Below are 56,975 nucleotides of genomic sequence, written 5' to 3' on the forward strand. Positions count from 1 at the left end.
GCTGCCCGCCATGCCCAATTTGCATTCCCACGCCTTCCAGCGCGCCATGTCCGGCCTTGCCGAGGTATCCGGCTCGGGCAACGACAGCTTCTGGACCTGGCGCGAGGAAATGTATCGCACCGTCGGCCAGATCACCCCCGAGGACGCCGAGGCGATTGCCACCCGGCTCTATGTCGACCTGCTCAAGGCCGGCTTCGGCTCGATCGCCGAATTCCACTATCTGCATCATGACAAGAGCGGCGCCCTCTTCGCCGATCGCGCCGAGATGTCCAAGCGCATCCTGGCCGCGGCCAGGACCAGCGGCATCGGCATGACGCTGCTGCCCGTCTTCTACGCCCATGCCAATTTCGGCGGTGTCGCCCCGCATGAGGGCCAGCGCCGCTTCATCCACGATGTCGATGGCTTCGAGCGCCTGATGGCCGAACTCGCCCCGGCCTGCGCTGGCCAGGGCGCCACGCTCGGCTATGCCTTCCACTCGCTGCGGGCGGCGACGCCCGACGAAATGAACACGCTGATGGCGAGCCTGCCCAAGGTGATGTCAAAGCCCGGGCCACTGCACATCCACATCGCCGAGCAGCAGAAAGAAGTCGACGACAGCCTGGCCTGGAGCGGCAAACGCCCGATGCAGTGGCTGTTCGACCACATGCCGGTGGACGAGCGCTGGTGCCTGATCCACGCCACCCATGCCGATCCGTCCGAGCTTCAGCGCATGGCGGCGAGCGGCGCCATCGCGGGCCTGTGCCCCGCGACCGAGGCCAATCTCGGCGACGGCATCTTCGACGCGGTCGCCTATCGCGCCCAGAACGGGCGTTTCGGCATCGGTACCGACAGCCACGTCTCCCCCAGCGTGGTCGACGAGCTGCGCACACTCGAATATTCACAGCGCCTGCGCGACGAAAAGCGCAACCGGCTCGCCAATGGCCCGCACCGTTCGGTCGGACGCGATATTTACGACGCGGCCCTCGCCGGCGGCGCCCAGGCCCTCGGCCAGCCCATCGGCGCCATCGCCCCCGGCAAGCTCGCCAGCCTGGTCGTCCTCGACGGTGACGACGCTTTCATGGACAGCGCTAGGGATAACGCTATTGTCGATCGCTGGCTGTTCGCGCTTGGCGACCGTACGGTGCGTGACGTCATGGTTGAGGGGCAGTGGCGTATCCGCGACGGGCGTCACGACCAGGACGACATCATCAATGCGGCCTTCAAGACCGCGATCAGAAACCTGGCCCGTCATTGAGGCGGGCAGGTTGCTGTTAACATAGGGGAATTGATGATGAAGAAGACCCTCATTTCCACCGCCATCCTGGCGCTGGCGACGCTGATGAGCGTTCCGGCCGTCCAGGCCAAGGAGTGGAAGACCGTTACCATCGGCCTGGAGGGCGCCTATGAGCCCTGGAACCTGACCAAGCCCGACGGCACCATGGACGGCTTCGAGATCGACCTCGCCAAGGATATCTGCGGACGCATCAAGGTCGAGTGCAAGTTCATCGCCCAGGACTGGGACGGCATGATCCCGAGCCTCAATGCCGGTAAATTCGACGTGATCATGGACGGCATGTCGATCACCGAGGAGCGCAAGAAGCAGATCGACTTCTCGCGTCCCTATGCCGGCGAACGTGCCGGTTTCGCCACGCTGAAATCCAACGATCTCGCCAAGCTCGCCGGCACCGGCACCATCGTGACGCTGACGGGCGATGCCGCACACGACAAGCCGACGGTCGACACCCTGCGCGATGCCGTGAAGGGCAAGACCATCGGCGTGCAGGTTGCCACCAACTATGCCGAATGGCTGGCCAAGAACTTCAAGGACGTGGCCACCATCACCGAATACAAGACGGTGGGTGAGGCGGATCTCGACCTCTCCGCCGGCCGTGTCGACGCCACCGTCGGCGACGTCACCTTCTATTACTCGGTGCTGTCGCGCCCCGATCACTCGGAAATGATGCTGGCCGGCCCTGAAATCACCGGCGCGGTGTGGAGCGAAGGCATCGGCCCGGCCTTCCGGAAATCCGATCCGGAGCTGCGCGACATGTTCGACAAGGCGATCGGCGAAGCCCTTGCCGACGGCACGATCAAGAAGCTCAGCATGAAATGGTTCAAGACGGACATGTCGCCTCAGACCAAGTCCTGAGTCAGGCAAATCCGAAAGCGCTGACCACGCTGGCATCCGGGCGGGGACCACGGTCCGCCCGGATCGCGCCTCAAGCAAGCGGCACAAGACCGATCGAGGCGTTGCAAGGGCGATCCAGAATGAAGCCGGACCGGAAGACCGGGCGGCCAAAACCCAAAGGGGAACCGACGATGAAGAAGTACCTGATCTCCTCGGCGCTGCTGGCGCTGGCCGCCCTGACGGCCATGCCGGCTGGGGCCAAGGAGTGGAAGACGGTCACGATCGCACTGGAAGGCGCCTACGAACCCTGGAACCTGACCAAGCCCGATGGCAGCATGGACGGTTTCGAGATCGACCTCGCCAAGGATCTGTGCGGTCGCATGAAGATCGAGTGCAAATTCATCGCCCAGGACTGGGACGGCATGATTGCCGGCCTGAACGGCGGCAAGTTCGACATGATCATGGACGCGATGTCGATCACCGACGACCGCAAGAAGCAGGTCGCCTTCTCGCAGCCCTATGCCCAGACCCCCGCGGGCTTCGCCGGCCTGAAGACCGGCGATCTCGCCAAGATGGACGGCACCGGCACCACGGTGACGCTGACGGGCGAGGCCGGCCATGACAAGAGCACGGTGGAGAAGATGCGTGAAGCCCTGAAGGGCAAGACCATCGGCATCCAGACCGCCACCGTCTACACCAAATTCGTCGAAGAGAACTTCAAGGACATCGCTACCATCACCGAGTACAAGACCTCGGGCGAGCGCGACCTCGACATTACGGGCGGGCGCATCGATGTCGGCTTCGACGACGACACCTATTTCACCTCCGCCTTCGCCAAGTCGGGCAATGAGCAGATGACCCTCGTCGGCGCTCAGATTGCCGGCCCGATCTGGGGCGAGGGCATCGGCCCGGCCTTCCGCCAGTCGGACAACGATCTGCGCGAGATGTGGGACAAGGCGATCGGCAGCGCCATCGCCGACGGCACCGTCAAGAAGCTCAGCCTGAAATGGTTCAAGCTGGACGTGACCCCCGTCAAGGGCTCGTAAGTCTTCGGCTTCAGTCCGCGGGCCGGCCAGGTCCGGCCGCGGGCTGAAGGGACGACACTGCCCGCCCGGCCGATGCCACCGCAGCGGCCGCGACGAGCCGCCATCGCCTATGTCTCACTGGCCTGCCCCGAGAGGAGAGCCGCATTGTGGACGTAATCACCAGCCTATCCGACAAGATCTCCTATCTGGTTGCCACGCTCGGTTTCGGCGAGACCGGCTGGGGGCTCTATCTCCTCGGCGGCGCGGGAATGACGCTGGCCGTCACCGTCGCGGCGATGCTGATCGGCGCCATCGTCGGCGCCCTGGTCGCCTGGGCCAAGATTGCCGGCAACGTGCCCGCCACTTTGGTCGGCAATCTCTACACCGTCGTGCTGCGTGGAGCCCCGGAACTGTTGATCATCTACATGGTTTATTTCGGCCGCGTGGTCGATGTGATCGGCAATTCGCTGGGTGCGCTCGGCATCGGCAACAGCACCACGATCAACAGCTTCCTCGCCGGCGCGCTCGGCGTCGGCCTGATCTCCGCCGCCTACCAGGCCGAGGTCTTCCGCGGCGCCTTCACCGCCATCGCCAAGGGCGAGATCGAGGCGGGCCGCGCCATCGGCATGCCGCGCTTCATGCGCTTTCGCCGCATCATCGCGCCGCAGATCATGCGCTTTGCCATCCCCGGCCTCGGCAACGTCTTCCAGCTCAGCGTGAAGGACTCCGCCCTGATCTCGGTCACCGGCCTGGTCGAGATCATGAACGCCGCCAACAAGGCGAACGGATCGACACGCCAGCCCTTCCTGTTCTTTACCGTCGCGGCCTGCCTCTATCTCATCCTGACGACCTTCTCGACCCAGATCTTCAGTGCCGGTGAGCGGCGGGTAGCCAAGAGCTTCCGCCGCCCGGTGGGATCGTAGGTGCCGCCATGAGTCTCGATTTCGCCCTCGAAGCCCTGAACAAGATCCTCGCCGTCCTGCCGACGACGTTGATGCTCTTCATCTTCTCCGTCCTGCTCGGCCTCGTCTTTGCCCTGATCGTGCTGTGGATGCGTATGAGCAGCAACGGGCTGCTGTCCGGTATCGCCAAGGCCTATATCTTCATCTTTCGCGGCACGCCGCTACTGATCCAGATCTTCCTGATCTTCTACGGCCTGGCCCAGTTCCAGTTCATGAAGGAATCCTGGTTCTGGCTGGTGCTGAAGAACCGCATCGCCTCGGCGGTGTTCGTGATGGCGCTCTGCACCGCCGCCTACCAGGCGGAAATCCTGCGCGGCGGCCTGCTGGCCGTCTCGACCAAGGAGATCGAGGCGGCGCGTGCCATCGGCATGTCCGGCTTCAAGCTACTCTACCGCATCATCGCGCCGATCGCCCTGCGTCAGGCCCTGCCGGCCTATTCGACCGAGGTGATCCTCACCTTGAAATCGACCTCGCTGGCCGGACTGATCGGTGTGGTCGAGATGACCGGCATCGCCCAGAAGATCGGCCGCCAGGCCCTGCTCGACGTGCCGGTCCTGGCGCTGGCGGGCGTTGTCTACATCGCCCTGAGCTATGTCATCATCTTCCTGCTCGGTCGCGCCGAGCGTGTCCTCTCCCCCCATCTGCGCTTCATGCCGCCGAGCGCGCAGACCCCGCGCACCATCGTCGGCTGAAAGGAAACGCCATGGCCGCTTCCAGCGAAATCGCTCTCAGCGTCAAGAACATCCGCAAGAGCTTCGGCGATCATGAAGTGCTCAAGGGCATTTCACTCGATGCCCACCAGGGCGACGTGATTTCCATCCTCGGCGCTTCGGGCTCGGGCAAGAGCACCTTCCTGCGCTGCATCAACCTGCTCGAAACGCCCGATGACGGCGAGATCGTCGTCGCCGGCGAGAAGGTCGAGATGCGCCGCGGCAAGAAAGGCCACCTCGAGCCGACCAATGGCAAACAGGTGGACCGCATCCGCTCCGAACTCGGCATGGTGTTCCAGAGTTTCAATCTGTGGTCGCACATGACCGTGCTGCAGAACCTGATCGAAGGGCCGGTGCACGTGTTGGGTCGCCCCAAGGCCGAGTGCATCGCCGAGGCCGAGGCCCTGCTGGAGCGGGTCGGCCTCGCCGAGCGCCGCAACTACTATCCCTCGCACATGTCGGGCGGCCAGCAGCAGCGCGCCGCCATCGCCCGGGCGCTGGCGATGAAGCCGAAGGTGATGCTGTTCGACGAGCCGACTTCGGCGCTCGACCCGGAGCTGGTCGGCGAGGTCCTGCGCGTGATGCGCGGCCTCGCCGAGGAAGGCCGTACCATGCTGGTGGTCACCCACGAGATGGGGTTCGCCCGCAACGTCTCCAACCGCGTGATGTTCCTGCACAAGGGCGAGGTGGAGGCGGACGGTTCGCCCGACGAACTGTTCAAGGAAACGAAGTCCGAACGCTTCAAGCAGTTCATCTCCAGCCAGCATCATTGACGATCTGGCGCGACGGCAGGTGGGTTGCGGCGCCCCTCACCCTTACCCTCTCCCCGTAAGAACGGGGCGAGGGGGCGCAAGCGTTGAATTCGATCCTTGCATCGCTCATCTCGCCCTACGGTCGGGCGAGACAAGACCTTTTGGGAAAAAGAGCGCGGCATCGAAGTCCCCTCGCCCCGTTCTTACGGGGAGAGGGTAAAGGTGAGGGGCTGTGCAACCTCGGCCTCAATTTCTCTATCCCGATACTCCTCCTCGTCCTGGTTTCCCCATGCCCATCACCCTTGACCGCCCCCTCACCTGGCAAGAGATCGCCGCCATCGCAGAAGGAGCGGAACTCGCCCTTTCCGAGGCCGCCTGGCAGCGCCTCTCCTATGCCCGGGCCATCGTCGATGCCATCGTCGAGCGCGGCATTCTCGCCTATGGTGTGAACACTGGCGTCGGCGGCCTCGCCAATGTCATCGTCGACCGGCCCCAGCAGCAGCACTTGTCGCGCAACATCGTGATGAGCCATGCCGTCGGCGTCGGTGCCCCTCTCGGCAAGACCGAGACGCGGGCGATCATGGCCGCGGCCATCAACAATTACGCCCATGGCCGTTCCGGAGTCAGGCCCGAGGTCGTCGAGCAGATGCTGGCCCTGCTGGCGCATGACTGCATTCCCGAGGTGCCCTCGCTCGGCTCGGTCGGCTATCTCAGCCACATGGCCCATATCGCCCTGGTCTTGATCGGCGAGGGCCACGCCGTGCTCGACGGGCAGAGACTGACGGGCAGTGAGACGCTGGCCCGCATCGGGCGCACGCCATTGGTGCTTGAGGCCAAGGAGGGCCTGAGCCTGGTCAACGGTTCGCCCTGCGTCACCGGCCTCGCCGCGCTCGCCCTGGCTCGCAGCGAAAAGCTGGCCGGCTGGGCCGACGTCACAGCCGCCATGAGCTTCGAGAACCTGCGCAGCCAGCCTCGGGCCTTCGACGAGGCCTCGCTCGCCTTGCGCATTTCCGTAGGGATGCAGACAACCGGACGCCACCTGCGCGCCTTGCTCGAGGGCAGCGCCATTCTGGCCGCCGCAGCTGGACGCCAGACCCAGGACCCACTCAGCCTGCGGGCCGTGCCGCATGTGCATGGCGCGGTGCGCGATGCGCTTGCCGAGATCGGCGCCACCGTCGACCGGGAACTTGCCTCCGTCACCGACAATCCGGCCGTGCTCGGCACGCCCGAGGCGCCCGAGGTTTATTCGGAGGCGCATGCCGTGGCGCCCGGAATCGCACTCGCCATGGACACGCTCGCCATTGCGGTGGCCGAGCTGGCGGCGATGGCGGAGCGGCGCATAGACCGCCTCGTCAATCCGCATGTCAGCAACCTGCCGGCCTTCCTCGCCGTGGGAAGCGGGGTCTCCTCAGGCTTCATGATCGCCCAATATACAGCAGCCTCGCTGGTGGCGCTCAACCGGCGCCTCGCCAGCCCGGCGAGCCTCGACGGCGGCATCACCTCGGGCCTGCAGGAGGATCATCTCAGCCACGCTACACCGGCCGCCCTCAAGGCGCTGCAGATCCTCGACAATGCCGAGCATATCCTGGCGATCGAACTCCTGGCCGATGCCCAGGCCTATGACCTGCAGGCAGAAGACCTCGCCAAGGCACCGGGCACGGATGCCTTCTATCGCGACGTGCGCACGGCCCTGCCTCCCTATCGCGACGACCGCCCCTTGGCGGGCGATATCGCCGTCGCGCGCGGGATCATCCGCCGGGCAGACGCCACCGCGGCCTGAGGCGGCTCAGGTTCTTTACCCTCCCCTCGATGGGGAGGGTAAAGGAACCCCGCGTCCACCAAGCCAGCTCCCACAAGCTCAAGCCGCCCGCTTCACCAGCTCGGCCACCATGGCGGCCGTCCAGGTGAACTGGCCGCCGCCGAGGCCCTCGCCGGAGATCGGGTCGTAATATTCGGCAAAGCCACTTTCCTCGATCAGGGCCAGGCTGCCGGCCTCGACCTTGGCCGCGGCGTCGGCGAGATTGCAGCGCCGCAGCCCGTCGGCGATCAGCATGTTGACGATGATCCAGGCCGGCCCGCGCCAATAGCGCTTGGATTCGAAGCGCCGGTCCGCCGGATCGTGGCTGGCGACGCCGAAACGGGTGCGCTTGCGCCAAGCCTCGATGCGGGCTGCGATGCTCCGTTGTCGCGCTCCGTCACCCAGCCCCGCGAAGACGGGCAGCAGCCCGCCGATCGAGGGGCTGTCGATCAACTGGTTGGAGACGCGGTCGAGGCAGAGATACTGGCCGAAAGCGTCGCTCCAGAGCGTCTCGAAGGCCGCTCTGGCCTTGGCGACCCGCTCGCGGGCCCGTGCGGCGATCTCGGGCTCACCCAGCGTCTGCGCAAGGTCGGCGAGATCGCTGTCCGAGCGGATCAGGATGGCGTTGAAGCCGGGATCGACCACCTTGAAGGGCGAGGCGTCGTGCAGCCTGGCATTGTCCCAACCGAGGCCGCGGAAACGCTGCAGCAGCCAGAGGAAGCGGTCATAGTCGGCCTTGTGCGGGCGCTGGGCGGAATCGACATGCCTGGTATCGCGCCGTTCATAGGGCTCGACCCCGTCGGTCGGCACGCGCATCATCGCCTCGTCCCAGTCGATCGAATTGTCGCGGCCGGACTCCCAGGGATGGATGATGGCGACGAGGCCGGTATCCTTGGGGTCACGGCAGGCATAGAACCAGCGATGCCAGGCATCTGCCTTGGCCAGCAGGGCCTGCGCCTTGCGGCGGGCAAGCGCGCGGTCTCCGGCCTCGTCATGCAGGCGCTTCATCACATAAGCCAGCACCGGCGGCTGGGTGATGCCGGAGGTCGGCACCGGGCGGCCGGTGCGCCAGACGCCGGGGCCGGGAAAATAGCCGTCGTCGTCGACGTGAAAGACGATGTGCGGCACCATGCCATCCGGCCATTGATGGTCGAGCAGGGTCTCGACCTCCTGCCAGGCCCTGTTCTCGTCGAGATGGCGCAACCCCAGTGCCGTCAGGCAGGAATCCCAGTTCCACTGGAAGGGATAGAGCCCCTTGGTAGGGATGGTGTAGGCGCCGCGATCATTCTCGCGCAGCACGGCAGCCGCCCGCTTGAACGCGGCGGCACGGTCAAGTCGGCTCATGAAAGGCTCCTTGCGCGTGATCGTTCAGTCGATAGGAGCCGGGCCATGGCTGGCCCGAAGCTCGAGCTTTGGCTCCAGCAGCAACGAGCGGATGCCGGCCTCGCCCCGTTCCACCCGCTCGACCACCATTTCACCGGCAATACGCCCGCTCTCCCGGATGTGCTGGTCGAAGGTGGTCAATGGCGGATCGGCGAAAGCTGCCATTGGTACATTGTCGAAACCGATGACGGAAACATCCGCCGGCACGCGCAAGCCCAGCCCCCGACAGGCCTCGAGCACGGCGAATGCGAGTGGATCGGTCAATGCCACGATCGCCGTCGGCCGGGGCACGAAAGACAGCAGGATGCGAGCAGCAGCCTGGAGGGAGGCTGGGTCATTGGGCGCCACCCTGGCGACGTGGTCCGGCCGCAACGGCAGGCCGAGCTCCTTTAAGGCCCGCTCCAGGCCGCGGCTGCGGAAATGGGCAAAGGTATAGGCGACGTCGGGCATGACCAGGGCGAAGCGCCGGTGGCCGAGGCGGGCCAGCAGGCGCGCCAGGCCGTCCAGCGCCTTCTCGCCATCGGTGTCGAGCCAGGAATAGGGGCCGGGAGCATCGATCAGCCGGCCATGGGCAACGAAGGGAATGCGCCGCGCTATCAGGACGCGGGCCCGGGCATCGTCGACGGTGAGGCGATTGATGACGATGCCGTCGGCCTGCGAGCCGTCCACCATGTTGCGCAGGACCTGCAGCTCGTCGCGGCTTTGGGAACTGGCGGCCAGGAAGAGATCGCGTCCCAATTCGGCAAGGCTGTCGGCAAGGCCGAGCAGGAACTCGCCGACAAAGGCGTCCGTGACCTGGCCCGCCGGCTGCGGCAGCATCATGCCGATGGCGTTGGAACGCCCCGAGACCAGCATGCGTCCGGCGCGGCTGGCGACATAGCCATGCTCCCGGGCCGCCTGGACCACCCGCTCCCGCGTCTTCTGGGAAACGTCGGAATAGCCGCCGAGCGCACGCGAGACCGTCGGCACCGACAGGCCGAGCACCCTGGCGAGTTCCTTGAGCCCGATCGCCCGCGACGTTTCACTCACCGCTTTTTCTCTTCAAAAACGTTTTGAATAAATCCAAAACGTTTTGGTCAATGTCAAGCGCTGTCATGCCGGGATATCGGCCCCGCTGCCACAGGCCGCCCTCCAGCGTCGTCCCGCCTCAGCGAGCATTCGCATCGGGGTCGGGGGCACGGGCGGCGGTGATCGCCCGCTCCGGTAACCCAGGTCACGGTAACCCAGGTCACGGTAACCCAGGTCACGGTAACCCAGGTCACGGTAACCCAGGTCACGGTAACCCAGGTCACTTGGGCCGGCCCTCAGCCGATGCTATGCATGAAGGACTTTAAGAAGGCGATGGTGGCATCCCATGGGCATCGCAAACGAACACCGGCCGGCCTCACGGGCACATATTGCGGGGCCTGTCGGCATCGGAGGCTGGCTCATCCTGCCCCTGCTCGATATCCTCATCAATCCGTTCTATTCGGCCTATGAGATCTATTCCACACTGACCGATTGGAACCTGCTCGGCCCCTTCGTCGGCGGCGCGGAGGATGGCCGCCTCGAAGCAGCGCGGCTGCCGCTTCTCGCCTACGCCTTCACATCGGTCGTCAGGGGCGCGCTCGCCGCTTATTGCCTTTATCTGATGCTGAAACGCTCGCCCCAGACACCGAGATGGATGATCATCTATTATGCGGTGGAACTCGTGCTCGGCTTCCTGGATTTCTTTCTCTATCGGACGGTGGAGAACATGCTGCAGCAGGCAAATCCACAGGACTATTGGGTCCTGCCCTTCATCGCCGCCATCTGCCTGATCTGGATCGCTTATTTCCGGCGCTCCCGGCGAGTGGCGAATACGTTCCGGTCGCCGGAGGAGGCCGCCATGCAGCTCGGCGAGATATTCTCGTGAGGTGGGAACGATTGCCCCTGCCGGGTGCGTTTTCTCCGAGAGCAATTGCCGGCACGGACCGCCGGCCCGAGGAGAGACGATGACCATGACCATGACGCACCGATCGTTCTGGCCTGGCCTGCTGGCTGCATGGTTGCTGTTGGGCGCGCCAGCCCTGGCCCAGACTGCCGCGCCGGGTACCGAGCAGGGCTGTCGCGACCTGCTGGCCGCCTTCTCCAAGGCTCACTCCCTCAGCCTCACGGCCGAGAAGGTCGGAGCCAAAGGAGCGAAGGGCTGCCTCTTCGGCAATCTGCGTTCGGAGGCCAAGCCGACATCGTTCACCATCGATACGGTCGATGTCGATACGATCGAGCCCGATCCTGCAGACAGCGGCAAGCTGCCGCTGACTCTTCGCCTGACGGCTGCAGGAATGCGTCTCTCCGGCAGTTCGGGCGATGCCGCCCAGGACTACATGCTGCAGCTCTCGCGCGACCCGCTCGCCTTCTCCATCGACTATGAGCTGGACACGACGAGCAAGACGCTGAAGCTCACCGCGTTCACCTTCAACACGCGGCATGGGGCACTCAGCGCCTCCGCCGAAATCGCCCGTTTCGACCCCACGGCGTCTGAGGGGCAATCGAAGACGATCGTCACACGGACGGCCCTGAAATCCCTCGAATTCAGCCTGCAGGACGAGGAAGGCGAGATCCAGCGCCTGCTTCTCCTGCCCGTCGGCTACACCTTGCTTCGCGGCTCGGCCGACCCTGCAGCCCGCCTGAAGCAGATCAAGGACCAGGCCGCGGCCTGGCTGCGCATCACCCTGAGCCTCACCAACATGCCCCCGGCGCAGGTCGAGGACACCATCGCCGCGCTGACGGATTTTCCCAAGGCGACCAAGCCCTTCTATCTGTCGGTCAAGCTACCCCAGCCGGTGGGGGTCGACGACGTCTTCCGCATCATGATCGGCGGCGCCACGCCCGGCGAGCTGTTCCCCGACGGATGGATCAACCTCACTTACGGGAAATAGGGAACGGTTCTGCTCGCCGAACTCTTTCCTCACGCCACCGGGAAGGGTTCGTCCTCCAGGAAGCGCTTCAGGACGTTCCAGGTGATCCTGGAGACGTTGTTGTCGTAGTTGTTGTGGCTAAGCGAGCCGCACCAAGCGATCGAGGAGGTCGCGAACAGTGCACCGCCCGACGGCGTCTCGCCGAAGGCAAGATCGGCATGCACGCGCGGATTGGTGTCGCCGCCGATATTGGGCGGCACCACGCCGAACTCCTCGTTGACCAGGAGCATCATCGGCGAATGGTCGACCGAAGAAGCCAGGCGCAGCATGTTGGGCGGCGATCCCAGATCCGTGGCCAGGCAATCGAGCTCGATGCCGGCCGCACCGCCGCCGATCAGGCCGAAATCGCCGATGATCTCGTCGGGAACGCCTTCGAAGATGAAGGCAGCACGGGGATTGTCGGCGTCGGGCGCGCGGCGATACGGGCTGGAGACGTCGAAGCCCTGAGCGATGAAGCCGACGCCGCAGATCACATTGGGCGCCCGGCCGATGCGTCGCCACAGCCCGCCATATTCGCCGTTGAAGGACTGGTAATATTCGCCCGGCTCGGCGATCCAGGTGCGGATGCCGTCCTCGGCCCGGCGCAGCTCGATCACGCCCGGCAGGGTCTGGTGATAGGCGATGCGCCAATACCAGCCATTGCCGCCCATATACATCAGCCGGCCGCCGCGATCGATCCAGGCCTTCATCGCATCCCACATTCGGGTGGAATGATATTCGGGGTGGGTGCCGGTGATGACCACCTGGTAGTCCCGCAGCAGCTCGTAGCCGTCCTCGTGCAGGTCCTCGTCGGTGATGACGTCGTAGTCGACGCCACGGAAATCGAGCCAGTCATAGAGATGGGTATCGGCATTGTACTGGTAGAGGGCCGAACCGTGCCCGCCGAGCCAGGAATGGTAGCGCGGCGAGAAATTGAGCACGGGCCTGAGGCGGCTGGAATAATGCACACCCGAACCGTCGGCATGGCAGTCATAGAGCGAGCCGCCAAGTTCGGGATGCTCGTAGAGATAGACGTCGGAATGGCCGAAGGTGAGGAGGCGGTTCATGGCGAGCTCGGCGCCGCGCGCGGTGATGTGCTCGCCATGATTGGCATAGGCCATGTAGGAGGCCGTCGGGGCCAGCATGGCGAGTTTTGGGCGTGAGCCCTTAGGGCGGCGCCGCGGCGGACGCACGAAGAAGGCGATGTAGTTTTCGCGCGTCACCGTCTCGTCGCTGTCGCCGCAGGTGACATGCAGCGCATAGGGGCCGCTCTTCAGGCCATCGGGAATGACGAGGCTGACGGAGGTCTCCCAGCCCGCATCGTAGAGATCGTCGTGATGGAAGTGGATGGCGCCGTAATGCTCCGGCTTGCGATTGAAGTCATGTTCCTCGCCGGTCCAGTTCCAGCCCTTCATGCCGCGGGTCGGCAGATGGACAAGCTCGCCGTGATGAAGCGACGGGCCGATGTCGACGGCCTGGGTCGAGCCGATCTCCTGCGAAAAATCCCACTGCGCGATGATCTTGGCCTTCAGGGCTACCGGCTGAGGCGACAGCAGCAGTGCCTGATGTTGCTCAGGGGCATGGAAACCGGCCAATAGGATGGGTCCGTCGATCTTGCCGTCGAAATGCTCGGCCACCGTGCCGTCGGCCAGGCGGCAGCCCGCCAGCATGAAGGGGGTCTCGACTGAAGGCAGCGACACCGCCAGGCTGGTTTCCTCGAAGCCCGCATCGAAGACATGGGCATAGGGTTTCACAGGCCGTTGGGAGAGCATGACACGGCCGCTAGCGGGATCGATGGCCACGGCGATCGCATACCATTGGCGCACCAGCATGCCGTCATGCAGCGCGACTTCGGCCATGCGTCCCGGCCCATCGCCGACAGCCACGGCCAGGCGCCCCCCTTCCAGCATCCGGATGCGGAAGCCGCGCTCGCTGACCGGGTCCCATTGCGCGGCGATGGTCTGCGGCCCGCGCGACGGCAGGGTCGGCCACAGCATGGCGAAGAAGGTGAAGGGCTCGGCGCCAAGCGCAGGCACGCTATCAGCCTGCATGTAGGAGCCCGCGTCGATGCGCTGGGGACGGCCGGGGTGACGTCCGTCTATATCGGTCGGCACATGGGGGAATTTCAGGCCCGGTCCCTCGGGATTGCAGTCGCCATGCCGCACGCGCACCAGCCGGGCGTCGAAGCCATCCCCTTCCTCGAGCGAGATCTTGAAGGCGATGGTCTCGCCGGGGGCAACCGAATAGCGGTCGGGATAGCCGGTGATTTTCAGCATGGGGTGGGACCTCGGATGGCAAGATTATTCAGATGAGGCGGAAGCGCGCCGCGTGTTTGCCTTCTCCCCTTGCGGGAGAAGGTCCCGGCAGGGGGGATGAGGGGTGTTGGCAGATACCTTGCAAGGTCGCGTTTCACCCCTCATCCGCCCCTTCGGGGCACCTTCTCCCGCAAGGGGAGAAGGGAAGTATCCCTCAGTCCCGGAACGGCAGGTTGATGCTCTCGCCGGTGAGCAGGCGCCAGCGCCGGCGGAAGATCTCCCATTCCGCCTCCTCGCGGCTGGTGAAGACAGGCTCGTCCTCATAGACGATCGGATCGCGCCGGTCGGGCGGCATGGTGGCGAGCACCCATTCCTCGAAGGGCTTGCGGCAGAACAGGATCACCTGGTTGCCGCTGGGGTCCTGGCGCATGATGTGCAGCACGCGCTGCAGGCCGGGGCTGTGGCGCCCGATCGGGCAGCGCCGGAATTCCTCGATATACTGACGGTCCGCCTGGGGATCGATCTTGTAGACCATGGCACTGCCTTCACGAACTTGATGGAACGGCCGCCGGTGCCAGCACGAAGGCCCCGAGATCGCGCATATCGGAAAAGACGAGGTCGGCGCCTGCAGGGGCATTGCCGCCGACGGTGTGGAATGCGGTCAGGAGGCCCGCGGCCTTGGCCGAGGCAAAACCCGTATGGCTGTCCTCGACGCCGAGGACATGAGCCGGCAAAGCACCAAGCCTCCGGCAGGCCGTGGCATAGGGCTCGGGATCGGGCTTGCCCTTGCCGACATCGTCGAGGCTGATCGAGAAGGCGATGAAGGGCAGGATGCCGAGTCCGGCAAGGTTGGCGTCGACCACAGGACGGCTGGAGTTGGAGACACAAGCCTGCCGGATGCCGGCATCCGCGAAACGCCGCACGAGATCGAGCACGCCTGGCAGGGGCTCCAACGTGTGGGCCCGGGCAATGTAGTAGTCGACGATCGCCTTGCCCCAGCTTGCTTCCGTGACGCCGGCCGGCATCCGGCTTTCCAGCAGACGCCAGACATCGCCCATGTGGATGCCGCGGAAGCGGTCGTCATGCAGGTCCGACATGTCGATGCCGAGATCGTGGCTGATGGCGTTGAGCGCCTCCTGGTGCAGCGGCTCGCTGTCCACCAGCGTGCCGTCGATGTCCCAGGCGATGGCCTCGATTCTCATACATCCTCCTCACGAAGCCGGCGATAGAGCCCGCGGAAGGCCCGGTATCCCGCTTCATAGACTGCCTTGTTCTGCGCATTTGGCTCGATCCGGTCGCGCAGGCTGATGAAACGCGAGACATCGGGCCATTCCGAGGCAAGCCCCGCCCCGATGGCCGCCGTCCAGGCCGCACCGAGGCAGGAACCGGGATGGCCGTTGAGACGCTGCAGGGGAACCTGCAGTACGTCGGCGACGATCTGCATCCAGACCGCGCTGTTCGAACCGCCATCCGAAACCAGGTAATTGGTGGTGGCGTGCCCCATGTCGTTCAGGGTCTCGACATGATGGCGGATAGCGTAGGCATAGGCTTCGAGCAAGGCGCGCCAGAGATGGGGAAGGCCGGTTGCCAGGCTGAGGCCCGAGAAGGAACCGCGGATGACGGGATCGTGGATCGGCGTCTTCTCGCCGAGGAAATAGGGCAGGATGTGCACGCCCTCGGCCCCGGCCGGGATGTCGGCGGCGAGCCGGTCGAGATGCTGGTGCAGGCTGAGACCTTCCTTTGCGGCCGCCTCGCGCTCGCCGCCTGCAAAGGTCGCGGCAAACCAGTTGAGCCCCGAACCGCCGGTCGACATGCAGCCATTGGGCACATAGAGCCCGGGTACCAGATGGTAGTCGAGATACATGCGCGGATCCGGCGCCACCTTGTCGGAGGCGATCAGCACGTCCGCCGAGCCGCCGAACTTCAGGAGGACGTCGCCGGGGGCCACCACGCCGGCGCACAGGGCCGAGGCGATATGATCGGCCGCCCCGCCCACCACGGGCGTACCGGCGTTGAGCCCGGTGGCTGCGGCCGCTTCTGCCGTCACCGCGCCGAGAATTTGGTGGGAGAGGCTGCGCGGCGGCACGGCGCTGCGCGGGATATGGGCAAGCGACACCAGGTCGTCGGCGATGTTCTGGGTGGCGAGATCGGTGAAACCGGCCTCCAGCGCCCAGTTCTGCTCGACCGCCTTCACCCCGGTCAGGCGCCAGTTGATGTAGTCGTAGGAGCCGAACACGGTGGCGATGCGCGCAAAGCCCTCCGGCTCGTGCTTTTCGATCCAGCGCAGCTTGGCGGTCACCAATTGCTGGTTGATGCCGTTGCCGGCCCGAGCCAGGAAGACATCCTCCGCGATCTCGGCGGCCAGCTCGGCCACCTCCTCCCCGCAGCGTCCGTCGCTCTGCTGGATGCTCGGGCGGATCAGATTGCCGTCCCCGTCCAGCAGCACCACGGCCGGGAGCATGCCGGTGACACCGACGGCCGCGATCTCACCAGGCGCGATGCCGCTCGTGGCGATCAGCTCACGGGTGATGGCGCAGGCATTCTCCCACCACTGGTTCGGATCCTCCTCCGCCCACCCCGCATGGGGCGAACGCAGCGTCACGGGGCGGGAGGTGAGGCCGAGTACCTCGCCGGGCAGGCGGATCAGGATGCCGATGGTGGAGGTCGTGCCGATGTCGAGGCCGAGGACGCAGGGCATGGAAAGTTCCGAAATATGCGTGTTCGCAGGTGGGGAGCGGGCCTTCAAAAACTGACCGAAAAGTCGCGGGAACCTCGACCCTTGTCATCACCGGGCTTGTCCCGGTGATCCAGGAGCCATGAACTCAACAAGTTGCGGCTCCCTGGATGCCCGGGACAAAGCCCGGGCATGACAAAATCGAGTTCTTCTCGGCTTGCTACGGTTTGTCCGTCCAGCTCTTCAGACCCAGCTCCATGATAGGCGGCTCTGAAGAGCCGCCCCCGATTCGGCACCCACCTCACGCCAGCGGCGCGACCTTGTCCATGAAGCGCTTCACCCGCGCCGGATCGACGGCATTCCAGGTATTGCCGTCGACCTTGAAATGGGTACCGATGATCACGCCGGAGGCCACCGACAGCACGTCGGCGACATTGTCGATGTTGACGCCGGTATTGGCGAAAACGGGCACGTCCTTGACTGTCTCGGCCACCTTCTTCAGGTCCGCCGCGGCTGCCGGCTGGCCGGTGAGCGGGCCGGAGACCAGGATGGCGTCGGCCAGGGACGAGAACACGGCGCTGCGGGCGCGCAGCTCGATCGGCCGGCTGTCCAGCGAGGACGCGAATTCGGCATTGATGTTGTAGAGCAACTTGAGGTCAGGGCGCCCGACCTCGCGGCGCAGCTTGTGGGCATCGGCCGCGTTGGGCTGCCACAACCCCATGTCGGAGGCGAACAGGCCGGTGAAGATCTCGCGGGCGAAGGAAGCGCCGGTCGCCCCCGCGATCGCCACCGAGGCGGCGGGATCCCACAGATAGTTCACGCCGAAGGGCACCTTGAGCAGCGGCTTGAGCGCGGTGACGATCGCCGTCATCGCCGCCAGGGATTCGATCGGAGCCTTGAAGCGATAGGGCCGGTCGTTCTCATTGCCGAACATCACGGCATGCACGCCATTGTCCTGCAGGTTCTCGATATCCTTGGCAGCATCGTCAATGAGCTTGTTCACGCCGCCCTTCGCGTCGAAGAGCGGGGCGCCGGGAAGCGCGCCGATATGCACCATCGCGATCACGGCCTTGCGGCGCTGGCCGAGGAAGTCGAAAACCATCGATAACTCCTGTTGAAACCTTAGGGTTCTGAGAAAGCCGGCGCGTCCTGCCCGGCGATGATGACGCGGACGCCGGCCTCTTGCAGGGGCTCGGCGAGATGTTCGGGCAAGGCGGCATCGGTGACGAGGACGTGGATCTGGCCGTAGGGGCCGACCTGCACGAGGGAGCGGTGGTCGAATTTGGAAGAATCGCACAGCACCACCACCTGGCGGGAACGCTCCATGAAGGCGCGCTTGATCTCGGCATCTTCGAGCGTGTAGTCGAAAATGCCCTGAGCGGTGATGCCCGAGACCCCCAGGAAGACGGTATCGAGCCACAGGGTCGAAAGCTGCGAGCTCGCCATCGGCCCGCATACGGAAAACTCATGGGGTCGGATCAACCCGCCGAGGGCGTAGACCGGGCTCTTGCCGCCAGCCAACAGCCCGGCCGTGCGCAGGTTGCTGCAGAACAGCCGCAGCCCGGGACGGTCGAGCAATTCGCGGGCAAAGCGATGGGTGGTGCTGCCGGTATCGATGCCGATGGTCTGCCCCGGCTGCACCAGCCTGGCCGCTGCCCGCGCGATCTTCTCCTTGGCCTCGGCCTGCCGCCGGCCACGGACTTCGAAGGCGGGCTCCTCGGCATCGAACGCCGTCTCGGGTGCCCGCGCCGTCGCCCCGCCATGATCCCGGCTGATCAGCCCGCTTTCGGCAAGGCGGTCGAGGTCGCGCCTGATCGTCATTTCCGAAACCTGAAGCTCCACCGCCGCATCGGATACGTTGATGTAGCGGCGCTGGCCGATCATCTGGATCAGCCTGTCGCGCCGCGCCGTTGCCGGGATCCGGGAAGCATTCGTCATCACGGGCGTCATCTGCATTCTCTTCGCCATGTTCAGCTGCATTCAGATTGCCCTTGTAGCGCCCACAAAGGCAGCATGCACCATGACGAAATCGAACATAATCGATCACAAGATGTAACATCTTCGATCAGGTAGCAAGCCCCATCTGCACAAGCAGTAGGAATTTTCCGTCGATAAAGACAGGCCGATCCGGCAAGGTCCGTGCTTTGGGGCGCATTGTCGCTGAAGCCCTTTCCTGATGGAGGCCATCAGCCAAAACTTGTCCACAAGGGAGGGTTTCGGCTGTCTGGTCTTTATTTGCCCTCGATCATCGCTTGAAATGACGGCCCAAGTCCGGCCACGAGTCCGCGCCTGTCCCTTCCTTTGGCTCTCACGGCAGTCCCATCTCATCGTGCCAACATTTACGCTTGTGCGATATCGCTCGATTATGTTTCAATATGTTCGAGATTCATTCGAAAGCGGGAACATATCGATGCAGGACCTGGCCGGAAAACGGGCAATCGTAACAGGCGGCGCCTCCGGCATCGGCGCGGCGATCGCCCGCCACCTGGCAGGCCTCGGCGTCAGGATCGCGGTAGCCGACCTCGACGAGACGCGCGCCTCAGGGCTGGCGAGCAGCCTCGGCCAAGGCCATCGCGGCATCGCCATCGACGTGCGCAAGCGCGATTCAGTCGAAGCGGCCTTCGCGGCGATCGCACAGGATTGGGACGGCTATGACCTCCTGATCGGCAATGCCGGCGTCTCCACCATGAACAAGGTGGTCGACCTCACCGACGAGGAATGGGACTTCAATTTCGACGTCAACATTCGCGGCATCTTCCTCACCAACCAGATCGCCGTGCGCCATTTCCTCGCAGCGGGCCGCAAGGGCACGATCGTCAACACCGCCTCTCTGGCCGGCAAGGTCGGCGCGCCGCTGCTGGCCCATTACTCGGCCAGCAAATTCGCCGTGGTCGGCTGGACTCAGGCGATCGCCCGCGAGATGGCGCCGCACGGCATCCGCGTCAACTGCGTCTGCCCTGGCTTCGTGCGCACCTCGATGCAGGAGCGCGAGATCGAGTGGGAGGCCAAGCTGCGCGGCATCACGCCGGAAGCCGTGGCCGCCGACTATATCGCACAGACCCCGCTCGGGCGCATCGAGACCCCGGAGGACATCGCCCCCCTCGTCGCCTTCCTCGCCTCGGAAGGTGCCGCCTTCATGACCGGCCAGGCCGTGAACGTCACCGGCGGCGTCTATATGGGCTGACCCTTCGTCACAGCGAGAAATGCAGCAACTCAGAGAGAATCAAGCCGGCGGCTCCGCGTAGCGCCGCCCGGTCTTCGAGGTCCCCCATGACGAGTTGGATATCGTTGCCAGGACGCCGGGGCACGAGGTCGCGCATATGAGCGGCAATCGCCTCCAGCAGGGTCGCACCGCCGCCCACCACGTCGCCGTGCAGCACGAAGAAATTCGGCGCCATTGTCTGCTGCAGATTGGCGATGCCGATGGCGATGTGACGGGCGTAGCGGTCGAGCAGGTCTGCTGCCGCCTGACTGTCCGCCGCCAATCCGGCGAGACGCCTTGCATCCATGGCCTCGGCCTCGGGCAGATCGCCTCGGCTTGCCTGACCGCGCAGCCAACCCAGGGTGGCGATCGTCTCCCAGCACCCCCTGCGCCCGCAACGGCAGGTCGCGCCGTCCACCTGGACGAAGGTGTGGCCGAGTTCCCCGCCCGCCCCGGCCGGCCCGCGATAGAGGTGACCGTCGAGGAAGATGGCACCGCCGAGCACATCCCCGGTGTAGATCACCGCGAAATTAGGCTTGCCGCGTCCGATACCGAACCAGCGATCTCCGACCAGCAAGGCGCGGGGATGGTGGTCGACCCGCACCGGCAGGCCGAAGCGGCGCGCCAGGGCCTGGCCGAGCGGGAAGCCGTCGAGCAAAGGCGCAAGATTGACCGCGACGATCGTACCCGTATCGGTGTCGATCATGCCGCCGGCCGCCACCCCGATGCCGAGCGGCGGGCGATGGGCGTGCTTCAGAACCTGGCCGAGGCAATCGAACACGATGCCGATCAGGACATCCACCGCCCCGGCATCCTCGGGAAAGGGAGCCCGGACTTCCGCGGTGATGGTGCCGTCCAGCGATACCAGGCAGCAATGCACGCCGTCATGCATGAGCAGGACCGCGCAGATCGGCGCGGCATCCTCGGCGAACCAGATCGGCCGCGCCGGCTTGCCGCCCCCTTCCTTCGAGGGCAGCGGCTCACCTTCCACCAGGATGCCCTGGTCGATCAAGGGCTGGATGATGCCGGTAATGGTAGCGCGGTTGACCCCGACATGCCTGGCCAGTTCGGCGCGGCTGGTCGGGCCGAGATCGAACAGCACCTGCAGCACGCGGCCACGATTGGCCAGGCCGATGGAACTCGAGGAAATCAGGCCCTGCCGCCGGGCTTCGGAGCGTGGCGCGTCGTCGAACAGGTCGTTCAGCGCGGCAAGGCCGCCGCGTTCGCCATCGGACGAGAACCTATCATCGGACGCCATGGCCGCCAGTCCCGTACTGAAATGCCTGCGAGGACCAATGGTCGTCGCAGGGAAATGAATTGCCCGCCAACTCTTAGTGCCAGCGCGTGGGAATGTCCCCCATCCTTTCCCGCGCATCCCGCCCAGAATCGTCAGGCTTCGCCTTGACGATATAGTTAGTTTGTGTGAGCATCAAACATATTAGAGAAACCGGTGGGATACAACCGGTCACGATGAGGGGCATTCGTCCAGGTGCCCTCAACTGGTCAGCGTTCAAGCAATCAACCGAGGCGGTAGGGGCATTGGCCTGATCCGACCTCGCAACAACAAGAACTGCCCCACCAGACCGACATCAGAGGAGAGAACGAGCATGGTTACGATACCCGAGATCTCGCGCCGCGCCTTGCTTCGCAGCACGGCCGCCTTTGCGGGAGCCGCGGCCCTGGGCCTGAATTCCGGACGTGCCTCCGCGCAGGGCAAGACCTTGCGGGTGCTGCTGGCGGGCGATCCCTTCTACTATGCCATCCAGGGCCTCGCCGACCAGTTCAAGCAGGAGACCGGCATCGAGCTGCAGATCGAGAGCATCTCGCTGGAAGCCCTGCAGGCCCGCCTCACCTCGTCCTTCATCTCCAACCAGCCGGATGCCGACGTCATCTCCGTGGACCAGATGTGGCTCGGCCAATATCTGGAGAGCCGCTGGATCCTGCCGCTCAACGACTTCATCAAGGCGGACAAGGACACAGACATCAAGGACTTCGTGCCCGAGGTCCTCTACTCCATGAACACCTGGCGCGGGCAGGTCGGCACGCTGCCGGTCGCGACCTATGGCCAGTGCGTGCTCTACCGCAAGGACTTCGTCGACGCCGCCGGCGTGAAGATCCCCGAGGACGGCTCCTGGAGCTGGAGCGACTATCTCGACATCGTCAAGAAGCTCAACGGCAAGGAATTCGACGGCAAGAAGATGGCGGGCACCGTGCTCGCCGGCCAGCAGCCGGCCCCCATCGTGCACATGTATACCCAGCTTGCCGCCAGTTCCGGCGTGCGCTGGTTCAAGCAATTCCCCACCGGCCAGTGGGATTTCACCCCAACCATCAACACGCCGGAGAATGTCGAGGCGCTCAAGCTCTTCCTCGAGCTCTACAAGAACTCCCCGCCCGAGGCGATCGGCTACAACTGGTTCGATGCCGGCATGCGCTTCGCCAAGGGCGATGTCGGCATGTTCTACTGGTGGACGCCCTATTCCTATCTCTGTCGCAAGGACGGCTACATGTCCGGCAAGGATTCGGTGGTAGCCGACAAGCTCGGCATCACCCGCCTGCCCCGCTCGCCCGGCAAGGACCAGGTGGTCTCGATCGGCGGCCACAGCCTCGGCATCCCCTCCAACACCGCCAACAAGGACGGGGCCTGGAAGTTCATCAAATGGGCGACCTCGGCCAAGACGCAGAAGGCCATGGCGCTCTACACCAAATATGGCCACCAGTTCTCGGACTTTGCCCGCCCCTCGCTCTACGAAGATGCCGAGCTCCTGAAGATCTATCCCTATCTGCCCGCCCAGATCGCCGACCTCAAGCGCGGCAACGGCAAGATCGTGCGGCCACCCTGCCCGGTCTACACCACTCTGGAGGGCATTTACGGCCTCAACCTCAACAAGGTGCTGTCGGGCGACACCGCGCCGGATGCCGCGCTGAAGGACACCGAATCCTTCTTCTCCAACATCCTGACCGGCAACTTCCTCATCCCCTACAAGCAGCCCACCTATGACGACACGCTCGACGCGACCAAGGCCCTGATCGCCTCGCTCGCGTGAGAGTGGGCACGGCCCGCCGGGTCTCCCACCGCGCGGGCCGTGCCGTTTTGTGGGTCCGACAGCGAGCAGTCCGTGCTCGCGCGGACCGAATGGATCGCGACCTGATCCTTCCCCGGCTGCGGCGAAGGTGGCATTTCGAAGAAATGACGGAAGGGGGAGAGTGGCTCGACTCCGACAGCCTGCTCGAAACAGGTTGCGCCACCTTCCCCCACCCGGCCCGGCTTCGCCGGTCCACCCTCCCCGAAACCGGGGAGGGATCAGGTCGCGCCTTGTCTGTCTTCCTAGAGACAATCGGATCGAGGGAAATGCGATGACTGCGACCGATATTTCAGCCATCCCGGCCCGGCCGAAGCGCCGGGTGCCGGCCTTTCTGCCCTATCTCTTGATCAGCCCCTCGATCGTCCTGCTGCTGGCCCTGATCGCCTTCCCGCTGCTCTTTGCGCTCAAGAACAGCTTCTATTTCTGGAACCTGCAGATGAGCCCGGTGCCGATGGGTTATATCGGCGGCGGCAATTACGAGATGGCGTTCTCGAACTCCTTCTTCCTGGGCGCCCTGTGGAACACGCTGCTGCTCACTTTGGTGGGCACCGCCATCGAGTTCTGCCTGGGCCTGGCCATCGCGCTGCTCCTGGTGAAGAAGCTGCCCGGGCTCAATCTCGCCCGTGCCTTGCTGATCATGCCCACCACCATCGCCCCGATCGTGGTCGGCTTCCTCTTCCGCTACATGTACGACCCCAATGGCGGCTTGATCCCCTGGATGCTGTCCTCGGCCGGCATCCCGCTGCCGCCGCAGGGCCTGCTCGGCTCCGGCAGCACCGCGCTCTGGGCCATCCTGTTCGCCGATATCTGGCAATGGACCCCGTTCTTCGCCATCGTGCTCTATGCCGGCCTGCTTTCGGTGCCCCCCGACATCATCGAGGCCGCCCGCCTCGACAAGACCTCGCCCTGGGCGATGCTGGTGCGCATCAAGCTGCCGCTGATCCGCAAAACGGCGCTGATCGTGGTGATGCTGCGCTTCATGCAGCTGTTCAACACCTTCGACCTGGTACTGGTGCTCACCAAGGGCGGGCCGGGATCCTCCACCCGCACGCTCGGCTACAGCCTCTACCAGCAGGGCCTCGTCGATTTCAATATCGGGCTCTCGAGCGCCATGACCTGGATGATGGTCGTCATCGTCAACGCCATCATCGGCCTGTTCGTCTTCTTTGCCTTCAAAGACCTGGACTGAGGAGGAGCCGACCATGCCCAAGGGAAAGAAACTGGCCGGCACCGCGATAAGCTATGCGCTGACGCTGCTGCTGCTCGCCTTCTTCATCGGCCCGATCCTGTGGTTCGCCCTGCTGGCGATCCGCCCCTCCGACACCTTCTTCACCATGCCGCCGGTGCTGGCCTTCAAGCCGGACTGGACCTCGCTGCACTACACTTTCGGCAATCCGGGCAACAACCTGCCCCAACTCGTCAACAGCCTGATCGTCGCCATCGGCGCGGTGCTCCTGAACCTGCCCTTCTCCCTGCCGGCGGCCTATGCGCTGTCGCGCTTCCGCATCCGCGGCCGCAAGAACATCATGCTCTGGTATCTCGGCTTGCTAATGGCGCCGCCCGTGGCCTTCCTGATCCCCTATTCGATCCTGGCAAGCTCGGTCGGCCTGAAGGGCAGCTATTTCTCCATGATCCTGATCATGCAGACGCTGACCATCCCCTTCTCGATCTGGCTGATGAAGAGCTTCATCGACGAGGTGCCGGTGGAGATCGAGGAGGCCGCGCGCGTCGACGGCGCCAAGACGCCGGCGATCGTGCTCAAGATCGTGCTGCCTTTGGTGCGGCCCGGCATCATCGTCACCTCGATGTTCGCCTTTGTCTTCGCCTGGAACAACGCCGCCTTCCCCCTCGTGCTGGCCAACCGGGCCACGGCGACCCTGCCGGTCGGCACGCTGCAATATTTCGGCACGGCCGGCGTGACCTGGGGCTTCATCGGCGCCGCCGCCCTCGCCGCCATGCTGCCGCCGATGATCATTTTCCTCGCGCTCGACCGCTATGTCGTGCGCGGCCTCACCTTCGGTTCTGTCAAAGGATAATTGTTGATGTCTACCCAGAAATCCGCCCGTTTCGGTGTCGTCGGCGCCGGCTTGTGGGGTTCCTTCCACTGCAAGACGCTGAACGCCATTCCTGGCGCCGAGCTTGCCGCGGTATGCGATCTCAACCCGGAACGCGGCGCCGAGATGCAGCGCCAGTTCGGGGCGAAGAAGGTCTATCAGGATTTCCGCGCCCTCATCGCCGATCCCGACGTCGAGGCGGTGACGGTGGCCACGCCCGATTTCGCCCATGCCGAAATCGTGCTGGCGGCCATCGAGGCCGGCAAGCATGTCATGAGCGAAAAGCCGCTGGCGACCACGCTCGCCGAAGCCGAGACGATTGCAGAGGCTGCCGCCAAAAGCGGGGTCAAGGTGATGGTGGACTTCCACAACCGCGTCAACCCGGCCGTCCACACCGCCAGGGAGACCATCGCCCAGGGCGAGATCGGCAAGCCGCTGCATGCCTCGGCCCGCCTCTCCAACACGGTCTTCGTACCCTTCGAGCTCCTGTCCTGGGCCAGCCGCTCCTCCGCTTTGTGGTTCCTCGGCAGCCATGCAGTCGATGCGCTTTGCTTCATGCTGGATGCCGATGTCGTCAAGGTGCAGGCGATGGCGCGCCGCGGCCATCTCGCCGCCCAGGGCGTCGACACCGCCGATGTCCATATCTCGCTGCTCGAATTCGACAATGGCGCCGTCGCCACGCTGGAAAACAGCTGGGTGCTGCCGCGTGACCTGCCTCTGGTCTTCGACTTCAGGGCCGAAATCGTCGGCGAGAAGGGCTCGCTGCAGCTCGACACCGCCCAGAACGGCGCCTTCCGCAAATATGCCGGTGCCGGCCTCAAGACCGCCGACCTGCTCGGCGTGACGCCGGCCGCCGGCGGGCGCATCGGCGGCTTCGTGATGGAGGCCATCGCCCGCTTCGTCGACGCCGTCACCACCGGCTCGCCGGTGTTGGCCGATGCCATCGATGGCCTCAAGGTCACGCGCGTGCTTGCGGCCATCGAACAGGCCGCCGCCAGCGGCAATGCCGTGACGCTGGCAAAGGGAGGGGTCTGATGGCGACATTGTCCTTCAAATCCGTCGGCAAACGCTTCGCGGACGGCACGCTGGCGCTCGCCAATGTCGATCTCGACATCAGGGATGGCGAGTTCCTGGTGCTGGTCGGTCCCTCGGGATGCGGCAAGTCGACCTTGCTGCGCAGCGCCGCCGGCCTGGAGGACCTGTCGCAAGGCCAGGTGCTGATCGGCGGCCGCGACGTCACCAATGCCGATCCCGGCGACCGGGACGTCGCCATGGTGTTCCAGAACTATGCGCTCTACCCGCATATGGACGTCTACGAGAACATGGCCTTCGGCCTCGGCCAGCGCAAAGTGCCGCCGGCGGTGATCAAGGAGAAGGTGGAGAAGGCCGCCCGCATCCTCGACCTCACCCATCTGCTCAAGCGCAAGCCCGGCGCCCTGTCCGGCGGCCAGCGCCAGCGCGTCGCCATGGGCCGGGCCATCGTGCGCGACCCGCAATGCTTCCTGATGGACGAGCCGCTCTCCAATCTCGACGCCAAGCTGCGCGTGCAGATGCGGGCCGAATTGAAGCTGCTCAACGCCCAGCTCGGCGTCACCACGCTCTATGTCACGCATGACCAGGTCGAGGCGATGACCATGGGCGACCGCGTCGCGGTGCTGCGCCCGGTGACGAAGGAGGGCGAGAGCAATCTCCAGCAATGCGCCCCGCCACGCGAACTCTATGAGAACCCGGTCAATCTGTTCGTCGCCGGCTTCATCGGCTCGCCGGCCATGAATTTCCTGAGCGTGCGTCTCGGCGAAGAGGCCGGCACCGCCTTTGCCGCCATTGCCGGCACCGCGCTACGCCTGCCCTTGCCGGCCGGATTGCTCCAGGCCAATGCCGGCCTCGCCGCCTTCAAGGGGCACGACGTCATCCTGGGCCTGCGGCCCGAAAGCTTCCGCCTGCCGGTTGCCGCCAGCGAGGGCCTGCCCTGCGAGGTGCTGCTCACCGAGATGACCGGTGCTGACGCCTATGTCTTCTTCGACCTGCCCGCCGCTTCGGCAGTGGCCGGGACCGGCCGCCTCGCCACCGGATCGGAGGCAGGCGCCGGCGCGGCCAACCGCATCACCGCGCGCGTCGAGCCGGCCAGGCTGCCCGAACGCGGCGAGCATATCGAGATCGGGGTCGACATGACACAGGCCCGCTTCTTCGCCCCCGACACCGGCCTGGCCCTGCGGTAGCGGCCCGGCTCGCCCACCGTCGAGAAATGGCACCGGCTCGGTTGCCGCTAGGAATTCCAGCAAGGCAATGCCTGCAGTCGAGCCTGCGTGCCAAGATCGCAAGGACGCGTTCCGTGCGGTGTTGCACAAATGAACGAGGCCGTTCGATGATGATCCCCGGCGGCAGTGGGGGAACGACATGGCCAATTCAAGCGACACCATGACGGCGCAGGTACAGGATGGGCCACGGGGCATCGGCGGCTGGATGATCCTGCCGATCATCGGGCTGATCGGAACCTTGGTGTTCACCATGATCAACCTCTATGGCGTCGTCACCGAATGGGAGGGGATGAAGGCCATCATCGCCGGCGAGAACCAGACGACAGCGGCCTTGAGACTGCCGGTGGCGGCATCGCTTCTTGGGGGCCTGGCCCTGAGTGGGCTCGCCACCCTGTGCCTCTACCGGATCTTCACCCATTCCCCCAGCGTGCCCCGCCTGATGACGATCTTCTACATCGGGCTGGTCGTGATCTCGTTGGCGGAGCTGGGTGGGGATTCCTATGCCTCGAACCTGACCAATACGCCGAGCGATCCAACCCATATCAAGGATCTCGTCCGGGCACTGATCGCTTCGGCGATCTGGATTCCCTATTTCCAGCGCTCTCGCCGCGTCGCCAATACCTTCCGCACGCAGGAGGCCGCCGTCGACCGCAAGATCGGTGAAATTTTCTGAACCTTAGCCGATCCCGTCGTTCCAGCCCCATTCGTCGGCAAGGGCCAGGCATTCGCGCCAGGGAGCGACAGCATCGCAGGTCGTCACGGACCGCAACGACGCCGCTGCGGCGGCGTGGGCGAGCGCCAGGCAGCGCCGGAGCTCCCATCCCTCATGGAAGCCGTAGAGAAAACCGGCGGCAAAGGCGTCGCCTGCCCCATTGGCACCGGCAATGACCTGCTTTGGCACGCGGATGGAGGGCTGGGTAACGATATCGCCGTCCCGGGTCACGGCGATGGCGCCGGCAGGAAAATGCGCCGCCACCACCTGGCAGTTGCCGGCATCCAGGACCTTGCGCGCCGCCTTGATGCAGGCCTCGACCACCGTGCGATCGTCCCGCACCGTCTCCTCCTCGCCGATCGCCCCCATCTCGGCATCGTTGACGACGAGGAGATCGAGATGGGGCAGCAACGGGCGAACCAGTTCGCGCAGTCGCGCCGGCGAAGCGGTGGCCAGTTCCAGATTGGTGATGAGGCCGGCCTGCCTCGCCATGCGCAGCACGGTCAGCCAGCCATTGGCGTCACCGTTCCAGGGCGCGTCCATCTTCTTGTGCACGCCGGGCAGGCCGAGATGGAGGATGCGCCCTTTCGTGTCGGCGAAATCGAAATGGTCCGGCGTCATCAGCGAGGCCACACCCGGATTGAAGATATGGGTGCGGCGGCCGCTACGCTGGGAAGTATAGGCATCCGTGTGCAAGGTGCGGGCTTCCGGCGTCATCACCAGACGGCGGCGATCGATGCCATAGCGGTCGGCTTCGGCATGGAGCAGGCGGCCATCCTCGTCCTCGCCGATCAGCCCCTGCGTCTCCACCCAGATGTCCGGATCCAGGCGCTTGATATCGATGGCGAGGTTGCAGCCCGAACCGCCGCCGCGCGATTCCTCGTGCAGGATCTCGACGAGGCCATCCTCGCCCGGCCAATATTCCACAAGCTTGTTGCCGTCGACGCACCAGGTTCCCGCCGTGACGATCCCGGAACGCACCGAGGCTGGACGCTCACCCTGCATTTCCTCTACCCGTCGAATGTCAGGCCGGCGACAGGACGCTCACGCGACTCACTGACGGCCTGGAGTTTATTTGTAGCGAAAAGAAACAATCAATTGCCGCCTTTTGCAATGGCGCGATTGTCGCTGCCGAGCCATGCTTGATCGCCTCCGCAACCGGGCGATGGTCGGCACGCCTCTACCTTGGGTAGTATCGGAACGCGAATACTTGCGGCGACTGAAGCCCTGCAGGCAACCGTCACCTTCTCCACTGCACGCAGAAGCTGTTGCCCGAGGCTGGGCCTGGAATCATTCCGCCTACCGCCCTTTGTCCCGCGATGACAAACACGCCGTTTTGTGCTATGATCTCAAGATCTTACGCGGGCATATCCGCCAAGATGAACGCCACATGAACGGCGATGATAGCAAGAGTTCATCTGTTCTGGCTTAATGGTTAACTTAAGGTAATTTCCAGGTGGAGAGGCCCTGCCGGCCTGGCTACGACAAAGGCCGGAACTCCCTCTCCGAGGAGTGTTCCATGTTTCGTAAATTGCTGGTGGCCGCGTTGGCGGCCCTTACCCTGAGCGCGGCATCCATGACGGCGACCGCGCCCGCCGAAGCGCGCAGCAACGGCTATTTCTTTCCCCACCATGGCGGCGGCAATTGGGGCGGCGGTGGCCGTCACTGGGGCGGCGGCGGTTGGGGCGGACGGCGTTGGGGCGGTGGCGGCTGGGGTGGCCGTCGTTGGGGCGGCGGCTGGGGCCATCGCCGCTGGTATGGCGGCGGCTACGGCCGGCGCTGGCGTGACGATGGCTGGGGTTGGGGTGCCGGTCTGGCGCTCGCTCCCCTGCTGATGACGCCCGGCCTCTATGGCGGTTATGGCGGCGGCTATTATGACGACGGCTATTACGATTATGCACCGGCCTGCCGCTGGCGGCGGGTGCGGGTCTACACCGATTATGGCTGGCGCATCCGTCGTCAGCGCGTCTGCTACCAATATTGACCTTCTTGGAGATCCGGGATCGTCCGCCGCTGCGGAACGATCCCGGATCGAACCGTCTTCCAGTGCCTCTCGTGACTTACGGAGCTTAATAGAAGATCTCTATCGTTCGACGAAAATTGATGCTTGATCGCGTTGGAACGAGGGCACATTGTTCCTCTCTGGAACTAGTCGAAAGAGAGTGGCATGCCAGCCCACGAAGATTGGAATACCGCACGCGCGGCTGAACTCATCGCGGCAGGCCAGACGTTGGAAGGCCCGCTGCTGCCGATCCTCCACTCCTTTGTGGAAACCTTCGGCTATGTCCCCGAGCCGGCCGTCCCCATGGTGGCCGAAGCGCTCAATCTCTCCCGCGCCGAGGTGCACGGCGTGGTGACGTTCTACCATGATTTCCGCAGGGAACCCGCCGGCGAGCATATCATCAAGCTCTGCCGTGCCGAGGCCTGCCAGTCCGCCGGCTGCGAGGCCCTGGCCGATCACCTCGTCGAGAAGCTCGGTGTCGAGTTCGGCGAGACAACGCCGGATGGACGCGTTACACTCGAGCCGGTCTATTGCCTGGGCCTGTGCTCCATCTCTCCTGCCGCGATGATCGACGGCCGCCTGGTAGCCAGGCTCGATGCCAAGCGTCTCGACAAGGCCCTGGAAGAGGTGGTGCGATGACCATGCGCATCTATGTTCCACGCGATGCCGCCGCCGTTGCCTGTGGCGCCGACGAACTCGCCGCGGCCCTCAAGGTCGCCGCAATCGCCCGCAAGCTCGACCTCGAGATCATCCGCAACGGCTCGCGGGGCATGGCCTGGCTCGATCCGCTGGTGGAGCTGGTCACCCCCGAAGGCCGCATCGGCTACGGCCCGGCCGAGCCGGAGGACGCCGACAGCCTGATCGCCGCCTTCGCCGGCGACGGGACCCATAAATTGCGTGTCGGCAAACCCGAGGAGCTGCCTTTCCTCAAGCGCCAGACCCGCCTGACCTTCGCGCGCGTCGGCATCGTCGATCCGCGCGATCTCGACGACTACAAGGCCCATGGCGGCCTCAAGGGCCTGGAAAAGGCAATTGCCATCGGGCCATCAGCCATCGTGGACGAGGTCACCAAATCCGGCTTGCGCGGCCGCGGCGGCGCGGGCTTTCCGACCGGCATCAAGTGGAAGACGGTCGCCGATACCGCGGGTGTGCAGAAATATATCGTCTGCAATGCCGACGAGGGCGACAGCGGCACCTTCGCCGACCGCATGCTGATGGAAGGCGACCCCTTCTGCCTGATCGAGGGCATGGCCATCGCGGGCGTCGCCACCGGTGCGACCAAGGGCTATGTCTATATCCGCTCCGAATATCCCCACGCCATCGCGGCGATGAACGCGGCCATCGACAAGGCCCGCCGCGCCAACGTGCTCGGCAAGGGCATTCTCGGCTCGGCCCATGATTTCGACATGGAAACCCGCACCGGCGCCGGCGCCTATGTCTGCGGCGAGGAAACATCCTTGCTCGAAAGCCTGGAAGGCAAGCGCGGCACCGTACGCGCCAAGCCGCCGCTGCCGGCCCATAAGGGCCTGTTCGGCAAGCCGACCGTGATCAACAACGTGCTCTCGCTTGCCACCGTGCCGGTCATCCTGGCCGAAGGCGCCGAGCATTACCGCGATTTCGGCATGGGCCGCTCGCGCGGCACCATGCCGATCCAGCTTGCCGGCAATCTCAATTATGGCGGCCTGTTCGAAACCGCCTTCGGCATCACGCTGGGCGAACTCGTCGACGATATCGGCGGCGGTTGCTTCACCGGCCGGCCGGTGCGCGCCGTGCAGGTCGGCGGCCCCCTGGGCGCCTATTTCCCGCGCGAACTCTTCGACACGCCCTTCGACTACGAGGCCTTCGCAGCCAAGGACGGCCTGATCGGCCATGGCGGCATCGTGGTGTTCGACGATACCGTGGACATGCGCCGCCAGGCCCGTTTCGCCATGGAATTCTGCGCCATCGAGAGCTGCGGCAAGTGCACGCCCTGCCGCATCGGCGCTGTCCGGGGCAAGGAAACCATCGAGAAGATCATCGCCGGCAAGGATGTGACCCGCAACATCGCCGTCGTCGAGGACCTCTGCCAGACCATGAAGTTCGGCTCGCTCTGCGCCCTCGGCGGTTTCACGCCCTATCCGGTCCTCTCGGCCATCCGCCATTTCCCCGAAGATTTCCACGGCACGCCCCAGCGCATCGCCGCCGAATAATCGCCAAGGAGACAGTCAATGTCCCTCGTCCACGAAATCGACTACGGCACGCCGCTCTCCAAGTCGGAGAAGATGGTCACGCTGACCATCGACGGCCAGGAAATCACCGTGCCCGAGGGCACCTCGATCATGCGCGCCGCCATGGAGATGGGGACGCAGATCCCCAAGCTCTGTGCCACCGACATGATGGACGCCTGGGGCTCCTGCCGCATGTGTCTGGTCGAGATCGAAGGCCGCAACGGTACGCCGGCCTCCTGCACCACGCCGGTGGCGCCGGGCATCAAGGTGAAGACGCAGACCTCTCGCCTGGCCGAGATCCGCAAGGGCGTGATGGAGCTCTACATCTCCGACCACCCGCTCGACTGCCTGACCTGCGCCGCCAATGGCGATTGCGAATTGCAGGACATGGCGGGCGCGGTGGGCCTGCGCGAAGTACGCTACGGCTATGAGGGCGACAACCATCTCGGCCTCGACAAGGATACTTCCAACCCCTACTTCACCTTCGACACCTCCAAATGCATCGTCTGCTCGCGCTGCGTACGGGCCTGCGAGGAAGTCCAGGGCACCTTCGCGCTGACCATTTCCGGCCGCGGCTTCGAAAGCCGGGTGTCGCCGGGCATGGACGAAGCCTTCTTCGATTCCGAATGTGTCTCCTGCGGCGCCTGCGTGCAGGCCTGCCCGACGGCCACGCTCACCGAGAACAAGGTGATCGAGATCGGCCAGCCCGAGCATTCGGTGGTGACGACCTGTGCCTATTGCGGCGTCGGCTGCGCCTTCAAGGCCGAAATGCGCGGCGAGGAAGTCGTGCGCATGGTGCCCTACAAGGACGGCAAGGCCAATCGCGGCCATAGCTGCGTCAAGGGCCGCTTCGCCTGGGGCTATGCCACCCACAAGGAGCGCATCCTCAAGCCGATGATCCGCTCCAAGATCACCGATCCCTGGAAGGAAGTGAGTTGGGAAGAGGCGATCGCCTACACCGCTTCCGAATTCAAGCGCATCCAGGCCAAGCATGGCAAGGCCTCGATCGGCGGCATCACCTCTTCGCGCTGCACCAATGAAGAGACCTATCTGGTCCAGAAACTGATCCGCGGCGGCTTCGGCAACAACAATGTCGACACCTGCGCCCGCGTCTGCCATTCGCCGACGGGCTATGGCCTCGGCCAGACCTTCGGCACCTCCGCCGGCACACAGGACTTCGACTCGGTCGAGGATAGCGATGTCATCGTCGTCATCGGCGCCAATCCGACGGACGGCCATCCGGTCTTCGGCTCGCGCATGAAGAAGCGCCTGCGCGAGGGCGCCCGCCTGATCGTCATCGATCCGCGCAAGACCGACATCGTGCGCACGCCGCATGTCGAAGCCGACTACCATCTGCCCCTGCTGCCGGGCACCAATGTCGCCGTTGTGACGGCCCTGGCCCATGTCATCGTCACCGAGGGCCTGGTCGCCGAGGATTATGTGCGGGAGCGCTGCGACTGGGACGAGTTCCAGAACTGGGCCGCCTTCGTCGCCGATCCCAGGCACTCGCCGGAAGCGGTGGAACAATATACCGGCGTGCCGGCCGAGCTGGTGCGCGGGGCTGCCCGCCTCTACGCCACCGGCGGCAATGGCGCCATCTATTACGGCCTCGGTGTCACCGAGCACAGCCAGGGCTCGACCACGGTGATGGCGATCGCCAACCTCGCCATGGCCACCGGCAATATCGGCCGCCGCGGCGTCGGCGTGAACCCGCTGCGCGGCCAGAACAACGTGCAGGGTTCCTGCGACATGGGCTCGTTCCCGCACGAACTGCCGGGCTATCGCCACATCGCCGGCGATGAAGTGCGCCACATGTTCGAGGAATTCTGGGGCGTCCACCTCGACAAGGAGCCGGGCCTGCGCATTCCCAACATGCTCGACGCCGCCGTCGAGGGTTCGTTCCTCGGCCTCTACGTGCAGGGCGAGGACATCGTGCAGTCCGATCCGGACACCAAGCATGTCACGGCTGGCCTGGCCGCGATGGAATGCGTCGTCGTGCAGGATCTCTTCCTGAACGAGACCGCCAACTACGCCCATGTCTTCCTGCCCGGCTCCTCCTTCCTGGAGAAGGACGGTACCTTCACCAATGCCGAGCGCCGCATCCAGCGCGTACGCAAGGTGATGGCCCCCAAGGCCGGCTATGCCGACTGGGAAATCACGCTGCTGATCGCCGAAGCCATGGAATTCCCCATGCCCTACGAGCATCCCTCGCAGATCATGGACGAGATCGCGCGGCTCACGCCCTCCTTCGCCGGCGTCTCCTACGAGAAGCTGGAGCGCGACGGCTCGGTGCAGTGGCCCTGCAACGACAAGGCGCCCGAGGGCACGCCGATCATGCATATCGACCATTTCGTGCGCGGCAAGGGCCGCTTCATGGTCACCGAATACATCCCGACCGACGAACGCACCGGGGCGCGCTTCCCGCTGCTGCTCACCACCGGCCGCATCCTGTCGCAGTACAATGTCGGCGCGCAGACCCGGCGTACCGAGAACTCGATGTGGCACGAGGAGGATCGCCTGGAGATCCATCCGCACGACGCCGAGCAGCGTGGCATCCGCGAGCATGACTGGGTGCGCCTGGAAAGCCGCTCGGGTTCGACCTCACTGCGGGCCACCATCACCGATCGCGTGGCGCCGGGCGTGGTCTACACCACCTTCCACCATCCCTCGACCCAGGCCAACGTCATCACCACCGACTTCTCGGACTGGGCGACCAACTGCCCCGAATACAAGGTGACGGCGGTTCAGGTCATGCCTTCCAATGGCCCGTCACAGTGGCAGGAGGAATATGAGGCAATGGCGAAGAACTCACGTCGCATCGCGGCGGAGTAACCAGTATCCTTCTCCCCTTGCGGGAGAAGGTCCCGGCAGGGGGATGAGGGGTCTCGTGACCTATCTGGATTGGGTGAGCATGCAAAAAGCGGATGGGGCGTTCCGACCCCTCATCCGGCCTTCGACCACCTCTAGTCAACTCAAGAGAGTTGACGACACCCGCAAGGGGAGAAGGAGAGCGGCGCCATGACCGATCCCGTCCGCACCATCTCCCGCCTTGCCTGGCGTGAGGGCTTGTTCACGCCGGGCGAGCGCAGCGTTCCCGAGGAGACGGCCATCTCCCTGGTCTATGATGGCGGTTCCCATGCCGTGATGATGGGCAGCCCCGTCGATCTCGAGGATTTCGCCTACGGCTTTTCCCTCACCGAGGGCATCATCACCACGCTCGACGACGTCGCCGAGTTCGAGCGTGTCGATTACGCGGAAGGCGTCGAATTGCGCATGTGGCTGAAGGGCGATCGCGGCGCCGCGCTCGCCGCCCGCCGCCGCATGCTGGCCGGCCCCACGGGCTGCGGCCTGTGCGGCATCGACAGCCTGACCGAGGCGGTACGCAAGCCGCAGCCGGTCGGCGGCGATCTCAAGATGTCGCCGGCCGATATCGAAACCGCCCTCGCCTCGCTCACACCCGCCCAAATCCTGAACCGGCAGACCCGCGCCGTGCACGCAGCGGCTTTCTGGACCAAGGCCGATGGCCTCGTCGCTCTGCGTGAGGATGTCGGCCGGCACAATGCGCTCGACAAGCTCGCTGGCGCGCTGGCCCGGCGTTCCATCGCCCCCGCATCGCAGGGCCTTCCAGGCATCGTCATTCTCACCAGCCGGATCTCGGTGGAAATGGTGCAGAAATCGGCGATGATGGGTGCATCCATCGTCGTGGCGGTTTCCGCCCCCACGGCTCTCGCCATCCGCACCGCCGAGGAAGCCGGCATCACGCTGGTCGGCATCGCCCGCTCCGACGGCTTCGAGATCTTCACCCATCCCCACCGCATCGTTCCGGAGAAACTCGCCCATGTCGCATGATGAATCCGCGCATGAGGGCCACGCGCATGACCCGTCCGCCAAGCTGGTGAGGATGGCCAACCAGATCGGCCTGTTCTTCGCATCCCAGCGCGAAGAGGTGCGGGTATCCGGCATCGCCGAGCACATCCGCAAGTTCTGGGAGCCGCGCATGCGCAACCAGATCTTCGAACATCTGGATGCCGGCGGCGAGGGCATCGACCCCTTGGTCAGAAAAGCTCTGGAAAGCCTGCGCGAAAAGGCGTGAACGCCGGGATCGCAGGCATCCAGGGGATTTCCATGCCCGACACCCTCTTCGACTGGGACAAGATCGAGCCTCGCACGGTGATTCCGGGCTTCCACGGTCGCTTCATGCATTCGGGCTCGATGACCTTCGTGCTCTGGCAGATCGATGCGGGTGCCACGCTGCCGCTGCATTCCCATCCGCATGAACAAGTGGTGCATCAGTTCGAAGGCGAACTGGAAGTCACCGTGGACGGCCTGACCACGGTGCTGAAACCTGGCATGGTCGCGGTGGTGCCGCCGAACGCCCCGCATTCCGGCCGGGCCCTGACGGATTGCCGTACGATGGACGTCTTCCATCCCCTGCGCGAGGACTATCGCACCGGCGCGCCTAGCGTGCTGCAGCAGGCGATGCCGGAATAATCGGCGCTCGCCGGCCGGCTGGTGGCGCCCATCGGCGTTTTTTGCAGGATTCCTGGCTGGAAAGCGGCGAAAAATCGCGTTTCGCCTTGCTCCGCCCCTTCCATCTTGATATGGAACCGCCCATCTGACGCTCAGCCGCCATCGCAGATGTGACGGGCGTTCGAAAAATAGACCAGAAAGACGTTTCCGCCTTGCGGGCCTTGCGCCGGCCGGGTGTGTTTTTTCTCAAAAGCACTCCGCCTGTGGCTGCTCCAGCAGCCCTGCCGCAGTCCGGAAACGATGATCAACACCAACCGCCGGCGCCAGGAAAACATATGTCCGTACAGGAAAACGTGCTGCGTGAAGATTTCGCCGCGATGCTCGACGAAGCATTCGGCACCGGTGACATGGCCGAAGGTTCGGTCGTCAAGGGTATTGTCGTCGCCATCGAGAAGGACCTTGCGGTCATCGATGTCGGCCTCAAGACCGAAGGCCGCGTAGCTCTGAAGGAATTCAACGGCCCGGGCCGCGACAGCGCGCTCAAGGTCGGCGACGAGGTCGAGGTCTATCTCGAGCGCATCGAAAACGCTCTGGGCGAAGCCGTCATCTCGCGTGACAAGGCCCGCCGCGAAGAGAGCTGGATCAAGCTGGAGAAGTCGTTCGAGGCCAATGAAAAGGTCGACGGCGTCATCTTCAACCAGGTCAAGGGTGGCTTCACCGTCGATCTCGACGGCGCCGTGGCCTTCCTGCCGCGCAGCCAGGTCGACATCCGTCCGATCCGCGACGTCACCCCGCTGATGAACGTTCCGCAGCCCTTCCAGATCCTCAAGATGGATCGTCGCCGCGGCAACATCGTCGTCTCCCGCCGCACGGTCCTCGAAGAGAGCCGCGCCGAGCAGCGTCACGAGATCGTCCAGAACCTCGAAGAGGGCCAGGTGGTCGACGGCGTGGTCAAGAACATCACCGATTACGGTGCGTTCGTTGATCTCGGCGGCATCGACGGCCTCCTGCATGTCACCGACATCGCATGGCGCCGCGTGAACCATCCGACGGAGCTTCTGACCATCGGCCAGCAGGTCAAGGTCAAGATCATCAAGATCAACCACGAGACGCACCGCATCTCGCTGGGCATGAAGCAGCTCCAGGCCGATCCGTGGCTGGGCATCGACGCCAAGTACCCGCTGCAGGCCAAGTTCACCGGCCGCGTGACCAACATCACGGACTACGGCGCGTTCGTGGAACTGGAGCCGGGCATCGAAGGCCTGATCCACGTCTCCGAAATGTCGTGGACCAAGAAGAACGTCCACCCCGGCAAGATCGTCTCCACCTCGCAGGAAGTGGAAGTGCAGATCCTCGAGGTCGACCCGATCAAGCGCCGCATCTCGCTCGGCCTCAAGCAGACCCTTTCCAACCCCTGGGAAGATTTTGCCGACAAGCACCCGAACGGCAGCGTCGTGGAAGGCGAAGTCAAGAACAAGACCGAGTTCGGCCTGTTCATTGGCCTCGACGGCGATGTGGACGGCATGGTCCATCTCTCCGACCTCGACTGGAACCGTCCGGGCGAGCAGGTCATCGACGATTTCCGCAAGGGCGACATGGTCAAGGCCGTGGTGCTCGACGTGGACGTCGAGAAGGAGCGCATCTCGCTGGGCATCAAGCAGCTCGCGGGTGACCCCTTCGTCGATGCCGGCGAACTGAAGAAGAACCAGGTCGTCACCTGCGAAGTCACCGACGTCAAGGAAGGTGGCATCGACGTCAAGATCACCGGCACCGACCTCACGGCCTTCATCCGCCGTGGCGATCTGGCCCGCGATCGCGCCGATCAGCGCCCTGAGCGCTTCGCTGCCGGCGAAAAGGTTGACGCCCGCGTCATCCAGTTCGACCGCAAGGCCCGCAAGGTCCAGGTCTCGATCAAGGCCCTCGAAATGGCCGAGGAAAAGGAAGCGATCGCCGCTTACGGTTCTTCGGACGCCGGCGCCTCGCTCGGCGACATTCTCGGCGCAGCGCTGCGCGCCCGCACCGAGAAGAAGTAAGACACTTCGAAGCCAAGGCTTCAGGAACCCGCGCCGGGCAACCGGCGCGGGTTTTTTGTTTCGGAGTTACGACCTCTGGCAAGAGTGGCTCCGCCCTCCCTGGAACACCCGTGGCACCAGCCCCTTCACCTGCCGGAAAAAGCGCGACGCCTTTCCCGGGGATCCGCGCGGATGGGAAAAGCACAATGCAAGCACGGCCAAGCTTACGCCGCTCGGCGAAAAGCTGCTCGGCTTGCAAATCTGGCGCTGACGATACACAGGCAAGATTTCGCGTTGGACCGTTCCAGCTTAATAATCTTTCCAAAAAGGGCGCCTAAACGGGCGCTCTTGCTCGTCTGGTGAATTTTTCCCCTTTCCGGCGCATGAGCATCTTGCATTGCCGCAGCGTTTGGTTGATCGGTTGTGCCTTACAAGCTCCGAATGGCCGCCACCCGGCGGGAAATTCGCGAGCAAGGGGGAAACAACCACATGCGTATCAATCGTTTGACACTCGTAGCCGGCGTGGCACTCGCCCTCCTCGGCAGCGTCGCCTTTGCTGCCGACAAGAAGACCGTGGCCGTCACCTCGATCGTCGAGCATCCGGCTCTCAATGCCGCCCGCGACGGTGTCAAGAAGGCGCTGGAGGATGCCGGCTACAAGGACGGCGATACCCTCACCTTCCAGTTCGAGACGGCGCAGGGCAGCCCCGCCACCGCCGCGCAGATCGCCCAGAAATATGTCGGCGAGAAAGCGGACGTGATCGTCGGCATCGCCACGCCTTCGGCCCAGGCCGCCTTGGCCGCGACCAAGGATATTCCGATCGTGTTCACCGCCGTGACCGATCCTGTCGCCGCCCAGCTCGTCAAGGATCCTGCCAAGCCTGAAGGCAACGTCACCGGCGTAACCGACGCAACCCCGATGCCTGATCAGCTCAAGCTGATCCAGGTGGTTGCCCCCAACGCCAAGAAGATCGGCTTCATCTACAATCCGGGCGAGGCCAATTCGGTCGTTCAGCTCGAGAATATGAAGAAGGCAACCGCCGCCCTCGGTTTCGAGACGATCGAGGCACCGGCCACCAAGTCGGCCGATGTCGGCGCCGCGGCGCAGAGCCTGATCGGCAAGGCCGACGCCATCTTCGTGCCCACCGACAATCTGGTGGTCTCGGCCCTCGAAGCGGTGATCACGGTCGGCACCGAGAACAAGATCCCCGTCTTCTCCGGTGACACCAACGGCGTCGAGCGCGGCGCGGTGGCTTCCATCGGCGTCGACTATTTCAAGTCCGGCGTGTTGGCAGGCGAGATGGTGGTCCGTATCCTCAAGGGCGAGAAGCCCAGCGCCATTCCCGTCGCCTTCCCCTCGGCCACCGATCTCTTCCTTAACCAGAAGACCGCCGGCCCGATGGGCGTGACATTGCCGGCAGATCTGGTCGCCAAGGCCAAGACCGTCGTAAAGTGACCGTCGTCAAGCAATCCGGATCATCATAACCGGACAGGCGGCCGCGCAACGCGCGGCCGCCCTCATAAGATCAACCCATTCCGAGCACGCCGCGCCATGATCCCCCTCCGCTCCTTCGGCCTTGCCGCCGTTCTCCTAGCCAGCCTGGCCCAAGGCAGCCTGATTCCGATGGCCGCTGCCGCGGACAAGCCCGTGGTCGCCATCACCGCCATCGTCGAGCATCCCTCGCTCAACGCCATCCGCGAGGGCGTGAAGGCTGGCCTCAAGGACAAGGGCTATGCGGAGGGCGAGGCCATCACCGTCCTCTACGAATCCGCCCAGGGCAACCCGGCGACAGCAGCCCAAATCGCCCAGAAGTTCGTCGGCGAGGCCCCGGCGGTAATCGTGCCGATCACCACGCCCTCTTCCCAGGCCGTCGCCGCGGCGACCAAGGATATCCCCGTCGTCTTCGCCGCCGTCACCGATCCGCTCGGCGCGCAATTGATCAAGACCCTCGACAAGCCAGGCGGCAACATCACTGGCGTCAGCGACTTTCCGCCGGCGGCCGGGCAGCTTGACCTGATCAAGGAAGTCCTGCCCAAGGCCAAGGTCGTGGGCGTCGTCTACAATTCCGGCGAGGTCAACAGCCTGTCGGTGATCGAGGCGCTGCGCAAGCTGGCAGGCGAACGCGGCTTCGAGATCCTGCCCTCGCCCGCCACTAAATCCTCCGATGTCGGCGCCGCCGCCCAGAGCCTGGTGGGCAAGGCCGATGCGATCTACATTCCCAACGACAATCTGGTGGTGTCGGCCCTGGAATCGGTGCTGCAGGTCGGCTTCGACAGCCGCCTGCCGGTATTCGCCAGCGATCCCGACAGCGTCGGGCGTGGCGCGGTCGCCGCTCTCGGCCTCGACCAGTTCGAGATCGGCCGTCAGGCCGGCCATGTCGCGGCCCGCATTCTCAAGGGCGAGAAGCCCGGCGACATTCCGGTCGAGAACTCCAAGGGCGTCAGCCTGGTCGTCAACTCCAAGGCGGCCGAGAAGATGGGAGCGCCCCTGCCGCAAGCCGTATTGGCGCGTGCCAAGGACGTCGCAAAGTAGGATGCGCGGGCGGTAGTGATTGACTCATGCGTCATTGCGAGCGTAGCGAAGCAATCCACACATCCGCGTACAACGCATTCCGGCCCTGGATTGCTTCGCTACGCTCGCAATGACGCCCGATCGGTCGAGCACCAGGGCCGTCGCAATTCACCCGTGACCCGCTATTGTGTTGGGATTGATGCATGAGCCTTTTCGCTTTTATCGGTTCGATTGAAATCGGCCTGATCTATGCGCTGATCGCGCTGGGCGTGTTTTTGTCGTTCCGGGTGCTCGATTTTCCCGACTTGACGGTTGACGGTTCCTATCCGCTCGGCGCCGCCACGGCCGCCGCCGCCATCGTGGCCGGCCTCGATCCCTTCTCGGCCACGGCGCTCGCCATCGTGGCCGGCGCCCTCGCCGGGGCGATGACGGCCTGGCTCAATATCCGCTTCCGCATCCTGCAATTGCTGGCCAGCATCCTGACCATGACGGCGCTCTACTCGATCAATCTGCGCATCATGGGCAAGCCCAACGTCCCCCTGCTCAACCAGGAGACGCTGGTGACCTGGACGCGCGACCATCTGACGGCGATCCTCGGCTGGGCGCCGCCTTCCTATCAGCTGAAGGTCTGGATGCTCGGCGTCATCGTGCTGGTCGTCTGGGCCCTGCTCAGCTGGTTCCTCAATTCCGAATTCGGCCTCGCCATGCGGGCGACCGGCGCCAATCCGCGCATGGCGCGGGCGCAGGGCGTCTCCACCCAGTTGCACAATTATGTCGGCATGGCGATCTCGAACGCCCTCGTCGCCCTTGCCGGCGCCCTGTTCGCCCAGACCAGCGGCTTTGCCGACATCACGCTCGGCACCGGCACCATCGTCGGCGGCCTCGCAGCGGTCATCCTCGGCGAGACCTTGTTCCGCACCCGCTCGATCGCCTGGCTGCTGGTCGCCTGCATCGTCGGCGCCATCCTCTATCGCCTCGCCATCGCGCTGGCGCTCAATTCCGAATGGTCGCGCTCGATCGGGCTCAATTCCAGCGACCAGAACCTGGTGACCTCGGTTCTGGTCGGCCTGGCGCTGATCCTGCCGAGCCAGTTCCCCCGCCTGCGCGCGATCTTCGCGTCCGCGCCCAAGTCAGTATCCAAGTAAGGAGGCGGCGATGATCGAGATCAAGGACATCCACGTCACCTTCGGCCGCGGTACGCCGCTGGAAAACCGGGCCTTGCGCGGGCTTTCGCTGACCATCCCGACCGGCCAGTTCGTCACGGTGATCGGCTCCAACGGCGCCGGGAAGTCCACACTGCTCAACGTGTTGAGCGGCGACGCCCAGGCCGAGCGCGGCCGCATCGTCATCGAGGGTGTCGACGTGCAGCGCTGGCCCACGGCCCGCCGCGCCGGGCTGATCGCTCGCGTGTTCCAGGATCCGATGGCCGGCACCTGCGAGAGGCTGTCGATCGAGGAAAACATGGCACTCGCCTTCGCGCGCGGGCGCTCGCGCGGCCTCGGCACCTCGCTCAACGGGACGCGGCGAGCGTTGTTCCGCGACAAGCTGTCGATCCTCGGCCTCGGCCTCGAAAACCGCCTCGGCGATTCCATGGGCCTGCTCTCCGGCGGCCAGCGCCAGGCCGTCAGCCTTTTGATGGCGACGCTGACCGGCATGAAGATCCTGCTGCTCGACGAGCACACGGCGGCACTCGATCCGCGCACTGCCGACTTCGTGCTCGAGCTGACCCGCAAGATCGTCGAGGAGCAGCAGCTTACCGCGCTGATGGTGACCCATTCGATGCGACATGCCCTCGACTACGGCACCCGCACGGTGATGCTGCATGAAGGCCAGGTCGCCTTCGATCTCGACGCCGAGCATCGCAAGGGCCTTGATGTTCCCGATCTCCTCAAGCTGTTCAGCAAGGTGCGCGGCGAACAGCTCGACGACGACAGCCTGCTGCTGGGCTGAGGCTCACCGTCAGGGGACCAGGACGACCTTGCCCATGCTCCGGCGCGACTGCAGGCTCTCGTGCGCCTCAGCCGCCCGGGCCAGCGGGAAGCGGCCACCGATCACGACCTTGAGCGAACCCGTCGCGGCCTGGGCGAAGAGATCGCCGAGATCGGCACGCAGCGTGTCGGGCGCCAGCAAAGGCAGGAGGGCGAAGCCCTTCAGCGATTGGTTGCGCCCCAGCAGACCTTCGACCTCGGGCTTGCCGAGTTCGAACCGTCCCATGGCCGCGCAGACGAGTTCCCCGGCCGGAGCGAGCGCACCCAGACAGGCAGTGGCCTGAGGCCCGCCGACGAGGTCATAGACGATGTCGACGCCCTTGCCTGCCGTCGCGGCCAGCACCTGGTCGACCCAATCCGCGCCGCGATAGTCGACAGCCGCGTCCGCGCCCAGGGAACGCGTGAAATCGAGCTTCTCCGGCGAACCGGCAGCGGCGATCACCTGGCGCACCCCGGCATTGCGGGCGAGCTGGACCAACAGCGATCCCACCCCGCCTGCAGCGGCGTTGACCAGAAGCGATTTTCCCGCCGGCGGGTTGCGGCGAAGGAGATGAAGGGCCGTCAGCCCCTGCACCATCAGGGCAGCCCCCGCCTCGAAGGACAGTCCGTCCGGGAGCGGTACCAGCGCGGCGGCTTCGGCAATGACATAGCCGGCATAGCCGCCTGCCCTGCCCATGGCGAAGAGCGGCGCCGCCACGCGCGTACCGGGTGCCGGCCCCGCGACACCCGGGCCGAGGGCCTCGACGATACCCGTGACCTCGACACCCATCACCATCGGCAGGTCGGGCGTCACGGCATAGCGATCCTGGCGCATCAGCACCTCGAAATAGTTCACGCCCGCCGCCTGCATGCGGATCAGCGCTTCGGCGGCGCCGGGAACGGGGATGGGCAGCTCGACGGGCTGGAGGACATCGGGAGCGCCGAAGCGGTTCAGGGGAATGGCGTGCATGGGATCACCGGGTGCTGGTCTCGAATGACCCGGTTGTGTGATATTCTCCGTTTCGTCTCTACACACTCTTTTGTGCCATACAGACCTCAAGGTAACCATGACGGAGCTGACCAAGCGCCTGCCCATGCTGCCCGTCGAGCGGGCCCTCAAGGTGATTTCGGGCCGCTGGAAGGCCGTGATCCTCTATTACCTGCTCGACGGCCCCAAACGCCTTTCCGAACTGAAGCGGCTGGTGCCCGAGATCAGCCAGAAGGTGTTGATCCAGCAATTGCGCGAAATGGAGGAGCATGGCCTCGTCCACCGCGAGATCTTCCGGCAGGTCCCACCCCGCGTCGACTATTCGGCGACGCCGCTCGGCCAGAGCCTCGAGCCGGTCCTCCTGGCTCTATGCGACTGGGGGCAGCGGCATGCCGCCGAGCTGGACGAGCTCGACCAGACGCGGGATTGCATCATCCGGCCGGTGCGGCAGATGGGGGTGACTTAGAGCAAAGCGCGTTCAGGTGTGAACACTTGTTTGCTCTAACTCTTTGGTTCGACGCGTCTTTGCGATTCGAGGTGATTCCGAGAAATCACAAAACGCTTTAGGTAGAGGCTCTCCCCTCATCCCCTTGCCGGGACCTTCTCCCGCAAGGGGAGAAGGAATTTAATTGGGCTCGGGATGCGATTTTTGGAACCGCTCGACCAAGTTCAGCCTGTCCCACCAAAACCCCTTCTCCCCTTGCGGGAGAAGGTCCCGGCAGGGGGATGAGGGGTTCGCACCACGCATAAATATCACCCCACAACTGCCCGCACCGCCTCCTCCAGCCTCTCCGCCGGCAGCTCCATGATCGCGGCCGTCGCGGTCCAGACCAGGGCAACCCGCACCTCCTTGGCCGGGTAAAGCCGCATCAGCAGATGGCGGTAGAGCCCGAGCTGGCTGAGATAGGCCTGCGGCACCGCATCGAGCCCGCTAGGCGGCTGACGGTTGGTCTTGAAATCGACGATCCAGACCGCATCCGGCCCGACGGCAAGCCGATCGATGCGCCCGGACACGGCATAGTCGGCCCGACCCGGCCGGATGATGCGGCCGGCCAGGGCGACCTCGGCGCGGCTGCCCGAGGCAAAAATCGGTTCGAGAGCCGGCAAGGCCAGTACCGCCAGGGCCTCCTCGGCCCAGCCGGCGTGATCCTCCGGCCATTGCGTCGCCGCCCGGCCGAGGAAGGCGAGCGCCTGCTCGCGCCGGGCCGGCATTTCGACATCGGGCAGATATTGCAGGAGCGCGTGGATCAATGATCCGCGCCGCAGCGTCCTGCTGTCGGGAGCCGTCACGCCCGTCAAGCCTGCCAGTTCCTCGGGGTGTTCGGTTTCGGAGGGTGCGAGCGCAACCTCCTCCGCCCGTTCGGCAGCTGCTTTCTGGTTGAGCCAGGCCGGGACGGACAAGACCGTGTCCGGCACCGCCAGCGCCCGATTCTCGACCGGGCGCCGGGGCGTCGGCTCATAGACCAGCCTCTCGCCTTCGCCATCCGGCTCGACACGCGCGCCGGCCTCGCGCAAGGCATCGGCCACCATGTCGTACCAATTGCCCGGTCGCCGCGCATGGGCACCTTCGAAGCCGGCGATGACGAGCCGATCCTCGGCCCGGGTGAGCGCGACATAGAGCAGGCGGCGATGCTCGGCCTCGTTCTCGATCCGGATCGCATCGCGAGCGGCGCTGACCGCAGGCGGATCCGAGGCCTTGTTGGGTGACCAGACCGGGATCTCCCTGCCGGCAGGCCGTCCTTGTGCCTGCAGGAAGAACAGCTTGGGATCGTGCCGCCCGTCCGGCGCGCTGCAGGTATCGGCCAGGATGACGACCCGCGCCTCCAGCCCCTTGGAGCCATGCACCGTCATCACGCGCACTTCGCCGCGCGCCACGTCCATGTCGCGCTTGATCTCCGCCTTGGCCTCGGCGAGCCAGGCGAGGAAGCCTTGCAGGCTGGCGGTGTTAGCCCGCTCGTAATCGCCGGCCACGCGCAGGAATTCGTCCAGCGCATCGGCGGCCTCCGCGCCGAAGCGCGCCAGCATGATGCGCCGGCCGCCGTCGCGGGCCAGGATATCGGCGAAGAAGGCGTAGGGCGTCTTGCCAGTGGCCTCTGCGCGCCAGGTCGTGAGGCGCGCAAAGGCGACAGCATAGCGCTCGTCCTGCCGCGCTTCCTCCGCCAAGGCAGCCCAGAGCGTACCCTTGCGGCTTGGAGCCAGACGAATGAGATCCTCGTCATCGAGGCCGATGAGCGGCGTCTTGAGCACCGTCGCCAGCGTCAAATCGTCGGCCGGCAGCAGGGCGAAACGGGCGAGCGCCATCAGGTCCATCACGGCGATATGGTCGGTCAGGACGATGCGGTCGGCACCGGCCACCGGCACGCCGGCGAATTTCAGGGCGCGGATCACCGCCTCGAACAAGGCGTTGCGGCTGCGCACCAGCACCATCACGTCGCCGGCATCATAGCGCGCACCCGTGGCGGGATCGCCCTCCCGGATCAGGCCGCTCACCTCGGCGGCGATCTTGCGGGCAAGCCGCACTACCGGGCTGGTGACAGGCGTCTCGTCGAAAGGTGCGTCCCAGGCGGTGATCTCGGCGGCCGGCTGCGGCTTTTCCACCGGCCAGACCTCGACGCGGCCGGGATCGCCGGCCCGCACCGTCTCATGCACGGTGGCGACATCGTCCGAGGACAGGCCGCGGCGGTTGTCGGCGGCGGCGAAGACATGGTCGACCGCCAGGAGAATATCGGGCGTCGAGCGGAAGGACTGCTTGAGCTCGATCGCCTCGAAACGCTCCTCCGCCTCGCCGACCTTGTGGCGGAAATGGCGGCGCATGCGGGCGAACTCCGCCGGCGCCGCGCCCTGGAAGGAGAAGATCGACTGCTTCTCGTCGCCCACGGCGAAGATGGTGCGCCTCTCGCTGCGCGCACCGGTGCCCGAGGTGAACTCATGCGCCAGCATCTCGATGATATGCCACTGGGCCGGACTGGTATCCTGGGCTTCGTCGACCAGGATATGGTCGATGCCGCGATCGAGCTTGTAGAGCACCCATTCCGCGCCTGCCCGGCTGAGCAGGTCTGCCGTGCGCTGCACGAGATCGTCGAAATCGAGCGCCGCCCGCGTTGATTTGCCGGCTTTGTATCGCCCGAGCAGCGCCGCCGCGACCGTCATCAGCGCCTCGCTGCGCTCATAGGCGGAGGCCGCCTTGCGCCGTTGCAGGAGCTCGGCGATACGCTCGAGCTCGGCGAGAAGCTGCTCGGCATAAACAGGGTAATCCTTGGCGAAATCCTTGACCAGGAAGGCATTGGCCGAGCGCACCTCGCCCGTGCCGGTCAGGAAGACGGAACGCCAGGCTTCGGCACGCCTCGCAGCCGCCGCGATGGCGGCGGCAAGCCTGTCGGCGAGATCGAGGATGCGCTTGCTGTCATACTCACGCAGGGCGGCCTCGATCGCCGCCCATTCGCTGAACGGGATCGAGGTTTCGTCGATCTCGGCTTCGATGGCGGCGACGCTTTCGCCTTCCACCAATTCGAGCAAATCGCGTAATTGGCTCAGCGCGTCGGCGGCTCCCTTCTCGCTCAGGAAGGGACGCAGCGCCTCGCGCTCGAAAGTGATCTCGGCGAGCAGCCCGTCAAAGGCCCCCTCCCCGGTATCCTCCAGCAATCGCGCCATGGCCTGCCCGAGCCTGCCTTCCGGCTGCCCATTCGCTTCCAGGATCAGGCTGGTGCGGGCGACATCGAGCAGTTCGCGCGCCGCCCTGTCATCCAGCACTGCGAATTGTGCGGGAACATTGGCCTCGAAGGGGAAGAGATGCAGCACACGCTCGCAAAAGGCATGGATGGTGAGGATCTTCAGGCCGCCGGGCGTCTCGATCGCCGCCGCGAAGAGCTGACGCGCGCGCTTGAGGCCGGCCGCATCGGGCTTGAAGCCGGTGATGCCCTCGATCGCCGCGACGAGCTTGCCCTCCTCCTCGACGGCCCATTGGCCGAGCGTGGCGAAGATGCGGTTCTGCATGTTCGCGGCCGCGGCCTTGGTGAAGGTGAGGCAGAGGATGGCGGAGGGATCGACCCCGGCGAGCAGAAGCCGGATGACGCGCCGCGTCAAGACGGTGGTCTTTCCCGAGCCGGCATTGGCCGACACCCAGGCCGATAGCGAGGGATCGGAGGCCAGGCGCTGATTGAGAACCGTGTCGGGAGAGGGCTTGCGCGGGATCATGCTTCCTCCGCGCTCACGGACCATTCGCGCACCCGGGCAAGATGGTCGTAGTCGCCATAGCGCCGTCCCTTGAACATCGGGTGCAGCAGCGAGGCATAGGGCGTCTTCTCGTTCTCGAAGCGATCGATCAACGCCTTGAGGCTTTCGAGGCTCTGCAGGGCCACGTCAACGGGCGTGGTGTCCTTGAAGATCAGCGGCTTCTCGCTCGGCCCCTTGCCGCCACCGGCCAGATGCACGATGGCGGGATCGCCCAGGGCCTCCGGTTTGGGCACGTCCTTGAACCCAGCTTCGAGCAGCATGGCCATTTCGAGCGCCAATTGCGGTGCGAGGCCTGCCTCCACCTGCCTGGCCGTAGGCGCCTGGCCAGTCTTGAAGTCGAGAATGGCAACCCGGCCATCGGCGGCGACCTCGATGCGGTCGGCACGGGCGGACAAAGTGAAGGCCCTTTCGGCCAAGGTCGGCCAGGTGAGCTTGCCGGGAATCTCGCTCAGCACGCGGGCAAGGCGCGGCTGGCGCTCGCGCTCCCACTCCACCAGGAATTCGGCGATGGCAGCAAAGCGCGGCCGCCAGAAGGCCAGGACCTCGGGAAAATCGGCGAGCGGTACGAAGAGTTCCTCACCGATCGCCATCAGGCGTGCGAGGGCATCCGGCGGCACACCATCGGCGCACAGGGCCGCGAACCGCTCGAGTGCGCCGTGGATCAGCGTGCCGCGCTCCGCCGCCCCGGGGGGCATGGCGATCTCGTCGAGCGGTTCGAGCTTGAGGATGTGGCGGGCATAGATCGTATAGGGATCGCGCACGAGGTGCTCGATCTGCGTGACCGAGAGGCGGGTCGGGCGCAAAGCGAGAGGCGGCTTCGGCTTGGGCGCGCCGAGTGGGGGTGGCGGCCCCTCCGCCGCATCGAGCTGGCGCGCGAGGGCGCAATAGAATTCGCCCCGCCTGCGCACGTCATCGAAGGCCGGCCCCAGGAAAGCGCCGAGCCGCTGCAGCCAGCGAGACGGCACGCTGGGCGAACCGCCGCGCTTCAGCGACCGCGTGATCACCACGTCGCCATAGCCGAGCGCCTGCTCGAAATCGTGGGCGGCAAGGCCGACACGCTTTTCCGGCGGCGACAAGCCGATCGCCGCCCGCATCGGCCGGTTCAGCCAGGGATCGGTCTTGACATCGGGCGGCCAGACACTCTCGTCGAGCCCGGCCAGCACCAGCCTGTCGACCGGCAGGAGACGGGCCTCCAGCAGGCCGTAGATGGCGATGCGCGGATGCTTGGGATCGCCGCCCCGCACCGAGCGCCCGGCGACCAGGGCCGCGAACAGGCCGGGATATTCATGCGCTGGCAGGCAGAGCGCCTCGGGCGCGACGGTCCCGAGATCATCGAAGAAGCCTGTGAGCGCCTCGCCGGCTTCGCCTTCCATGAGCCCGGCGCCTTCATCCGGTACCGCTTCGGCCAGCGCCTCGACGGCGGCGCGATGCGCGGCGAAGAAGCTGGCCGCCGGCAAGGAATCGGACTGGCGCAGCAACGCCGCGAAGGGTTCGAGCCTGGCGGCCAAGGCCTCGATCATCGCCTCCGCTCCGGCCCAATCCTCTTCGCCGAGGGCCAGCCGGGCCGGTGGGCAATGGGGATCGCCGAGCGAGGCCTTGCCGAGAGCCAGGGCCGCCACGAGGCCGGCAGGACCGCCGGCCGGCCTGGGACCGCGCAGGGCGCCGATCTCCAGCGCCGTTACCGCCCGCTCCAGATCCGCGCGTGCCAGGCCGAGGCGCGCCAGTGGGTGCTTGAGCAGGGACAACAGGGTAACGGGGTCGAAATCATGCAACGCGGCATCGAGCACCAGCCGCGTGAACAGGCCCGGTGCCGTCTGGGTCAAAGGTTGGCCGGCGCTGTCGTCGGCCTCGATGCCCCAGCGGCCGAGTTCGGTGACCACGCGCTCGGCAAGCTGGCGGTTCGGCGTCACCAGGGCGGCCCTATGGCCGGGCACGGTCAGGGCCTCCCGCAGCACCAGCGCCGCCGCCAGGGCTTCCTCGCCCTCATGCGCAGCTTCGACCAGGGCAACGCCCGCAAAGGCTTCGGCCACCGCCGCGGGATCGGCATGGCGCCGGCCGGCCCACAGATCCGTGGTCTCGGCCGGCCGCAGCGCCTGCGAGACCAAAGCCGCACGCAGCGCCAGGCTGGGCGGCGGCGAGGCGAGTTCGGTCACAGCTGCGCGTTCGGCGCCAATGTCGGCAAGCAAGGCGGCAAGACCGGCCTGGGGATGGCCGGGGGCGCCCTCGCCCTTGCCGATGGCATTCCAGCCAATGGCATCGAGTTCGAGGTCCAGCCCCGGCAGGACGACCGCACCCTGGGGATGGGCGGCTACCGCCTTGATCAGGTCGCGGGTGGCGGGAATGGAGCCGGTCGAGCCGGCCACGATCACCGGGCCTGATCTGGGGTTTTCTGCAAGCCTGGCGGCCTCGCGCTCCATGCGGGCGTTGCGCAGGAGCACGGCGTCGCCGCGGCCGATCTCCTTGAGATGTTCGGGCCAGTGCACGGTGGCGATCTCGAGGAAGCGCAGCGTGATGTCCCAATATTTGTCGTAGAGCCCGGCATGGCTCTCGCCGAGATTGAGGATCGCCTCCGGCGGCACCCGGTCGATCTGCAGGCCGTCGAGGAAATTGCCGAGTTCGGCCGCGAGCCCTGCCGCATCACCCGGCGAGGAGGGAATCAGCAGCGGCTCGGCGCCCTCCTCGCCCGGAATCGGCAGGAGAGCCTGTTTCAGGGCCGCGCTCCATTGCAGGATCAGGCGCGTCAGGGCGACCTGGCGGTCGAGCCCGGCGACCGGCTCCGGCAGGTCGTCGCCGCCGTCATCGGCGAAGGCGATCTCGTCATCGTCGATCTCGCCGAGCGCCTTCAGGCGCGGCAGCAGCGCGGCATCGCTACCCAGCCTGTCGAGGAAGATGCCGCGCAAGGCGCGGATGGCGCGGCGGGTCGGCAGATAGAGCGTGGCACCTGCCAGCGCGAGCGGATCCTCACGCGGGGCAAAGCCTGGCAGCAGCCGGCCGTCCAGCAGGGCGTCGACCAGCGTCTCCAGAAAGGGCGTGCCGGGGGCGATGGTCAGGAGATTCGGGCGGTGCGCCATGATGGGGAGATAAACAGCGCGATCGCCGCCCTGACAAGGGGTGTCAGGCCTCGATCTTCGTCGCGATGTTCAGCTTCGGCACGCGGAAGCCCATGGCGATCCAGGCGCCAAGCAGCTTGGCGTAGAAGGAAATCGTGTGGGTCTTCAGATTGGGAATGTCATTAGGCAGGCGGGACGCGTCGATGAGGTCGCCGACCATCGTGCGCATCTGCGGCTTCGGCCTCGCCTCTTCCGGCCACAGATGCGAATAAAGGCTGAGCCAATGGGCGCCCTTCATCTCCAGGAAGACGGGCGTGTTGCAACAGGTGGCGACGACGCGGCGTGAGCCGGCCTTGTCGGAAAGCCGGAATTCGCTCAGATACTCGGCGCCGGACAGGATTTTCACGCGATCCTTGCGGTATTCGGCGCTGGGCGTGGCCTCGTGGCAGGTCAGCATCGACCTAGCGCCGGGAAGCTTCGCCAGGCGCCCCGCGGCGGCCCGGCAGGAATTGCACAGGCATTCCGATACCAGGATCGGCGCACCCCTGACTTCCAGGCGTGCCCGTCCACAGTTGCAGCCGATCGTCATGGTCCCGCTCATTGCGTGTGCTCCCCGCTGAGATGAAACAGATGCCGGATATATCGGTCGAGGTGATCGAGGCTTTCCCGCGCCAGCCCGGGATCGTTGCCCGCCTTGGCCAGCACGAAGCCGCCCTGGATGACGGCCTGCGTGTGCCGCGCCAGGCTTTCGGCCGTCCAGTCGCCAGCGATGCCGCGCTCGCGCCGCGCCGCCTCGATATCGGCCTCCAGCGTAGCCGCATGGCCGAGGATGCTGTGCCCGCAGGCATCGCGAATATCGGGCGCGGTCGCGTAGACTTCCTGTGCCATGGTGCCGACCAGGCAGGTGAATTCCGGAAGCTCGCCGATGATGATCGCCTTGCGGAAGGCGACATAAGCGAGAACCCGCTCCAAAGGATCTGCCGGGGCGTGATAAGGCGCCGCCTGGAAGAAGCCGGCGGTCGTCTCCTCCCAATATTCGGCGGCCGCGACGCCCAGGGCCTCCTTGCTGCCGAAATGGTGAAAGAAGGCGCCCTTGGTGACATCCGCCGCGCGGCAGATGTCATCGACCGAGGTGGCGGCGAAGCCCTTGGCGCGGATGACGTCCCTTGCCGCCTCCAGGAGGCGGTTGCGAGCATGGCCGCGTTCGGGCGATTGCTTGGTGGGTCTCGACATGCGACATACATACCAAATGGTTGGTATGTGTCAAGTGACCGTGATAGCTGCTGGTTTCCAGTCGGCTCCTGCCTCCCGACGGATGCGGCGGCTTCATGCAGACCCGAAACCCCATTCAAAGTATTGAGGTCTGAAATCCAGACAGGGCGGTGCAACCCCTCACATATGAGGCATTTTCTGTTCGCCGCGCTCGACATCTCTATAAGATTCTGTTGCGATTTTTGACAATGTTTGCCAATTTATGCCATGCTGAAGGCATGGAGGCAGATATGGCAACGATGAACGTATCCCTGCCTGACCCCATGAAAGACTGGGTCGAGGCGCAAACAAGGACAGGCCGATACGCGAACGCCAGCGACTACGTTCGCGACCTGATCAGGAAAGATCAGGAGCGTAACGACAAAATTGCCGCGATGCAGCAATTTGTCGATGACGGCTTGAAGAGCGATATCGGTTCTCGCTCGAAGGATGAGCTTTTCGCAGTGGCGAAGGCGCGGACTGAAGCCTCTCGCGGCAAGAAATAATGGGTTTCCGCCTATCCTTCGCGGCGGAAGAAGACATCCTCGGCATTGCCGAGGAAGGCCTGCGTCTGTTCGGAACCGTGCAGGCCAAGCGATATCATGACGAATTGTTCGCGATCTTCGACCTGATCGCGGCAAATCCTCGCATGGCGCGCGAACGCCACGAGATTTCGCCGCCGGTGCGCATTCACCCCTTCAAGGCACATCTCGTTGTCTACAGGGTCGAGGATAACGGCGATATTCTTATTATCCGCATCCGGCATGGACACGAAGACTGGGCCGGAGACAGGTCAGATATCAAGTCGCAAGAAGACTGACCGATGACAAATCGGCGCCAGCGCCTGCAACATTTTGCGATTTGACGGAGCCATCTTGAATCGCAAAACGCTATAGGGGCGGGTCTTCACACCCGCCAATTCCGGCACATACAGCGCTTCCAGGTTGGCCTGAAGACCGGCCTCCCGATCACCGCCCCTTCCAGACCGGCGCGCGCTTTTCGACAAAGGCCCTGGCGCCTTCGCGAGAATCCTCGGAAAGCTGCATGGCCCGGTGCTCAGGCACCTTGCCGGCATAGACGTGCTCATAGGCTTCGCGCACGCCCATGCCTTCAGTGGCGGCGAGGATGGCCTTGACCGCGGCGATCGACAGCGGCGCGTTGGCCGCGATGGTGTCGGCCAGTTCCCGCGCCGTGGCCATCAGGTCGGCCATCGGCACGACGCGGTTGGCAAGGCCCCAACCATGGGCTTCCCGAGCCGTAAAGCGGCGCCCGGTGAGCAGCAACTCGCTGGCGATGGCGAGTGGGATGCGGCGCGGCAGGCGCTGGATGCCGCCGGCATCGGCGACGAGGCCGACCGTCACTTCCGAGAGGGCGAATTCGGCGTGGTCGGCCACCACCATCAGGTCGGCGGCCAGCGCCAGTTCACAGCCACCGGCGATGGCGACGCCGTTGACCGCCGCGATCACCGGCTTGGTCAGTTCCCAGAAGGCGGTCAGGCCGGCAAAGCCGCCCGGTCCGAAATCAGTATCCGGCTCTTCGGCACCGGAGGCGGCCGCCTTCAGGTCCCAACCGGCCGAGAAGATGCGCTCGCCGGCGCCGGTGAGGATGGCGACCCGCAGATCCGGATCGTCCTGCAAAGTGCGGAAGGCGGCATGCAGTGCCTTGGAGGTGGCAAGATCGATGGCATTCGCCTTGGGGCGATCCAGCGTGACCTCCAGCACCGCGCCGCGGCGTTCGAGCTTGACGGATTCGGACATGGCAATCTCCTGAAACAGGCCACACAGGCAAGCCCGTGCTCGCCCAGCAATCAATCCTTGCCGTCATTGCTTCGCTCCGCTCGCAATGACGATATTGTCAGCGGGTTAATCCCGGTGGCGACACCACGATCAATCCAGCATGCGTACCAGCGCGTCGGCAGCGACGGCGCCGCGCCCCTCGGGCAAGACGAAAAGCGGATTGACGTCGAGTTCGACCAGCCGGTCGGCGTGGCGCTCGGCGAAATCGGCAATCGCGAGGATGGCTTTGATGGTGCCGCGGATGTCGCCGCGCGGTTTGCCGCGGAAGCCTTCCAGCAGGCGGGCCACACGCAGGCTCATCAGCTTTTCGCGGATCTCCTCGGCGGTGACGGGCAGCAGCATCACGGCTGCGTCCTTGAGCATCTCGACCAGCACGCCGCCGGCCCCGATGGTGAGCGTCGGGCCGAACTGGGGATCGCGCACCACGCCGACGATGAGTTCGGCGACGGCCCCCTCCACCATGCGTTCGACCAGGAAGCGATCACCCAGATGCGACATGGAGGCGACGGCGTCGGTCACGTCGGCCCGCGAGCGCAGGCCGAGCTTGACGCCGCCGACATCCGATTTATGAGCAATCTTGTCGCTGTGGATCTTGATCGCCACCGGAAAGCCGAGAGCGGCAGCCGTCGAGGCGGCCTCGATCGTCCCGGCGATGCGGCTCGGCGGCAGTTCCAGGCCGTGGCGGCCGAGCAGATGCTTGGATTCATATTCGCTGAGCAGGCGTGCCTTGCCGACATCGATGCGCGCGACCTTGCGCAGCGGGACGAGCTTTTCCCAGCCTGCGCGTGCCGCAGTGAACTCGACGCCGTGGGTGATGGCGGTGAGCGCATCGCCCATACCCTGCATCGGCAGCACGCCGTCGGCGATCAGTGCCTTGGCATCGTCCTCCTGCATGTTCTCGGGCAGCGAGGACACCACGGCGGCCCGGGCTCCCGAGGCCGCGGCAGCACGGGTGATCGCGGCGCGGGCGGCGGCAAAGCCGCCATCCGGTACGAGGCCGCGATCGGTGCGCGGCTGGTCGAGGATCAGGAGGTTGAGGTCGAAGCCGGAGTTCAGCACCTCGGTGAAAACAGCCTCGTTGGCCGGCTCATTGCCCCAGATATAGGTGTGGTAGTCGAGCGGGTTGGAAACATGCACCTTGTCGGTGAGCAGTTCCTGCAAGCGGGCGGCATTCTCCGCGGGGATCGGCGCGAACTCCAGGTCGCGGTCGGCCGCAAGGTCGGCGATCAGGGCCGCCTCGCCGCCCGAACAGCTCATCGAGGAGATGCGCTTGCCCGGCAGGCCGCCGAACAGGTGCATGAGCTTGAGTGTCTCGACGAAGGCCGGGACGTCGACCACCCGCGCCACGCCGTAGCGGGCGAACAAGGCATTGTAGAGCGCATCGGCGCCGGCGAGCGAGGAGGTGTGACTCATGGCGATCTCGGAGCCGATCTCCGAGCGCCCGGTCTTCAGCACGACCAGGGGCACGCCCTTTTCCAGCGCCTTGATCGCCGCCTGGGAAAACAGGGCGACGTCGTCGATCGATTCCACATGCAGGCCGATGGCGGTGACGCGCTCATCCGCCAGCAGCGCCTCGATATAGTCGCCATGGTCGCCGATCGCCTTGTTGCCGACGGCGATGACATAGGCGATGGGCAGCGCGCGCCGCTGCATGGTCATGTTGAGGGCGATGTTGCCGGACTGGGTGATAATGGCGACACCCTTCTCCACCCGCTCGGCGCCATGGGTATCGGGCCAGAGCACGCAACCGTCGAGCAAATTGAGTACGCCATAGCAATTGGGGCCGACGATCGGCATGCCCTTGGCGAGCTCGACCAGCCTCTTCTGCAGGGCGGCCCCCTCTTCGCCGACCTCGGCGAAACCGGCGGCATAGCAGACGGCCGCACCGGCGCCACGCTCGGCAAGGGCTGCGACGATGTCGACCGTGGGCTCGCGCGGCGTCGCCACGAAAACCGCATCGGGCGCCTCCGGCAGATCGGCGACGGTCCGGTAGGCCTTGTGTCCGGCGATTTCGGTCTTCTCGGGATGAATGGGCCAGATCGGACCGGCATAGCCGATGCGGTCGCATTCACGGATGATCACGGAGGCCAATCGCCCCCCCGCGACGGCAATGTGGCGGGGTTTGAGCAGGCGGCGGAGGCCATCGACGACGGACATGCGGTGGGACCTATGGAGACAAAGCAGGCGGGAAACCTCGCACCCTAGGGAGGAGGCGTTGCTACAAGGTTGACGAGCACGGGACCGGCGTCAATCTGCTCATGTAGATTGACGCCGCTTCGTGTAAAAATTCTGTCATGGAGCGCCCTCATGGATGACGGTCTCAAAGATGCGGGTTGCGCGGCCGATACCGCGCAACCAGCCCGGCATTGATCTCCTTGGCGCCGGGCATGTTGGCGCTGCGATAGATCGGGGCATTGCCGCCCTCGGCCTGCAGGCGCGCAGCCGCTTCCGCGAAGACCGCATTGAGCAGGGCCGCGCCGATCGAGGTCGACACCGGGCCCGTGCGCAATTCGCTGTCCGGCAGCGCCATCACGGCATCGCCGGGCGGAGCGCCATTGTCGAGCACGACATCGGCCAGGTCTGCAAGCCGGGGCC

The 56,975-nt window shown here is 65.3% G+C and carries 49 protein-coding genes and 1 pseudogene (2 of these 50 only partly in view); 32 read left to right on the forward strand and 18 right to left on the reverse strand.

Features of this window, described 5'->3' with window-relative positions; genetic code table 11:
- From BA190_RS24675 to hutH, 7 genes are all read left to right on the forward strand, one after another.
- Positions 1-1,234: the 3' portion of a formimidoylglutamate deiminase gene (locus tag BA190_RS24675; protein ID WP_068293897.1), read on the forward strand. It extends 173 nt beyond the left edge of the window; 1,234 of the gene's 1,407 nt are visible here — the last part of the coding sequence; its start codon lies beyond the left edge, outside the window; the stop codon is at positions 1,232-1,234.
- A gap of 36 nt (positions 1,235-1,270) precedes the next feature.
- A complete protein-coding gene (locus BA190_RS24680; protein ID WP_202908520.1) occupies positions 1,271-2,128 on the forward strand; it encodes a transporter substrate-binding domain-containing protein in 858 nt (285 codons plus the stop codon).
- A 170-nt stretch (positions 2,129-2,298) separates the two neighbouring features.
- The gene (locus BA190_RS24685) at positions 2,299-3,153 is read left to right on the forward strand and encodes a transporter substrate-binding domain-containing protein (RefSeq protein WP_068293903.1); all 855 of its coding nucleotides are present in this window, start codon (positions 2,299-2,301) and stop codon (positions 3,151-3,153) included.
- Between the two features lie 146 nt (positions 3,154-3,299).
- Positions 3,300-4,055, forward strand: a complete 756-nt coding sequence (locus BA190_RS24690) for an ABC transporter permease (protein WP_371260385.1) — start codon at positions 3,300-3,302, stop codon at positions 4,053-4,055.
- A gap of 8 nt (positions 4,056-4,063) precedes the next feature.
- Positions 4,064-4,786 (forward strand): ABC transporter permease, encoded by a 723-nt coding sequence (locus tag BA190_RS24695; protein ID WP_068293906.1) that lies wholly within the window; start codon positions 4,064-4,066, stop codon positions 4,784-4,786.
- An 11-nt stretch (positions 4,787-4,797) separates the two neighbouring features.
- A complete protein-coding gene (locus BA190_RS24700) occupies positions 4,798-5,577 on the forward strand; it encodes an ABC transporter ATP-binding protein (RefSeq protein WP_068293909.1) in 780 nt (259 codons plus the stop codon).
- A gap of 268 nt (positions 5,578-5,845) precedes the next feature.
- Positions 5,846-7,336: a histidine ammonia-lyase gene (hutH, locus tag BA190_RS24705; protein WP_068293912.1), complete on the forward strand. Its 1,491-nt coding sequence runs from the start codon at positions 5,846-5,848 to the stop codon at positions 7,334-7,336.
- Between the two features lie 78 nt (positions 7,337-7,414).
- Here hutH and BA190_RS24710 read toward each other — a convergent pair whose 3' ends face one another.
- Positions 7,415-8,698 carry an amylo-alpha-1,6-glucosidase gene (locus tag BA190_RS24710; protein WP_068293915.1) on the reverse strand — a complete coding sequence of 428 codons (1,284 nt, stop codon included), beginning with the start codon at positions 8,696-8,698 and terminating at the stop codon, positions 7,415-7,417.
- Positions 8,699-8,722: 24 nt separating this feature from the next.
- The gene (locus BA190_RS24715) at positions 8,723-9,766 is read right to left on the reverse strand and encodes a LacI family DNA-binding transcriptional regulator (RefSeq protein ID WP_068293921.1); all 1,044 of its coding nucleotides are present in this window, start codon (positions 9,764-9,766) and stop codon (positions 8,723-8,725) included.
- Between the two features lie 325 nt (positions 9,767-10,091).
- Between BA190_RS24715 and BA190_RS24720 the strand changes: the two genes are divergently transcribed.
- Both BA190_RS24720 and BA190_RS24725 read left to right on the forward strand, forming a co-directional pair.
- Complete coding sequence (locus BA190_RS24720; RefSeq protein ID WP_068293922.1) at positions 10,092-10,631, forward strand: DUF2569 family protein; 540 nt, start codon at positions 10,092-10,094, stop codon at positions 10,629-10,631.
- 79 nt (positions 10,632-10,710) lie between these two features.
- On the forward strand, positions 10,711-11,637 hold the full coding sequence (locus tag BA190_RS24725) for a hypothetical protein (RefSeq protein WP_068293925.1): 927 nt from the start codon (positions 10,711-10,713) through the stop codon (positions 11,635-11,637).
- A gap of 29 nt (positions 11,638-11,666) precedes the next feature.
- Here BA190_RS24725 and BA190_RS24730 read toward each other — a convergent pair whose 3' ends face one another.
- From BA190_RS24730 to BA190_RS24755, 6 genes are all read right to left on the reverse strand, one after another.
- Positions 11,667-13,931, reverse strand: a complete 2,265-nt coding sequence (locus tag BA190_RS24730) for a N,N-dimethylformamidase beta subunit family domain-containing protein (protein WP_068293927.1) — start codon at positions 13,929-13,931, stop codon at positions 11,667-11,669.
- 193 nt (positions 13,932-14,124) lie between these two features.
- A complete protein-coding gene (locus BA190_RS24735; protein ID WP_068293929.1) occupies positions 14,125-14,445 on the reverse strand; it encodes a hypothetical protein in 321 nt (106 codons plus the stop codon).
- Between the two features lie 10 nt (positions 14,446-14,455).
- The gene (locus BA190_RS24740; protein WP_068293932.1) at positions 14,456-15,112 is read right to left on the reverse strand and encodes an HAD family phosphatase; all 657 of its coding nucleotides are present in this window, start codon (positions 15,110-15,112) and stop codon (positions 14,456-14,458) included.
- Positions 15,109-16,608, reverse strand: a complete 1,500-nt coding sequence (locus tag BA190_RS24745) for an FGGY-family carbohydrate kinase (protein WP_068293936.1) — start codon at positions 16,606-16,608, stop codon at positions 15,109-15,111. Before BA190_RS24745 ends, BA190_RS24740 begins: the two co-directional genes overlap by 4 nt.
- A gap of 277 nt (positions 16,609-16,885) precedes the next feature.
- Complete coding sequence (locus BA190_RS24750; protein WP_068293937.1) at positions 16,886-17,686, reverse strand: BtpA/SgcQ family protein; 801 nt, start codon at positions 17,684-17,686, stop codon at positions 16,886-16,888.
- A gap of 20 nt (positions 17,687-17,706) precedes the next feature.
- A complete protein-coding gene (locus tag BA190_RS24755) occupies positions 17,707-18,540 on the reverse strand; it encodes a DeoR/GlpR family DNA-binding transcription regulator (protein ID WP_068294084.1) in 834 nt (277 codons plus the stop codon).
- 454 nt (positions 18,541-18,994) lie between these two features.
- Here BA190_RS24755 and BA190_RS24760 point away from each other — a divergent pair, with 454 nt between their 5' ends.
- Complete coding sequence (locus BA190_RS24760) at positions 18,995-19,768, forward strand: SDR family NAD(P)-dependent oxidoreductase (protein WP_068293938.1); 774 nt, start codon at positions 18,995-18,997, stop codon at positions 19,766-19,768.
- A gap of 7 nt (positions 19,769-19,775) precedes the next feature.
- On the opposite strand, the gene BA190_RS24765 is transcribed toward BA190_RS24760, so the two are convergent.
- Positions 19,776-21,044: an ROK family transcriptional regulator gene (locus BA190_RS24765; RefSeq protein WP_068293939.1), complete on the reverse strand. Its 1,269-nt coding sequence runs from the start codon at positions 21,042-21,044 to the stop codon at positions 19,776-19,778.
- A 349-nt stretch (positions 21,045-21,393) separates the two neighbouring features.
- Between BA190_RS24765 and BA190_RS24770 the strand changes: the two genes are divergently transcribed.
- From BA190_RS24770 to BA190_RS24795, 6 genes are all read left to right on the forward strand, one after another.
- Complete coding sequence (locus BA190_RS24770; protein WP_068293940.1) at positions 21,394-22,830, forward strand: extracellular solute-binding protein; 1,437 nt, start codon at positions 21,394-21,396, stop codon at positions 22,828-22,830.
- A 310-nt stretch (positions 22,831-23,140) separates the two neighbouring features.
- The gene (locus BA190_RS24775; RefSeq protein ID WP_068293941.1) at positions 23,141-24,058 is read left to right on the forward strand and encodes a carbohydrate ABC transporter permease; all 918 of its coding nucleotides are present in this window, start codon (positions 23,141-23,143) and stop codon (positions 24,056-24,058) included.
- A gap of 13 nt (positions 24,059-24,071) precedes the next feature.
- On the forward strand, positions 24,072-24,905 hold the full coding sequence (locus tag BA190_RS24780) for a carbohydrate ABC transporter permease (RefSeq protein ID WP_068293945.1): 834 nt from the start codon (positions 24,072-24,074) through the stop codon (positions 24,903-24,905).
- A gap of 6 nt (positions 24,906-24,911) precedes the next feature.
- Positions 24,912-25,958 carry a Gfo/Idh/MocA family protein gene (locus tag BA190_RS24785; RefSeq protein WP_068293955.1) on the forward strand — a complete coding sequence of 349 codons (1,047 nt, stop codon included), beginning with the start codon at positions 24,912-24,914 and terminating at the stop codon, positions 25,956-25,958.
- The gene (locus tag BA190_RS24790) at positions 25,958-27,142 is read left to right on the forward strand and encodes an ABC transporter ATP-binding protein (RefSeq protein ID WP_068293958.1); all 1,185 of its coding nucleotides are present in this window, start codon (positions 25,958-25,960) and stop codon (positions 27,140-27,142) included. The genes BA190_RS24785 and BA190_RS24790 overlap by 1 nt, the downstream gene beginning before the upstream one ends.
- A gap of 178 nt (positions 27,143-27,320) precedes the next feature.
- Entirely contained in the window at positions 27,321-27,854 is a 534-nt protein-coding gene (locus BA190_RS24795) for a DUF2569 domain-containing protein (RefSeq protein WP_068293959.1), read from the forward strand.
- A gap of 3 nt (positions 27,855-27,857) precedes the next feature.
- Here BA190_RS24795 and BA190_RS24800 read toward each other — a convergent pair whose 3' ends face one another.
- Positions 27,858-28,898: a carbohydrate kinase family protein gene (locus BA190_RS24800; protein WP_068293961.1), complete on the reverse strand. Its 1,041-nt coding sequence runs from the start codon at positions 28,896-28,898 to the stop codon at positions 27,858-27,860.
- 514 nt (positions 28,899-29,412) lie between these two features.
- Between BA190_RS24800 and BA190_RS36115 the strand changes: the two genes are divergently transcribed.
- From BA190_RS36115 to BA190_RS24860, 13 genes and pseudogenes are all read left to right on the forward strand, one after another.
- Positions 29,413-29,877 (forward strand): hypothetical protein, encoded by a 465-nt coding sequence (locus BA190_RS36115; protein ID WP_068293965.1) that lies wholly within the window; start codon positions 29,413-29,415, stop codon positions 29,875-29,877.
- A gap of 183 nt (positions 29,878-30,060) precedes the next feature.
- On the forward strand, positions 30,061-30,534 hold the full coding sequence (locus BA190_RS24810; RefSeq protein WP_068293967.1) for a formate dehydrogenase subunit gamma: 474 nt from the start codon (positions 30,061-30,063) through the stop codon (positions 30,532-30,534).
- Positions 30,531-32,084 carry an NADH-quinone oxidoreductase subunit NuoF gene (locus BA190_RS24815; RefSeq protein WP_068293971.1) on the forward strand — a complete coding sequence of 518 codons (1,554 nt, stop codon included), beginning with the start codon at positions 30,531-30,533 and terminating at the stop codon, positions 32,082-32,084. Before BA190_RS24810 ends, BA190_RS24815 begins: the two co-directional genes overlap by 4 nt.
- A gap of 18 nt (positions 32,085-32,102) precedes the next feature.
- Positions 32,103-34,934, forward strand: coding sequence for a formate dehydrogenase subunit alpha (fdhF, locus tag BA190_RS24820; RefSeq protein ID WP_068293973.1), 2,832 nt, complete (start codon positions 32,103-32,105; stop codon positions 34,932-34,934).
- A 186-nt stretch (positions 34,935-35,120) separates the two neighbouring features.
- A complete protein-coding gene (gene fdhD / locus BA190_RS24825) occupies positions 35,121-35,951 on the forward strand; it encodes a formate dehydrogenase accessory sulfurtransferase FdhD (protein ID WP_068293976.1) in 831 nt (276 codons plus the stop codon).
- A complete protein-coding gene (locus tag BA190_RS24830) occupies positions 35,941-36,195 on the forward strand; it encodes a formate dehydrogenase subunit delta (protein WP_068293978.1) in 255 nt (84 codons plus the stop codon). The genes fdhD and BA190_RS24830 overlap by 11 nt, the downstream gene beginning before the upstream one ends.
- A gap of 32 nt (positions 36,196-36,227) precedes the next feature.
- Complete coding sequence (locus tag BA190_RS24835) at positions 36,228-36,593, forward strand: cupin domain-containing protein (RefSeq protein WP_068294087.1); 366 nt, start codon at positions 36,228-36,230, stop codon at positions 36,591-36,593.
- A gap of 314 nt (positions 36,594-36,907) precedes the next feature.
- On the forward strand, positions 36,908-38,605 hold the full coding sequence (rpsA, locus tag BA190_RS24840; protein ID WP_082980020.1) for a 30S ribosomal protein S1: 1,698 nt from the start codon (positions 36,908-36,910) through the stop codon (positions 38,603-38,605).
- Between the two features lie 139 nt (positions 38,606-38,744).
- Positions 38,745-38,855 (forward strand): annotated as a pseudogene (locus BA190_RS36945) (phytanoyl-CoA dioxygenase); the annotation flags it as partial.
- 218 nt (positions 38,856-39,073) lie between these two features.
- Positions 39,074-40,039, forward strand: a complete 966-nt coding sequence (locus BA190_RS24845) for an ABC transporter substrate-binding protein (RefSeq protein WP_068293986.1) — start codon at positions 39,074-39,076, stop codon at positions 40,037-40,039.
- Positions 40,040-40,135: 96 nt separating this feature from the next.
- Entirely contained in the window at positions 40,136-41,116 is a 981-nt protein-coding gene (locus tag BA190_RS24850) for an ABC transporter substrate-binding protein (RefSeq protein ID WP_068293987.1), read from the forward strand.
- Positions 41,117-41,298: 182 nt separating this feature from the next.
- Entirely contained in the window at positions 41,299-42,240 is a 942-nt protein-coding gene (locus tag BA190_RS24855) for an ABC transporter permease (RefSeq protein WP_068293990.1), read from the forward strand.
- A gap of 10 nt (positions 42,241-42,250) precedes the next feature.
- Positions 42,251-43,045: an ABC transporter ATP-binding protein gene (locus BA190_RS24860; RefSeq protein WP_068293995.1), complete on the forward strand. Its 795-nt coding sequence runs from the start codon at positions 42,251-42,253 to the stop codon at positions 43,043-43,045.
- Positions 43,046-43,054: 9 nt separating this feature from the next.
- Here BA190_RS24860 and BA190_RS24865 read toward each other — a convergent pair whose 3' ends face one another.
- Complete coding sequence (locus tag BA190_RS24865; RefSeq protein ID WP_068294000.1) at positions 43,055-44,032, reverse strand: zinc-binding dehydrogenase; 978 nt, start codon at positions 44,030-44,032, stop codon at positions 43,055-43,057.
- A 97-nt stretch (positions 44,033-44,129) separates the two neighbouring features.
- Between BA190_RS24865 and BA190_RS24870 the strand changes: the two genes are divergently transcribed.
- On the forward strand, positions 44,130-44,516 hold the full coding sequence (locus BA190_RS24870) for a helix-turn-helix domain-containing protein (RefSeq protein WP_068294003.1): 387 nt from the start codon (positions 44,130-44,132) through the stop codon (positions 44,514-44,516).
- A gap of 287 nt (positions 44,517-44,803) precedes the next feature.
- On the opposite strand, the gene addA is transcribed toward BA190_RS24870, so the two are convergent.
- The 4 genes from addA to BA190_RS24890 are packed head-to-tail and all read right to left on the reverse strand — an operon-like array spanning position 44,804 to position 52,566.
- Positions 44,804-48,244, reverse strand: a complete 3,441-nt coding sequence (addA, locus tag BA190_RS24875; RefSeq protein ID WP_068294004.1) for a double-strand break repair helicase AddA — start codon at positions 48,242-48,244, stop codon at positions 44,804-44,806.
- Positions 48,241-51,354 carry a double-strand break repair protein AddB gene (gene addB, locus BA190_RS24880; RefSeq protein WP_068294005.1) on the reverse strand — a complete coding sequence of 1,038 codons (3,114 nt, stop codon included), beginning with the start codon at positions 51,352-51,354 and terminating at the stop codon, positions 48,241-48,243. The genes addA and addB overlap by 4 nt, the downstream gene beginning before the upstream one ends.
- Before the next feature lie 43 nt (positions 51,355-51,397).
- Complete coding sequence (locus BA190_RS24885) at positions 51,398-51,934, reverse strand: GFA family protein (RefSeq protein WP_068294011.1); 537 nt, start codon at positions 51,932-51,934, stop codon at positions 51,398-51,400.
- Positions 51,931-52,566: a TetR/AcrR family transcriptional regulator gene (locus tag BA190_RS24890; protein ID WP_068294014.1), complete on the reverse strand. Its 636-nt coding sequence runs from the start codon at positions 52,564-52,566 to the stop codon at positions 51,931-51,933. The genes BA190_RS24885 and BA190_RS24890 overlap by 4 nt, the downstream gene beginning before the upstream one ends.
- A 269-nt stretch (positions 52,567-52,835) precedes the next feature.
- On the opposite strand from BA190_RS24890, the gene BA190_RS24895 reads away from it, so the two are divergent.
- Positions 52,836-53,090: a type II toxin-antitoxin system ParD family antitoxin gene (locus tag BA190_RS24895; RefSeq protein WP_068294017.1), complete on the forward strand. Its 255-nt coding sequence runs from the start codon at positions 52,836-52,838 to the stop codon at positions 53,088-53,090.
- Positions 53,090-53,404, forward strand: a complete 315-nt coding sequence (locus BA190_RS24900; RefSeq protein WP_068294020.1) for a type II toxin-antitoxin system RelE/ParE family toxin — start codon at positions 53,090-53,092, stop codon at positions 53,402-53,404. Before BA190_RS24895 ends, BA190_RS24900 begins: the two co-directional genes overlap by 1 nt.
- Positions 53,405-53,552: 148 nt before the next feature.
- Here BA190_RS24900 and BA190_RS24905 read toward each other — a convergent pair whose 3' ends face one another.
- The 3 genes from BA190_RS24905 to BA190_RS24915 form a co-directional block, all read right to left on the reverse strand.
- Positions 53,553-54,341 carry an enoyl-CoA hydratase-related protein gene (locus BA190_RS24905; protein WP_068294023.1) on the reverse strand — a complete coding sequence of 263 codons (789 nt, stop codon included), beginning with the start codon at positions 54,339-54,341 and terminating at the stop codon, positions 53,553-53,555.
- 129 nt (positions 54,342-54,470) lie between these two features.
- Positions 54,471-56,537 carry an acetate--CoA ligase family protein gene (locus BA190_RS24910; protein ID WP_068294027.1) on the reverse strand — a complete coding sequence of 689 codons (2,067 nt, stop codon included), beginning with the start codon at positions 56,535-56,537 and terminating at the stop codon, positions 54,471-54,473.
- Positions 56,538-56,700: 163 nt separating this feature from the next.
- A protein-coding gene (locus BA190_RS24915; RefSeq protein ID WP_068294093.1) for an SIS domain-containing protein crosses the window boundary here: on the reverse strand, positions 56,701-56,975 show its final stretch. Its footprint extends 463 nt past the window's final position; 275 of the gene's 738 nt are visible here — the last part of the coding sequence; its start codon lies beyond the right edge, outside the window — the gene reads right to left on this strand; its stop codon occupies positions 56,701-56,703.

The sequence above is a fragment of the Labrys sp. WJW genome, from assembly GCF_001676615.1.
GTDB classification, from domain to species: domain Bacteria; phylum Pseudomonadota; class Alphaproteobacteria; order Rhizobiales; family Labraceae; genus Labrys; species Labrys sedimenti.

Excerpts from the sequence above, each read along its gene's own strand:
- BA190_RS24680 (WP_202908520.1), top strand. The coding sequence starts at position 1,271 with ATGAAGAAGACCCTCATTTCCACCGCCATCCTGGCGCTGGCGACGCTG.
- BA190_RS24685 (WP_068293903.1), top strand. The coding sequence starts at position 2,299 with ATGAAGAAGTACCTGATCTCCTCGGCGCTGCTGGCGCTGGCCGCCCTG.
- BA190_RS24695 (WP_068293906.1), top strand. The coding sequence starts at position 4,064 with ATGAGTCTCGATTTCGCCCTCGAAGCCCTGAACAAGATCCTCGCCGTC.
- BA190_RS24700 (WP_068293909.1), top strand. The coding sequence starts at position 4,798 with ATGGCCGCTTCCAGCGAAATCGCTCTCAGCGTCAAGAACATCCGCAAG.
- hutH (WP_068293912.1), top strand. The coding sequence starts at position 5,846 with ATGCCCATCACCCTTGACCGCCCCCTCACCTGGCAAGAGATCGCCGCC.
- BA190_RS24710 (WP_068293915.1), bottom strand. The coding sequence starts at position 8,698 with ATGAGCCGACTTGACCGTGCCGCCGCGTTCAAGCGGGCGGCTGCCGTG.
- BA190_RS24720 (WP_068293922.1), top strand. The coding sequence starts at position 10,092 with ATGGGCATCGCAAACGAACACCGGCCGGCCTCACGGGCACATATTGCG.
- BA190_RS24725 (WP_068293925.1), top strand. The coding sequence starts at position 10,711 with ATGACCATGACCATGACGCACCGATCGTTCTGGCCTGGCCTGCTGGCT.
- BA190_RS24730 (WP_068293927.1), bottom strand. The coding sequence starts at position 13,931 with ATGCTGAAAATCACCGGCTATCCCGACCGCTATTCGGTTGCCCCCGGC.
- BA190_RS24735 (WP_068293929.1), bottom strand. The coding sequence starts at position 14,445 with ATGGTCTACAAGATCGATCCCCAGGCGGACCGTCAGTATATCGAGGAA.
- BA190_RS24740 (WP_068293932.1), bottom strand. The coding sequence starts at position 15,112 with ATGAGAATCGAGGCCATCGCCTGGGACATCGACGGCACGCTGGTGGAC.
- BA190_RS24745 (WP_068293936.1), bottom strand. The coding sequence starts at position 16,608 with ATGCCCTGCGTCCTCGGCCTCGACATCGGCACGACCTCCACCATCGGC.
- BA190_RS24750 (WP_068293937.1), bottom strand. The coding sequence starts at position 17,686 with ATGGTTTTCGACTTCCTCGGCCAGCGCCGCAAGGCCGTGATCGCGATG.
- BA190_RS24755 (WP_068294084.1), bottom strand. The coding sequence starts at position 18,540 with ATGCAGATGACGCCCGTGATGACGAATGCTTCCCGGATCCCGGCAACG.
- BA190_RS24760 (WP_068293938.1), top strand. The coding sequence starts at position 18,995 with ATGCAGGACCTGGCCGGAAAACGGGCAATCGTAACAGGCGGCGCCTCC.
- BA190_RS24765 (WP_068293939.1), bottom strand. The coding sequence starts at position 21,044 with ATGGCGTCCGATGATAGGTTCTCGTCCGATGGCGAACGCGGCGGCCTT.
- BA190_RS24770 (WP_068293940.1), top strand. The coding sequence starts at position 21,394 with ATGGTTACGATACCCGAGATCTCGCGCCGCGCCTTGCTTCGCAGCACG.
- BA190_RS24775 (WP_068293941.1), top strand. The coding sequence starts at position 23,141 with ATGACTGCGACCGATATTTCAGCCATCCCGGCCCGGCCGAAGCGCCGG.
- BA190_RS24780 (WP_068293945.1), top strand. The coding sequence starts at position 24,072 with ATGCCCAAGGGAAAGAAACTGGCCGGCACCGCGATAAGCTATGCGCTG.
- BA190_RS24785 (WP_068293955.1), top strand. The coding sequence starts at position 24,912 with ATGTCTACCCAGAAATCCGCCCGTTTCGGTGTCGTCGGCGCCGGCTTG.
- BA190_RS24790 (WP_068293958.1), top strand. The coding sequence starts at position 25,958 with ATGGCGACATTGTCCTTCAAATCCGTCGGCAAACGCTTCGCGGACGGC.
- BA190_RS24795 (WP_068293959.1), top strand. The coding sequence starts at position 27,321 with ATGGCCAATTCAAGCGACACCATGACGGCGCAGGTACAGGATGGGCCA.
- BA190_RS24800 (WP_068293961.1), bottom strand. The coding sequence starts at position 28,898 with ATGCAGGGTGAGCGTCCAGCCTCGGTGCGTTCCGGGATCGTCACGGCG.
- BA190_RS36115 (WP_068293965.1), top strand. The coding sequence starts at position 29,413 with ATGTTTCGTAAATTGCTGGTGGCCGCGTTGGCGGCCCTTACCCTGAGC.
- BA190_RS24810 (WP_068293967.1), top strand. The coding sequence starts at position 30,061 with ATGCCAGCCCACGAAGATTGGAATACCGCACGCGCGGCTGAACTCATC.
- BA190_RS24815 (WP_068293971.1), top strand. The coding sequence starts at position 30,531 with ATGACCATGCGCATCTATGTTCCACGCGATGCCGCCGCCGTTGCCTGT.
- fdhF (WP_068293973.1), top strand. The coding sequence starts at position 32,103 with ATGTCCCTCGTCCACGAAATCGACTACGGCACGCCGCTCTCCAAGTCG.
- fdhD (WP_068293976.1), top strand. The coding sequence starts at position 35,121 with ATGACCGATCCCGTCCGCACCATCTCCCGCCTTGCCTGGCGTGAGGGC.
- BA190_RS24830 (WP_068293978.1), top strand. The coding sequence starts at position 35,941 with ATGTCGCATGATGAATCCGCGCATGAGGGCCACGCGCATGACCCGTCC.
- BA190_RS24835 (WP_068294087.1), top strand. The coding sequence starts at position 36,228 with ATGCCCGACACCCTCTTCGACTGGGACAAGATCGAGCCTCGCACGGTG.
- rpsA (WP_082980020.1), top strand. The coding sequence starts at position 36,908 with ATGTCCGTACAGGAAAACGTGCTGCGTGAAGATTTCGCCGCGATGCTC.
- BA190_RS24845 (WP_068293986.1), top strand. The coding sequence starts at position 39,074 with ATGCGTATCAATCGTTTGACACTCGTAGCCGGCGTGGCACTCGCCCTC.
- BA190_RS24850 (WP_068293987.1), top strand. The coding sequence starts at position 40,136 with ATGATCCCCCTCCGCTCCTTCGGCCTTGCCGCCGTTCTCCTAGCCAGC.
- BA190_RS24855 (WP_068293990.1), top strand. The coding sequence starts at position 41,299 with ATGAGCCTTTTCGCTTTTATCGGTTCGATTGAAATCGGCCTGATCTAT.
- BA190_RS24860 (WP_068293995.1), top strand. The coding sequence starts at position 42,251 with ATGATCGAGATCAAGGACATCCACGTCACCTTCGGCCGCGGTACGCCG.
- BA190_RS24865 (WP_068294000.1), bottom strand. The coding sequence starts at position 44,032 with ATGCACGCCATTCCCCTGAACCGCTTCGGCGCTCCCGATGTCCTCCAG.
- BA190_RS24870 (WP_068294003.1), top strand. The coding sequence starts at position 44,130 with ATGACGGAGCTGACCAAGCGCCTGCCCATGCTGCCCGTCGAGCGGGCC.
- addA (WP_068294004.1), bottom strand. The coding sequence starts at position 48,244 with ATGATCCCGCGCAAGCCCTCTCCCGACACGGTTCTCAATCAGCGCCTG.
- addB (WP_068294005.1), bottom strand. The coding sequence starts at position 51,354 with ATGGCGCACCGCCCGAATCTCCTGACCATCGCCCCCGGCACGCCCTTT.
- BA190_RS24885 (WP_068294011.1), bottom strand. The coding sequence starts at position 51,934 with ATGAGCGGGACCATGACGATCGGCTGCAACTGTGGACGGGCACGCCTG.
- BA190_RS24890 (WP_068294014.1), bottom strand. The coding sequence starts at position 52,566 with ATGTCGAGACCCACCAAGCAATCGCCCGAACGCGGCCATGCTCGCAAC.
- BA190_RS24895 (WP_068294017.1), top strand. The coding sequence starts at position 52,836 with ATGGCAACGATGAACGTATCCCTGCCTGACCCCATGAAAGACTGGGTC.
- BA190_RS24900 (WP_068294020.1), top strand. The coding sequence starts at position 53,090 with ATGGGTTTCCGCCTATCCTTCGCGGCGGAAGAAGACATCCTCGGCATT.
- BA190_RS24905 (WP_068294023.1), bottom strand. The coding sequence starts at position 54,341 with ATGTCCGAATCCGTCAAGCTCGAACGCCGCGGCGCGGTGCTGGAGGTC.
- BA190_RS24910 (WP_068294027.1), bottom strand. The coding sequence starts at position 56,537 with ATGTCCGTCGTCGATGGCCTCCGCCGCCTGCTCAAACCCCGCCACATT.